Source organism: Roseateles cavernae, from assembly GCF_040187885.1.
GTDB lineage: Bacteria > Pseudomonadota > Gammaproteobacteria > Burkholderiales > Burkholderiaceae_C > Roseateles_E > Roseateles_E cavernae.
The window spans coordinates 1-55197 of sequence record NZ_JBDPLH010000008.1 but is presented as its reverse complement, the minus strand read 5'-3'; the positions used below and the strand labels follow the sequence as shown (position 1 = coordinate 55197).

Genomic DNA, 55197 nt, shown 5'->3' with positions numbered 1-55197 from the left:
CTGCGCTTCATCGAGACCGACTGGCGGCGCAGCCGCTGAACGCTCAGCGGCGCAGCAACTGCCCCAGCAGTCCGCCCAGATCCATGCCGCCGCTGGGCAGCTGGCCATTGGGCGTCAGCTGGTCGACGATTTGCGGCAGCCACTGGCTCAGCTGCGCACCCGCCTCGCTGGTCGAGACGCCGGCCTGACCGGCCAGCTGACCCAGCAGATCACCACCCAGGGCCGAGCCCAGCTGATCGCCCGAGACCGGCAGATTGGCGCCGGTCGAGACCCAGCTCTGCACCTGCTCGCCCAGGCCGGCGGCCTGCAGCTGCTGCAGGATGCCGGCCAGCCCGCCCTGGCCCGAGCCCTGATTGGACAGCAGGCCGCCAATCAGGCTGACCCAGTCGACGCCGCCCTGCCCCTGCTGACCGTTCAAAGCCTGCTGGGCCGCGCCCAGCAAAGAATCCATCAAGCCCATGATTGCTCCCGCAGCGCGGCGCGATCCGCCGCTTGCCGATTGTGGACGAAGCGCGTGACTATTCCTGCCCCATCGTGTCGCCGGCATCGGCCACACCCTCGTGACGTCGCAGCTGGGCAAAGATAAAGGCCGCCAGCGCCGCCATCACGCCGATCGACAGATAGGTAGCCTGAAAGGCCGGCAGCAGATCCGCACTGCGCTCGGCCCCGGAGTAGAGCAGCAGGAAGGCGCTGGAGGTGGCCACGCCCAGACTCATCGAGAGCTGCATCACCACCGACAGCAGGCTGTTGCCGCTGCTGGCGGTCTGCGCGTCGAGGTCGCCCAGGGTCAAGGTGTTCATCGCGGTGAACTGCATGCTGTTGACCATGCCGAACAGGCCCAGATGCAGGGCCAGCCAGAGGTGCGAGGTGTCGCGGTCGACCAGGGCAAAGCTCGCGATCATCAGACCCAGCAGCACCGTGTTGACGACCAGCACGCGGCGGTAGCCGGCCCGGCGTATCAGCTTGATCGCGACGGTCTTGGTCAGCATCGCGCCGAGTACCGTCGGAACCATCGACAGCCCGGCCACGCTGGGCGAGAAGCCCAGGCCCAGCTGCAGAAACATCGGAGTCAGAAAAGGCGTGGCGCCGCTGCCCAGGCGGGCGAAGACATTGCCGATCAGCCCGATCCGGTAGGTCGGGATCGCGAACAGCCGCATATTGAACAGCGGTGCCGGCGCGCGCGCCGCATGCAGCCAGTAAGCCATCATGCAGGCCATGCCGGCCACCACCAGCACGATGCTGACCGCGACGCTGATCACATGCTCGCCGAAACCCTGCAGCCCGACCGACAGCAGCATCAGCCCGAGGCTGAACAGCACAAAGCCGCTCCAGTCGAAGCGGCCCGGCGTGGCGCTCCTGAGCTGGGGCATATAGCGCAGGCTGGCCGCGACACCCAGGGCCCCGACCGGCAGATTGATCAGAAAGATCCAGTGCCAGCTGGCGTACTGCACCAGCAGGCCGCCCAGCGCCGGCCCGATCAGCGGCCCGATCAGGCCCGGCAAGGCGATGAAGGTCATCACCGGCAGGAACTCCTCCTTCGGAAACGCGCGCAGCACCGCCAGCCGCCCGACCGGCACCAGCAGCGCCCCGCCGACCCCCTGCAGCACCCGTGCCGCCACCAGCACACGCAGCGAGGGGCTCAGCGCGCAGGCCAGCGAGCCCAGGCTGAACAGCACGATGGCCCAGATGAAGAGCCGGCGCGTGCCGAAGCGGTCCGCCAGCCAGCCCGAGGCCGGGATCAGCAGCGCCACGGTCAGCATATAGGCCACCACGGCCGACTGCATGCGCAGCGGGTTCTCGCCCAGATCGGCCGCCATGCCCGGCAGCGCGGTGTTCAGGATGGTCGTGTCCAGCGTCTGCATGAAAAAGGCCAGCGCCACCAGCCAGGGCAGGAAGCGGCGCGTGGGCGCATCGAGAACGGGGCGGTCAAGCTCGGGCATCGGGCCAGTATCGGGCAGGCGCGTTCAGCGCGCCGGCAACTCGGCGACCGACAGGCCGGCCGTGACGGCGCTGCGGTGCAGAAAACTGTCCTGGAACGCCGCCGGCACCTGCGGGAACACCTGCAGATGCACCCAGTGCAGGGCCGCGAGCCGGCAGCGCCGGGCATCGGCCGCCAGGTCGAGCCGAGCAAAGCCTTGTGCGGCCTGCGCCAACTGCTGGGCCGGGCTGAACATCGGGTGCCGCCAGCGCAGCGCCATGGCCTCCAGCCGGTCGACACAGGCCGGCACCGCGTCCAGTGTCGGCAGCAGCAACAAGGCCTGCAGGCGAACCCGCTCGAGCTCGGCCGCCAGGCCCTGCAGCTGGCGCTGCGCCATCAGCGGCTGCAACTCCTCGCAGCAGCGCAGGGCCAGGTCGGGCTCGGCCTGCTGCGCCTGCAGCAGGCGGATCTGCAGCCAGTCATAGCGATGCATGGGCTTGAGCGAAGCCGCCAGCGCCTCGTCGAGCATGGGGCTGGCGTCGCCGGCCAGCGCCTGCGTCAGGCGCGCCCGCATGATCAGCCGCTTGGCACGCCAGTTGCCGGGCGGCACCGCCTCATCGCCGCCCAGCACATGCAGGGCCCGCGCCGGCTGACCCAGGTTCAGCCAGGACTGGGCCAGCCATTGCTCCAGATTGGCCCGCAGCGCGCCGATGCCGGCCGGCGTGCGCGCCAGCTCACCCTCCAGCCGGGCCAGGCCATCGGCATAGCGCCCCAGTCCGCACAACATATAGCCCAGCACCGCGTTGTTCCACGCGGCCAGTTCCTGCAGCTGCCCGGCATCGGCGGCCAACACGGCGGCGGCCTGCGCATGCGCGACGCCGGCCTCCAGATCGCCCTGGCGCAAGCGGTGGCCGACCAGATTCATGTGCGCGCTGACCTGCTCGCTCAAATGGCCGGCCTGCTCGGCCCAGCGCAGATGGCGCTGGGTCCAGTCCATCGCTTCGACCGGCCGGTCGGTATACATCTTCAGATTGACATAGGTGCCGCAGAAGTCCAGCCGCTGCTCCACATCGTCGACGCTGGCGACACGCTCCTCCCAGGGCGCCAGCAGCGCCAGCCCCTCCTCGGGCCGCCCCAGCAGCCCGCAGGCCTGGGCGACGCAGCGCGCCGCCTCCATGCGCACCAGCTCCTCCTGCGGTTCGGCCAACGCCAGCGCAAGGCGGCCGGCCTCCTCGCTATCGGCCAGGCGACCCGACCACAGACAAGTCAGCGCATGCAAAGCCCAGGCCTGGGCCGCCGGTGCCGCCCGGTCGGTCGGCGCCGGCAGCAGCCGCTCGCTCAGTGCCAGGGCCGCAGCGGCACCCTCGCCCAGCAGCAGCGGCCGAACGGCCGCCAGCCGGGCGAGCCGGGCGGGCGCCGCCTCGCCGGCCAATTCCAGCGCATCGGCCTGCGCCAGCAGCAGCTGGGCCTGTTCGCGCGCGCGCCCGGCAGCCTGAGCGCGCTGGGCGGCCGCCGCGAAGGCCTGGGCCGCCGGGCGCAGCTGACCGGCCGCCTGCCAGTGCGCAGCCACGCGCGCCGGCTCCACGCCTTGCTGCAGCAGCAGGGCCGCGACCTGCCCGTGGAGATGAGCCGTCAGCACGGTGGGCGTGATGCGCAGCACCGCGTCATGCACCAGATCATGCGCGAAGTCGGTGCCGCGCAAGACCTGGGCGGCCTCCAGCTCGTCCCAGGCATTGGCCAGCGCCAGCGCGGGCGCGCCCAGCACCTGCTCGGCCAGCGCCACGCTGAAGTCGGGTACCGCAATCGCGGCCACCCGCGCCAGGGCCAGCGCGGCGTCCGAAAGCCGGCGCAGGCGCTGCTCCAGCAGATGCATCAGCCCGACCGGCTGTGGCAGCAGCCGGGCCTGCGGCCGGCCCTGCAGCGAGGCCCGCAGGGTTTCGATGACGAACAGCGGATTGCCGCCGGTGTGGCGCGCCAGCGCGGCGGCCCAGGGCGCGGGATCCAGCCCGCTCAGGCCCAGGCTGTCCACCAGCTCCTGCAACTGCGGCTCGCTGAGCGGCAAGACTTCCAACCAGCGCGCCTGCGGCGACTCGGCCAGGTCCTGCAGCAAGGCAAGGTCGGCATCGGCGGCAGCGGCCGGCCGGTGAGCCAGCACCCAGCGCAGGCCCTCCAGAGCATCGGAGCGCACCAGTTCCAGCAGCATCTCGACACTGGCCCGGTCAGCAAAATGCAGATCGTCGACCAGCAAGCGCGCGAGCCCGGCGAGCCGGGCCCGGGCCAGCAGATCCTCCAGCGCCCGCTGCAGCTGCTGCACAGTGGTCCGGAGCCTGGGTGCACTCGTCTCGTCCAGCAGCGGAGCCAGGGCCGTGCCATCGGCCAGCTCGACCCGCTCCATCAGCGCGCGCACCAGGCGCAGCAGGCTGCCGTAGGGAACGCCGGCATCGCCTGGCCGCGCCTGCACATGCAAGACCGACGCAGCGCAGCCGCGCTCGAGCTCCTGCAGGACCCGGGTCTTGCCCATGCCGGCCTCACCCACCAAAACCGTCACCACGGACTCCGCCCGCGCCAGCTGGGCCAGCAGCTCGTCGCGCCCGACCAGGCGCGGCGGGCGCATCAGGCTCACCGCCGGCAGGGTCGGTGCGAGCGGGGTCAGGGCTTGCCCACGCTCGACCAGCTCCAGCAAAGCCAGGGTCTCGGCGCCGGGCCGCAGGCCCAGCCCCTCCTTCAGCGCCGCCTCGCAGGTCTCGAAGGCGGCCACGGCAGCGGCGGCATCGCCGCGCAGATAGTGCAGGCGCATCAGGCGGCGGTGCGCATACTCGCTGAGCACGTCCTCGCTCAGCAGGCGGCGGGCATGGCGCAGGGCCAGCACCAGCTGGCCTTGTTGCTCCGCCTCGGCCGCGAGCCGGGCCAGAAGCTCCCGCAGCGCCTGGGCACGGGCCTGGCGCTCGGCCGTCAGCCAGGCGGCGAACTCGCTCTCGGCGTCGTATTCGAAACCCGCCAGCAGCGGCTGGATGCGGGCCTCCGGGTCGTCGCCCAGCAGCGCCGGTGCCGCCTCGACGCCCAGGTCGGGTGCCAGCTCGATGCGCTCGCCCATCTCGACCAAGCGCGCCCCCGTGGCTCGGCGCAGCCGGTAGATGCGTTGGCGCAGATTGTTCAGCGCCGCCGGCGCCGTGACCTCGGGCCACAGCATCAGGGCCAGCGTGGCGCTGGTCGCCGGCTTGTTCAGCGCCGCATAGGCCAGCCAGGCGGCGTCCTTGCGGGCAAGCGGCTCGGGCGGCGAGTCGGCCGCGCCAAGCCTGCGCAGATGCGGTACCCCCAGCAACTGCAACTGCCACGCCGTCCCCATGCTGCTCTCCCTGGCCGCCAAGACAGCCGGCATTACAACCCAGGCCTCAGTTCAAGGACAAGCCCGAGGCCTGCACCGGCGTGAGGCGCTCCAGCGTGCTGCCGTCGCCCAGTTCGCCGTTGCCATTGCCGCCCCAGCCCCAGACCGTGCCGTCGCCCAGGCGCAGCAGGCACAGGCCGTCGTCGCAGGAGACATCGACCGCTGCCGCGAGACCGGCGAGCAGGGTCGGCGAGGCGACCGGCCCGCCACTGCCCAGGCCGCTGTAGGCACTGCCGCCCCAGGCCCAGAGGCGTCCGTCGCTGCCGACAGCCACCGAGGCATTGCGGCTGGCACCGATCGCGCGCACGCCGTCAAGACCTGGCACCAGGGCCGGCACTGTCACCGGCACGAAGTCGCCGCTGCTGCCCTTGCCCAGCTGCCCTTCGACATTGCGCCCCCAGGCCATCACCCGGCCGTTGCTCAGCAGCGCCAGGCAGTGCTGGGTGCATGACACATCGACCACATCGGCGAGGCCGGCCAGTTGCTCGGCACTGCCGCTGTGGACCTGCTCAGGGCCGCCCGTCCCCATCACCGTCGCGGTGCTCCAGGACAGCCGCCAGACCGTGCCGTCGGACTTGATCGCCAGCGGCGACTGCTTGCTGTCGACGCCACCGGTCATGCCGGCAACCAGCTTGCGCACGCCGCTGAAGCCGGCGATCTGGCGCGGCACGACCGATTCGGGTGCATAACGCAGCACGCCCGGCCAATGCCAGACCGTGCCGTCGTTGCGCAGGGCCAGCGAGTAGTTGCTGACGGGCAGGCCCGCCGCCACGCCGTCGACACCGGCCATCACGCGCGGCGCATCCACATTGGCATTGATCGCATCGCCGCCCAGCGTGCCGCCGCTGCTGACGCCCCAGCCATACAGCAGGCCGTCCCGGCCCAGCGCCAGCGAGCTCAGGCGGCCCGCGGCAATGGAGCTGGCTGCAATGCCGCTGATCACCCGGGCCGTGCTGCCCGCCAAGGCCGTGCCGGGCATGCGGTCCAGCAGCGTGCTGCGCCCCAGCAGCAGCACCGCCCCATCGGCACGCAGCACCAGACCATAGCCCAGGCCGGCACTGATCGCGGGGGCGGCGGTGGGCGTGGGCGTGGGCGTGGGCGTGGGCGTCGGCGTCGGCGTGGGCGTCGGCGTCGGTGTCGGTGTCGGCGCCGGAGCGGGCGCCGGTGTCGGCGCGGCGGCAATGGGTTCATCAACACCGTCGCCGCCGCCGCAGCCCCACAAACCCAGAGCGAGGCCCAGACCGAGGGCCCTGTTTACAAGCAGTCTCATCACCATCTCCCCAAGCGAGCTCTCCCACGAGAGCCATCGCTTGCTTTGTAGGGCGAGGTGAATTACCGGCCAGTTACCGGGCCGGCTTACTTGCGCAGATAGTCGAAGAAGGCCTTGGCGTTGGGCTCGCGCTTCAGGAACTCATGCACCAGCTCCGGCGCGGGCTTCTGGCCGCCATTGCCCAGCACGATGTCGCGGTAGCGACGGCCGGTCTCGGGGCTGAGCTTGTCGGCCTTGAACTCGGTGCGCAGATCCATCGCCAGCACCAGGCTCCAAAGATAGCCGTAGTAGCCCGCGCCGTAGCCGCCGGCCACATGGCCGAAGCCGGCCGGGAACATCGTGCCCGCCACATGGCCCAGCGGCGTCGCGCCTTCCATCTTGGCCCACAGCGCCATCGGCTCGGGCACGTCCGGGCCGTGCAGGGCCAGGTCGTAGCCGGCATACAGATGCTGGCGGCCGTACTGCGAGCCCTTGGCGAAGTCCTTGGCGGCCTGGGCCTTGTCGACCAGCGCGTCCGGCACCGGCTTGCAGCTCGCGCAGACCTCGGCCATCAGCTTCAGCACCTGCTTGTCATAGACCCAGTCTTCCAGCATCTGCGAGGGTGCCTCGACGAAGTCATGCATCACCGAGGTGCCGCCCTGGCTGGCATAGCGGGTCTGCGACAGGTTGTTGTGCACCGCATGGCCCAGCTCGTGCAGCAGGGTCTCGACCTCGTCCAGGGTCAGGCCCTTGCGATCGAAATTGACCACCAGGGCAGCGGTCGGCGTGCGGCCCAGGCGGGTCGCGCTGGAGCGCAGCGGCCAGACCGCCGCATGGTTGTACTTGCCCTCGCGCGGGTAGAGGTCCACATACATGGTCGCCAGGGCCTTGCCAGTGGTCGCATCGCTGACCGCAAAGGCCTGCACCTCGGGGTGCCAGAGCTGAGCCTTCACCGGCGTGTAGCGCACGCCCATCATCTTCTCGACGATGCGCATCGTGAACAGCAGGCTCTCCTGCGGCGGGAAGTACTGGCGGAAGGCTTCCTGGTCGACGCTGTAGCGCTGCTGGCGGATGCGCTCGCTGTAGTAGCTGGCGTCCCAGCGCTGCACCGTGGTCGCCTCGGGTGCGCTGCCCAGCTGCTCGGCCTTGGCGGCGCGCAGCTCCAGCAGGTCGGCGCGCTCGCCTTCGGTCACCGTGCTCTTGACCTCGTCGAGGAACTTCCAGGCGGTGGCCGCGTCCTTGGCCATCTTGCGGCGCAGATTGAAGTCCACATAGTTCGTGAAGCCGAACAGCTTGGCGTACTCGTGCCGCGCCTGGATGATCTCGGCCAGCAGCTTCAGATTGGCCGCCCCGCCCTCATTGGTCTTGGCCCGCCACATGCGCTCGCGCGCCGCGCCGCTGTCGGCGCTCTGCAGCACCGGGCCATAGCTCGGGTAGTCGACACCCAGCACGATGCGGCCCTCGGCATCGCGCGGCGCGCTCTTCCACACGCCCTCGGGCACGCCCTTCAGCTCGGCCTCGGTGAACGCCACCTTGACGCCGGCATCGCGGATGTTCTTCTCGAAGTTCTGGTTCAGCTCACTGAGCTTGTCGAGGATCTGCTTGGCGCGCTTGCGCTGTGCGGGCGGCAGGGCCACGCCGCCGTCCTCGAAGCCGCCCAGGCCCACCCGCACCAGCTCGCGGTCGATCGCATCGGCGGCGGGCGCGGACTTCAAGGCCCGGTAGATCTTCTCGTTCTGGCCGTAGCTGGAGGTGAAATCGGCCCAGCGCAGCGAGCAGGCCTGCGCGGCCTCGCGCACCGGCTTGTCGGGGTGGACGTTGAGCACGAATTCGATCGGGTACTGGGTGTCCTCGATGAAGGCATAGAAATCATCGTAGGCGGCCAGCCAGCCGGCATCGACCTTGCGGCGTTCCAGGCCGGACAGGCGCTGGCGGGCCGCGCTCAGGCCCTTGTCGCAGGCCGTCTTGATCTGGGCGGCGTTCTTGTACTGCGGGAAGGCCGGGCCGGGCAGGCCCGTGGCCTGAGGGGTCTGCGCCGAGGCGCTCAGGGCCAGCAGGCCGGCGGCCAGCAAGCAGGTCTTGTGAAGCTTCATGCGGTCATCTCCATTGACTGTGGCCGCGATGGCGGCGCGCGCGGATTGTGCCGCCTCGGCCGCCCGGCGAGGCGGCGATGCGATGAAGCACGATGTCGGAGGGACCAGTGACCGATTCAGAACAGCTCGCGGATCTGCTGCAGCGCGGCGGGATCCTCGATCGTCGTCAGATCGCCCGGATCGCGCCGCTCGCAGACCGCCTGGATCGCGCGGCGCAGCAGCTTGCCCGAGCGGGTCTTGGGCAGGGCCGTGACAAAGCGCACCCGCGCCGGCCGCGCCACCGCGCCGAGCTGCTCGTCCACCCGGCGCATGATCTCGCCCTCCTCCCGCAGCGCATCGACGGCCGCATCCTTCAACACCACAAAAGCCATCGCGACCTGGCCCTTGAGCGCATCGGCCACGCCCACCACCGCGACCTCGGCCACATTGGCATGGCTGGCAATGCTCTCCTCGATCTCGCGCGTGCCCAGGCGATGGCCGGCGACGTTGATCACGTCGTCGGTGCGGCCGAGGATGAAGTAGTAGCCGTCGGCATCGCGCAGCGCCCAGTCGAAGGTCGAGTAGACCTGCTGGCCGGGAATGCCGGACCAGTAGGTCTTCTGGTAGCGCGCATCGTCGCCCCAGATCGTCTGCAGGCAGCCGGGCGGCAGCGGATAGCCCAGGGCAAGCACGCCCTTCTGGTTCGGCGCGGTCAGCGGCGCGCCGCTGTGCTCATCCAGCAGCTGCACGTCGTAGCCATACATCGCCAGCCCCGGCGAGCCGAAGCGGGTCGGCGTGGCCTCGATGCCGTGCGCAACGCTCAGGATCGGCCAGCCGGTCTCGGTCTGCCAGTAGTTGTCGATCACCGGGCGGCCCAGTGACTCGGCAATCCAGCGCCCGGTCGGCTCGTCCAGCGGTTCGCCGGCCAGGAACAGCGCGCGCAGCGAGCTCAGGTCGTGACGGGACAGATGGGCCGGATCCTGCTTCTTCAGCACCCGCACCGCGGTCGGCGCGCTGAACATCACCGCGACCTTGTACTTTTCGACCAACTGCCACCAGATCCCGGCATCGGGTCGTATCGGCAGGCCCTCGTACATGAGGGTCGCCATGCCGGCCAGCAGCGGCCCGTAGATGATGTAGCTGTGGCCCACCACCCAGCCGATATCGCTGGTCGAAAAGTAGGTCTCGCCCGGCTGGCCGCAGAAGATGTGCTTCATGCTGGCCGCCAGCGCCACCGCGTAGCCGCCGGTATCGCGCTGCACGCCTTTGGGCTTGCCGGTCGTGCCGCTGGTGTAGAGCGTGTAGCTGGGATGCTCGGCATCGAGCCAGGCGCAGGGCACCCGGGCCTCGAGATGCTGCTGGCGCAGCGCCGCATAGTCCAGGTCGCGGCCCGGCACCCGCTCCATCGCTGCCAGACCCCGGTCGACCAGCAGCACATGCGCGGGCTTGTGTGCCGCCAGCCGGATCGCCTCGTCCAGCAGCGGCTTGTAGGGCAGCAGCTTGCCGGCGCGGCTGCCGGCATCGGCGCTGACGATCAGCTTCGGCGCCGCGTCATCGATGCGGCTGGCCAGCGAGACGCTGGCGAAGCCGCCGAACACCACCGAGTGGATCGCGCCGATGCGGGCGCAGGCCAGCATCGCGAACGCCGCCTCCGGAATCATCGGCATATAGATCAGCACCCGGTCGCCCTGGCTCACACCCTGGGCCAGCAGCATCGCCGCCATGCGCTCGACCTCGCGCTGCAGCGCCGCGAAGCTGTAGACCCGCTCCTCGTCCACCTCGGTCGAGACCCAGATCAGCGCGTTGGCCTCGGGACGCGAGCGCGCATGACGGTCCACCGCGTTGTGGCATAGATTGGTGCGGCCACCGACGAACCAGCGCGCGAACGGCGGATGGCGCAGATCGCACACCTGATCAAAGGGCTTGTGCCACTCGATCAGCGCGGCCTGCTCGGCCCAGAAGCCCTCACGATCATGCAGGGAACGGGCATGGAATTCGGCATAGCTGGGCGCGGGCATGGATGTCTCCTGTGTCTTGTGCCCGGGCATTTCAGAAAACCGGACTGACGGCAGACTGACCCTGGTGCGCGACTTTGCTCACAAATAATGCACAAGTTACCAATGCTTGCGCCAGCGCAAGCCCTTGCACAGGGGGATTGCCAGCAGAGCTGTGGTCCAATCCGGGTTAGTACCGACTTTGCCCTGAGGCGCCCCCGGGCTTACCCGTGAGCGCCGCCCTTCTCGCTTGACACCTTCGACAGCCCCCCCATAAGCTGCGCGCCGACACCCATGTTCGACGCCAGCCGCCGCCTCCCTCACAGCACCCGGTTGCAGCGCCTCTTGACGGCCTGCGGTCTGCTGCTGGCCGTCGCTGCGGCCCAGGGCCAGGTCTTGCCGCCGGCCCCGGCCGCCTCGCAGCCGGCAGCGATGGGTGCGGGCGATGCCGTCAGCCGCTTTCTGCAGGAGCGCGGCCTGCTGGGCCAGGTCTCGGTCGAGAGCGGCGGCCTGCTGGACCAGGTGCGCGACAAGGCCTCGGACCTGGTGCTGGCCTCGATGAATTTTCTCGGCGTGCCCTACAAGCGTGGCGGCAATTCGGCCGAAAGCGGGTTTGATTGCAGCGGTTTCACCCGCCACATCTTCGAGATGAGCGTGGGCCTGGTGCTGCCGCGCCGCGCCGACGAGCAGGCCAAGCTCTCCAGCCTGGCCCCGGTCAAGAAGACCGAACTCAAGCCCGGCGACCTGGTGTTCTTCAACACCATGCGCCGCACCTTCTCCCATGTCGGCATCTATGTCGGCGAAGGCAAGTTCATCCACGCGCCGCGCTCGGGCTCCAAGGTGCGGGTGGAAGACATGCGCGAGGCCTACTGGGCCAAGCGGTTCACCGGTGCGCGGCGGGCGGACCTGAACGCGGCGGAGACCAGCGGCGCGGCCGCAGCGATGAACTAGTCAGGACTGGGCCCTTTCCGCAGACAAGGCCCAGCCCTCAAGCAACAAGCCTCGTCTCCTCAGAACGCCGCAATTCCCGTCATCGCCCGCCCCAGTATCAGCGCATGGATGTCATGCGTGCCCTCGTAGGTGTTGACGACTTCCAGATTGACCAGATGGCGGGCGATGCCGAACTCGTCGGAGATGCCGTTGCCGCCCAGCATGTCGCGCGCGACGCGGGCGATGTCCAGGGCCTTGCCGCAGCTGTTGCGCTTCATGATCGAGGTGATCTCGACGGCGGCCGTGCCCTCGTCCTTCATGCGGCCCAGGCGCAGGCAGCCCTGCAGGCCCAGGGTGATCTCGGTCTGCATATCGGCCAGCTTCTTCTGCACCAACTGGTTCGCGGCCAGGGGCTTGCCGAACTGCTTGCGGTCCAGCACGTACTGGCGGGCCTTCATCCAGCAGTCCTCGGCGGCGCCGAGCGCGCCCCAGGCGATGCCGTAGCGGGCGCTGTTCAGGCAGGTGAACGGACCCTTCAGGCCGCGCACCTCGGGGAAGGCGTTCTCCTCGGGGCAGAACACCTCGTCCATCACGATCTCGCCGGTGATCGAGGCGCGCAGGCCCACCTTGCCGTGTATGGCCGGCGCGCTCAGGCCCTTCCAGCCCTTCTCCAGCACAAAGCCACGTATCTGGCCGCCGTCGTCCTTGGCCCAGACGACGAAGACATCGGCGATCGGGCTGTTGGTGATCCACATCTTGGCGCCGCTGAGCGAATAGCCGCCGTCGACCTTCTTGGCCCGCGTGATCATCGAGCCCGGGTCCGAGCCATGGTTCGGTTCGGTCAGGCCGAAGCAGCCGATCCACTCGCCGCTGGCCAGCTTGGGCAGGTATTTCTGCTTGGTGGCCTCGGAGCCGAACTCGTTGATCGGCACCATCACCAGCGAGCTCTGCACGCTCATCATCGAGCGGTAGCCGGAGTCGACGCGCTCGACCTCGCGGGCCACCAGGCCGTAGCAAACATAGTTCAGGCCGGCGCCGCCGTACTGCTCGGGAATGGTCGGGCCCAGGAGACCCAGCTCGCCCATCTCGCGGAAGATGCCGGCATCGGTCTTCTCGTGGCGGAAAGCCTCCAGCACGCGCGGCGCCAGGCTGTCCTGGCAATAGGCGCGGGCGGCGTCGCGCACCGCGCGCTCATCGTCGGTCAGTTGCTGCTCCAGCAAGAGCGGGTCGTCCCAGTGGAATTGGGCCTTGGCCATGGTCAGTCTCCTTTAGATACTACAAAAACTCGGGCTCATCCTAGCCCTGCGCAGGCAACACCGCTGTCACCTCGATTTCAAGCTTCGCACGGTCCTCCATCAGGCCCGCCACCTGCACCGCGCTCATCGCGATCCCGTACTCCTGACCCAACACCTCGCGGTAGGCCTGGCCGACCTCGCGGCCGCGCGCCAGGTACTCGCGCTTGTCCAGCAGATACCAGGTCATGCGGGTGATGTGCTCGGGACCGGCCCCGGCCTCGGCCAGCACGGCCTTGATGTTCAGCAAGGTCTGGCGCACCTGGGCGATGAAGTCGTCGCTCTCGAACTGGCACTGGCCGTTCCAGCCGATCTGGCCGGCAACGAAGATCTGCTTGCCCGTGGCGGCCACACCATTGGCATAGCCGCGCGGCGCGGCCCAGTCGGCAGGCTGAAGGATTTGTTTCGTCATGTCTTGTCTCCTGCGGCTCGCTCCAGGGCGGCGCGCAAATCATCGGGAAAGGGAGTGGGCTGGTGCGTGTCCAGCGAGGTGCAGACCAGCACCTGCTCGAAGGCCACACGCTGGCCGTCGGGCCCGTCGAAGGAGATGGCCAGGCTCAGCGAGCTGCGGCCCAGCTTCTGAATCGCGATGCGCTGCGTCAGCACATCGCCCATGCGGCTGATGCGCCTGAAGTCGGTGCCCAGGTGCACCGTCGGCATGCCGACGCGGCGCGGGCCCAGCAGCTGCGCATAGTCGACGCCCAAGCCCTGGGTGAACCAGTCCTCGACCAAGGCATTGAGCATCTCGAAGTAGCGCGGGTAGAACACGATGCCGGCCGGGTCGCAATGGCCGAAGCGCACCAGTTCCTGCCGCTCGAAAACACAGGCGTTTGTCATTCGCTCAGACCCCCAGATAGCGCTGCCACAGGCCGTGGTCGGCATCCAGCGCCGCCGAATCGCCGGCCCAGACCACCCGGCCGCGCTCCAGGATGCTGTGCCTGTCGGCCAGCCGTATCAGGCGCCGCACATACTTGTCCACCACCAGAATCGTCTGGCCGGCCTCGCGCAGCCGGTCCAGACAGCGCCAGATCTCCTCGCGTATCAGCGGGGCCAGGCCCTCGGTGGCCTCGTCCAGAATCATCAGCTTCGGGTTGGTCACCAGCGCCCGGCCGATGGCCAGCATCTGCTGCTCGCCGCCGGAGAGCTGGTTGCCCATATTCGAGGCCCGCTCGCGCAGCCGCGGGAACAGCTCGAACACCCGCTCGACATCCCAGGGCTGGCTCGCGCCGCTGCGGTTGCCGGCAAAGGCCTGCAGATGCTCGCGTACCGACAGGTTCGGGAAAATCTGCCGGCCCTCCGGCACGATGGCCAGGCCCAGGCGCGCGATGCGGTCGGCGCTCCAGCCGGTGACATCCTGGCCGGCGAAGCGGATGCGGCCCTGGCTCGGTACCATCCAGCCGGTCAGGCAGCGCAGCGTGGTGCTCTTGCCCATGCCATTGCGGCCCAGCAGGGTCACGACCTCGCCGGCCCTGATCTGCAGGTCCAGGCCGAACAGCACCTGGCTGCTGCCGTAGCAGGCTTCCAGCCCGCTGATCTCGAGAATGGCTTCGCTCACAGTGCGGCCTCCATCTCGTCGCCCAGATAGGCCTTCTTGACCTCGGGATGCTCGCGGATCTCGGCCGGCGTGCCGCTGGCGATGACCTTGCCAAAAACCAAAGTGGAGATGCGGTCGGCCAGCCGGAACACCGCGTCCATGTCATGTTCCACCAGAAGCAGGGTCAGGTCTTGCGCGCGCAAGGATTGCAGCAGCTCGACCATGCGCTCCGATTCGTCCGGCCCCATGCCCGCCATCGGCTCGTCCAGCAGCAGCAGGCGCGGCCGCGCCGCCAGCGCCAGGCCCACCTCCAGCTGGCGTTGCTCGCCATGGCCCAGGCTGCCGGCCGGGCGGTCTGCATGCCGGCCCAGGGCGATGCGCTCCAGCAGCGCAGAAGCCTCGGCATAGGCGGCCTCGTCCTTGACGGCCGCGCGCCACCAGCTCGGCTGGCCGGGCCGGCGCGCGTGCACTGCCAGCGCCAGGTTGTCCAGCACCGAGAAGCGCTTGAAGATGCTGGTGATCTGGTAGGAGCGCACCAGGCCGGCACGCACCCGGGCGGCCATGCCGACAGGCGTCAGGTCTTGCCCGGCGAAGTGGATCCGGCCGGCATCCGAGGCCATTGCCCCGGAGATCTGGTGGATCAGGGTAGTCTTGCCGGCGCCGTTCGGGCCGATCAGCGCATGGACCTCGCCGGCGCGCACCTCGAAGGAGGCATGGTCGGTGGCGGCCAGCGCGCCGAAGCGCTTGACCAGGGATTCGACTTTCAGCAGCGGCTCAGCCATGGACGGCCTTCCTTCTACGCTTGAACATCCCGACCAGGCCCTGGGGTGCGAACAGCACCACGCCCAGCAACACCACGCCCAGCGCCATCTGCCAATGCAGGGTGTAGCCGGCCAGCACCTCCTCCAGCAGCAGGAAGGCCGCCGCGCCCAGCGCCCCGCCCCACAACGAGCCGGCACCGCCGAGGATGACCATGATCATCAGCTGGCCCGATTGGGACCAGTGCATGGTGTGCGGCGTCACCAGGCCGTTCAGATTGGCCAGCAGCGCGCCGGCCAACCCGGCGATCGCGCCGGCCAGCACGAAAGCCTGCCACTGCACCGCAAACACACGGGCGCCGACCGCGCCCATGCGGGTCTCGTTTTCCTTGATGCCCTGCAGCAGCCAGCCGAAGGGCGAGTTGACCAGGCGCTGCAGCAGGCCCATCACCGCGACAAACAGCGTCAGCACGACCCAGAAGAAGATCGCGTCGTCCTTCAGATCGACACCCAGGGCCGAGCGTGCCGGCAGCGGCAGACCGTCCTCGCCGCCATAGGCCTTCAGCGAGATCACCAGGTAATAGAACATCTGGGCGAAGGCCAGCGTGATCATGATGAAGTAGACGCCGCGGGTGCGCAGGCTGATCGCGCCGATCAAAGCCGCGGCCAGAGCCGACACCAGCATCGCGGCCGGCCAGGCGATCCAGGCCGAGGCCACGCCGGCGTCCATCAGGATACCGACCGTGTAGGCGCCCAGGCCGACAAAAGCCGCATGGCCGAAACTGACCATGCCGCCAAAACCCAGGATCAGGTTCAGGCTGGACGCGGCGATCGCGAAGATCAGCAGCCGGCTGGCCACGCCGATATAGAACTCCAGGCCGAATGCCGTCAGCAGCGGCGGCAGCGCCGCCAGCAGGGCCAGCAAGGGCCAGGTCCACAGACCCAGGCCGCGATGATGAAGTTGACTCTGTCTCGCCATCATTAGCCTCTCGCCGGGAACAGGCCCTGCGGCTTCCAGAACAGCACCGCCGCCATCAAGACATAGATCAGGATCGACGCCAGCGCCGGGCCCAGGTTGGCGGCCACCTCGGCCGAGGCCAGCTGGCGCAGCAGGGCCGGCAGCAAGGTGCGGCTGCAGGTATCGACCAGGCCCACCAGCAGCGCGCCGACCAGGGCGCCGCGGATCGAACCGATGCCGCCGATCACGATGACGACAAAGGCCAGGATCAGGATGCTCTCGCCCATGCCCACCTGCACCGCCAGGATAGGCCCCAAGAGCGAGCCGGCCAGCGCGCACAGTGCCGCGCCGAAGCCGAACACCGCAGTGAACAGCCAGCGGATATTGACCCCCATCGCGGTGGCCATCGCCCGGTTCGACGCCCCGGCCCGCACCCACATGCCGATGCGGGTGCGCGTGACCAGCAGGTAGAGCAGCCCCGCCACCGCCAGCCCCACCCCGATGATCAGCAGTCGGTAGGCCGGATACATCAGGCCGGGCAGCAGCTCGACCGGACCCGACAGCGCGGCCGGCGTGTTCAAGAGCACCGGCTGCGCACCCCAGATCATGCGCACGCCCTCGTTGCAGATCAGTATCAGCGCGAAGGTCGCCAGCACCTGGCTCAGGTGATCGCGGGCATAGAGCCGGCGCAGCAGGCTCACTTCCAGCAGCATGCCGAAGGCCGCCGTGCCGGCCAGCGCCGCGCCTATGCCGAGGCCGAACGATCCGCTGGCCTCGGTGACGGCGGCCATCAGATAGGCGCCCACCATGTACAGCGAACCATGGGCCAGATTGATCATGTCCATGATGCCGAACACCAGGGTCAGCCCGGCGGCCAGCAGGAACAGCATCAAGCCGAACTGCAGGCCGTTCAAGGCCTGCTCGACAACGAGGATCCAGTCCATCCGATGCTTACTTCATCTTGCACGAGGCCGCATAGGCGTCCGCGTGATTCGAGAAGATCTTGCCGAGTGTCTTGTTGGTCACACGGCCCTGCGTGTCCTTGGTGATCACGCGCAGGTAATAGTCCTGCACCGGGTACTGGTTGTTGTTGTACTTGAAAGGCCCGCGCACCGAGTCGAACTTCGCGGCCTTCAGCGCCTTCAGCACGGCCGGCTTGTCCTCGACCTTGCCCTTGACATCGCGCACCGCGGCGGCGATCGACAACGCCGCGTCATAGCCCTGGCTGGCATAGAGCGAAGGCAGGCGGCCGTAGTCCTTCAGGAAGTCGGCGACGAACTTCTTGTTGGCCGGGTTGTCCATGTCATGGGCCCAGTGCGAGCTGTTGAACATGCCCAGCATCGGCTCGCCGACGGCCTTGATCACATCCTCGTCGGCCGAGAAGCCGGGGCCGAACAGGGTCACATCCTTGGACAGGCCGGCGCCGACGAACTGCTTGATGAAGTTGATGCCCATGCCGCCCGGCAGGAAGATGTACATCGCATCGGGCTTGGCGGCGCGGGCCTGGGCCAGTTCGGCCGAGTAGTCGAGCTGGCCGAGCTTGGTGTAGATCTCGTCGGCCACCGCCCCCTTGTAGAAGCGCTTGAAGCCGGTGATCGCATCCTTGCCCGCGGGGTAGTTGGGGGCCAGCACGACGACCTTCTTGAAGCCCTTGTCCATCACGGTCTTGCCGACCGCCTCGTGCAGATTGTCGTTCTGCCAGGCGACGTTGAAGAAGTAGGGGTTGCACTGCTCGCCGGCGTACTGCGAGGGGCCGGCATTGGCTGACACATAGGGCGTCTTGCTGTCGAAGACGCTGGGGCCGACCGCCAGCATGATGTTGGAGAACACGATGCCGGTCATGAAGTCGACCTTGTCGCGCTTGAGCAGACGCTCCGAGGTCTGCTTGGCGACATCGGGGTTCTGCTGGTCGTCGGCCGTGATCACCTCGACCGGCAGACCGCCGAACTTGCCACCCGCATGCTTGACGGCCAGATTGAAGCCGTCGCGGATGTCCACACCCAGGCCGGCGCCGGGGCCGGACAGCGTGGACAAGAGACCGATCTTGACCTTGTCCGCCGCCCAGGCGCTGCCGCCGGCGGCACTGAGTCCCAACATCATCGCGGCATACAGAACAGCAAGGTTTTTCTTCTTCATACCAATCTCCGTAGGGGTGGGGTGGATGGTTCAGCCTTCTTGGCGCAGACGGAATCGTTGCAGCTTGCCGGTCTCGGTGCGTGGCAGGCTGGCGCGGAACTCTATCGCACGGGGGTATTTGTAGGGGGCGATGTTCGCCTTCACATAGTCCTGCAGCTCGCGCACCAGGGTCGGGTCTTGCCCGAGCTGCTCCTGCACACCGGGACGCAGCACGACAAAGGCCTTGACGATCTGGCCGCGCTCCGCGTCGGCCACGCCGACCACGCCGCACTCAGCCACCTTGGGGTGGGCCAGCAAGGCGCTCTCGACCTCGGGGCCGGCGATGTTGTAGCCACCCGAGACGATCATGTCGTCGGTGCGGGACTGGTAGACGAAGAAGCCCTCATCGTCGATCAGGTAGGCGTCGCCGGTCAGGTTCCAGCCGTTCTTCACATACTTGCCCTGGCGGGCGTCGGCCAGGTAGCGGCAGCCGGTCGGCCCCTGGACGGCCAGCTTGCCGATCTGCCCCGCAGGCAAGACCTGGCCCTCATCGTCCATCACGCAGGCGCGGTAGCCGGGCACCGGTGTACCGGTGGCGCCGGGCTTGGCCTGCGCCTCGGTGTGCGAGATGAAGATGTGCAGCAGCTCGGTGGCACCGATGCCGTCGATCATCTCGATGCCGCTGGCCTCCTTCCACAGCTGCCGGGTGGCGGCCGGCAGCGCCTCGCCGGCGCTGACGCATTTGCGCAGGCTGGCGATGTCGTACGCGCCGACTTGGGACGCCATCACCCGGTACGAGGTCGGCGCGGTGAAGCAAACGGTGGCGCGGTACTGGGCGATGGCCGGCAGCAAGGCGTCGGGCCCGGCCTTCTCCAGCAGCACGGTCGAGGCGCCGACACTCATCGGGAACAGCACCAGGCCGCCCAGGCCGAAGGTGAAGGCCAGCGGCGGGCTGCCAATGAAGATGTCCGACGCCTCGGGCCGCAACACATGGGGCGGCCAGCAGCGGCAGATCGCCATCACGTCGCGGTGGAAGTGCATCGTGCCCTTGGGCTCGCCGGTCGTGCCCGAGGTGAAGGCGATGATGCAGCAGTCGTCAGAAGCGGTCTCGACGTTGGCGAACGCGGCGGGCTTGCCGGCGGCGCGGGCCTCGATGCCGTCCGGGGCCTCGCTGAAGTAGTAGGCGACCGATTTCAAGGTCGGGCATTGCGCCTGCGCCAGCGTCAGCTCCTCGGCCAGGCGTGCATCGCACAGCGCATGGCTGACCTGGGCCTTCTGCACCACCTGGCACAGCTCCTTGGCGCGCAGCAGCGGCATCGTCGCGACCGCGATCGCGCCGACCTTCATGATCGCGAACCAGCAGGCCGCCATCTGCGGCGTGTTCGCGCCGCGCAGCAGCACTCGGTTGCCGGGCACCACGCCCAGATCCTCGACCAGCACGCGGGCGATGCGGTTGGCCTGGGCCTGCAACTGCGCATAGGTCCAGTGCACGCCGACACCCTGCATGCACAAGCGCTCGCCCTGCCCCTGCTCGACCCAGCGGTCCAGCAGCTCATGCGCGCAGTTCAGCCGCTCGGGGAACTGCAGCTCGGGCAGATCGAACACCAGCTCCGGCCACTGGTCCTTGGGCGGGAGGTTGTCGCGTGCAAAGGTATCCAGGTGGGCGGTGTAGCTCATGTCGTCTTCTCTTCAACCGTTCTTCAGTAGGTCTCGACCGATGATCAACTGCTGGACTTCGCTGGCCCCCTCGTAGATCCGCAACGCGCGGATCTCGCGGTACAGCGACTCGACGATCTCGCCGCGCCGCACGCCGCGCCCACCGTGCAGCTGCACGGCGGCGTCGATCACCTGCTGCGCGCCCTCGGTGGCCATCAGCTTGGCCATGGCCGCTTCGCGGGTGATGTTGTGGCCTTGATCGCGCTGCCAGGCGGCGCGGTAGACCAAGAGGGCCGCGCTGTCCACCGTGCAGGCCATGTCGGCCAGCTTGGCCTGCGTCAAGGGCAGATCAGCAAGAGTCGCGCCAAACATCGGCCGCTCGTGCGCCTGGCGCAAACCTTCTTGCAGCGCGCGCCGCGCAAAGCCCAGCGCGGCGGCGGCGACCGAGGTGCGGAACACATCCAGGGTGCGCATCGCCACCTTGAAGCCCTCGCCCGGCACGCCGATCATCTGGCTCTTGGACACGCGGCAGTTCGTGAACTTCAGCCGCGCCAACGGGTGCGGTGCGATCACCTCGATGCGCTCGGCGATCTCGAAGCCCGGCAGTCCCGCATCGACGATGAAGGCGCTGATGCCACGCGATCCCGGAGCTTCCCCAGTGCGCGCGAACAGCACATAGAAATCCGCGATGCCCCCGTTGGAAATCCAGGTCTTCTCGCCGTTCAACAGATAGCCGTCGCCGTCTTCGGTGGCGCTGCACTGCATCGCCGCGACATCGGAACCGGCCTCGGGCTCGGACAGCGCAAACGCCGCCAGCGCCTCCCCGCGCGCCACGCGCGGCAAGTAACGCTCGCGCTGCGCCGGCGTGCCCATCAGCGAAATCGCGCCCGAGCCCAGGCCCTGCATCGCGAAGGCGAAATCGGCCAGGCCGTTGTAGCGCGCCAAGGTCTCGCGCAGCAGACAGATCGCCCGGGTGTCTATGGCCTCGCCCTCGCCGGCCACCGCGTGGTTCAGCCAGCCGGCCGCGCCCAGGGCCTTGACCAGTTGCTTGCACTGGGCGTCCACATCGTCTTCACCGTGTGCATGATCCAGGTGCGTGGCGCACCAGGCATCCAGCTCGCGTGCCAGCGCACGGTGCTTGTCGTCGAAGAAGGGCCAGGCCAGGTGTTTCAGGTGCATCTCAGTTGCCCTCGAAGACGGGTCGCTGCTTGGCGACAAAGGCGTGATACGCACGATGGAAATCCTGGGTCATCATGCAGATCGCCTGCGCCTGTGCTTCCGACTCGATCGCCTCGTCGACGCCCATGGCCCATTCCTGGTGCAGCATCTTCTTGGTCATCGCATGGCCGAAGCCCGGCCCTTCGGCGATCTGTGCGGCCCAGGTCAGGGCCTCGGCTTGCAGCGCCTCGGGCTCGGCCAGCCGGTTCATAAAGCCCCAGCTCAACCCTTCCTCGCCGCCGAGGCTGCGGCCCGAATACAGCAGGTCCGAGGCGCGGCCCTGGCCGACGATGCGCGGCAGGATGGCGCAGGCGCCCATATCGCAGCCGGCCAGGCCGACGCGGGTGAAGAGAAAGGCAGTCTTGCTGCGCGCGGTACCGACGCGCAGGTCCGAGGCCATCGCGATGATGGCGCCGGCGCCGGCGCAGACGCCGTCGATGGCCGAGATCACCGGCTGCGGGCAGGCCCGCATCGCCTTGACCAGATCGCCGGTCATGCGGGTGAAGGCCAAGAGATCCGGCATGCTCATCTTGGTCAGCGGGCCGATGATCTCGTGCACATCGCCGCCGGAGCAGAAATTGCCGCCGGCGCCCTGCACGACGATGACGCCGACCTCGTCCACATAGCTCAGCGTGCGGAACAGATCGCGCAGCTCGGCATAGGACTCGAAGGTCAGCGGGTTCTTGCGCTCGGGCCGGTTCAGCGTGATCACGCCGACCGCGCCCTCCTGGCGCCAGCCGAAGTGCTGCGGCGCAAAGCCCGCCAGGCTGCGGCGATTGCCGGCGATCAGATGTTGGTCCATATGACTTCTTTCTTTCTACTTCCTGGTTGTCTCGGCCAGATGTGTCTTCAGACCCGCCAGCAGTGCATAGACCTGGGCCTTCTCCTCGGCGCTCCAGCCGCTGAGCAGCTCGACGATCCAGCCCTCATGCGTCGCGGCCATGCGCTTGAATTGGCGCTTGCCGGCCGGCGTCAGCTTGACGGTGAAGCTGCGGCGGTCGGTCGCGTGCGGCTCGCGCTGCACCAGCCCTTCGGCCTCCAGCTGATCGGTGATGCCGGTGACATTGCCGCCGGTCACCATCAGGCGCTGCGAGAGCTCACGCATCGCCAGGCCCTCCGGATTCCGCTCCAGCTGGGCCAGCAGATCGAAGCGCGGCAAGGTGGTGGCGAAATCGTGGCGCAGGCGTTGGCGGATCTGGTCCTCGATACGGGTCGTGCAGGCCAGCAAGCGCAGCCACAGCTTCAGCGCCTGGTGGTCCTGGTCATTGACGCGGGATTCGATATCGGGGCTCTCGTCCAGCATCACATCAGCTCCCCGCCGCAGACCGCGATCGCCTGGCCGGTGATCGCGCCGCTGTCGCGCCGCGCCAGCCACAGCACGCTGGCGGCCACCTCTTCGGGCTGTACAAGCCGGCCCTGCGGGTTGCTGGCGGCCAGCTCGGCGCGCGCCGCCTCGGCGCTGCGGCCCGTCTTCTCGCTGATGGTCGCCACCGCCTGCGCGACGATGTCGGTCTCGGTATAGCCGGGGCAGACCGCGTTGACCGTCACGCCCTTGCGCGCCAGCTCCAGCGCCATCGCCCGGGTCAGCCCGAGCACGCCATGCTTGGCCGCGCAATAGGCCGCCACATAGGCATAGCCCTTCAGCGCGGCGGTGCTGGCCACATTGATGATGCGGCCGAAGCCGCGCTCGCTCATGCCCGCCATCACCTCGCGCGAGCACAGAAAAGTTCCGGTCAGATTGACGTTGAGCAGTTGCTGCCACAGCGCCAGGCTGGTGCGATGCAGCGGCGCGGTCTCGACCTGGCCGGCGTTGTTCACCAAGATGTCCACCGCGCCGACGGCCGCGAAGGCTGCTTTCACGCTGGCCTCGTCGCCGATGTCGACGGTCTGCACCGCAACATCGCCGCCGAGCAGCGCCTGCTGCGCCTGCAGCTTCTCGATGCTGCGGCCCATCAGCGTCACGCGCGCGCCGCCCGCCAGCAGGCGAGCCGCCACCGCCGCGCCGATGCCGCTGCCACCGCCGGTCACCACCGCATGCAGACCTTGAAGCTCAGTCACATCAAACTCCCAAGGCCTTGTTGGCCTGCTCCAGCGCGGACATGCCCGCGCCGGCCGCAGCCTGGGCCCGCTGCCGCTCGAACTCGCGCTCCAGCTGCACCTTGCCGGCCTGGTATTGCGGCGGCCAATCGACGCCCTGCCCGCCCAGGTAGCCGATGCGCGCGGCCTCCGTCAGCGTCCAGGCCGGATTGGCCAGATGCGGGCGGGCGATCGCGCACAGATCGGCACGGCCGGCCGCGATGATGCTGTTGACATGGTCGGCCTCGGAGATCGCGCCGACCGCGATCGTCGCGATGCCGACGCGGTTGCGTATGCTCTCGGAGAACGGCGTCTGCCACATGCGGCCATAGGTCGGCTTTTCCTTCTTGCTGACCTGGCCCGAGGAGACGTCGATCAGGTCGGCGCCGGCCGTCTTGAAGGCTGCGGCGATCTGCACCGCGTCTTCCGGCGTGATGCCTCCGTCCACCCAGTCATGGGCCGAGATCCGCACCGACATCGGTTTCTCTTGCGGCCAGATCGCGCGCATCGCGGCGAACACCTCCAGCGGATAGCGCAGGCGATTTTCCAAAGCGCCGCCGTACTCGTCGCTGCGCTGGTTGGTCAGCGGCGAGATGAAACTGGACAGCAGATAGCCGTGGGCGCAATGCAGCTCCAGCCAGTCGAAGCCAGCCGTCAGTGCGCGCCTGGTGGCGGCAACAAAATCGTCGCGAACACGGTCCATATCGTCCCGCGTCATCGCCCGCGAGACCTGGCTGACCCCATCCAGATACTGCTGGGGCGAGGCCGAGATCAGCGGCCAGTTGCCGCCCCCTTCCCCATCCCGCAGCGGCTGGTCGATGCCCTCCCAGGCCACCCGGGTCGAGCCCTTGGCGCCGGCATGGCCGATCTGGATCGCGATCTTGGCCGTGCTGTGGGCATGGACGAAATCGACGATGCGCTGCCACGCGGCGCCCTGCTCGTCGGTATAGAGGCCCGGGCAGCCCGGCGTGATGCGCCCATCGGCCGAGGGGCAGGTCATTTCGGCAAACACCAGGCCGGCACCGCCCATCGCGCGGGCGCCCAGATGCGTCAGGTGATAGTCGCCGGGCAGGCCGTCGACACAAGAGTACTGCGCCATCGGCGAGACGACGACGCGGTTCTTCAGCGTCAAGCCCTTCAGCGTGAAGGGCGTGAACATCGGCGGCACGGCCTTGGCGATGCCGCAGCGCTGGCCCAGCCATTGCTCGAAGCGCTCCACATAGCCGGCATCGCGCAGCCGCAGGTTCTCGTGCGAGATGCGCTGCGAGCGTGTCAGCAGCGAATAGGCGAACTGTTCGGGTGCCAGATTGGCGTGGCGGGCCACGTTCTCGAACCACTCGGTCGAGTTGCGTGCGGCGTTCTGGATGCGCAAGACCTCGATGCTGCGGGTGGCCTCGTAGTGCTGCAGCGCCGCTGTCAGATCGCCACCGTGGGCGCCGATGTCCCGTGCCAGGCCGATCGCATCTTCGAGCGCCAGCTTGGTGCCGGAGCCGATCGAAAAGTGAGCGGTGTGGGCCGCATCGCCCATCAGCACCACCGGCGCGCGGCCGTTGTGATGCACCCAGTGCTTGCAGACCACGCGCGGAAAGCGTATCCACTGGGCCGAGCCGCGCAGATGCGAGGCGTTGGAGATCAGCTTGTGGCCGTCCAGCACCTTGGCGAACAGTTTTTCACAGAAGGCGATGCCCTCCTCCTTGCTCATCGCCTCCAGGCCGGCGGCCTGCCAGACGCTCTCCGGCGCCTCGACGATGAAGGTCGAGTGCGTCTCGTCGAAGCGGTAGGCATGGGCCTGGAACCAGCCCCACTCGGTGGACTGGAAGTCGAAGGTGAAGGCATCGAACAGCTTGGTCGTGCCCAGCCAGACGAAGCGGCATTGGCGCAGATCGATATCGGGCTGGTAGGTGGCGGCGTACTTCGTGCGCAGCCGGCTGTTCAGGCCGTCGGCCGCGATGATCAGGTCGGCGTCGATGTCGGCATCGTCCTGCACATCGCTCTGGTAACGGATCTCCACGCCCAACTCGGCGCAACGCTCCTGCAGGATGTTCAGCAATTTCATGCGGCCGATCCCGCAGAAGCCGTGGCCGCCGGAGACCTGGGTCTGGCCCTGGATATGGACCGCGATATCGTCCCAGTGATTGAAGGCGTCGAGGATCTGCCCGGCCGTCTTGGGGTCGGCTTCGCGCAGCGCTGCCAGGGTCTGGTCGGAGAACACGACACCCCAGCCGAAGGTGTCGCCGGCGCGGTTGCGCTCCAGCACGGTGACCTCGTTGGTCGGGTCCTGCTGCTTCATCAGCAGCGCGAAATACAGACCGGCGGGACCGCCGCCTATGCAGGTGATGCGCATTCCTGGATCTCCAGAGTTGGGCTAACTTTAGGCATCGATAGTTTAAGTGTCAATTACTTTCAGCCTGTGCCAAACTCGGGACTTACCCGCGATCAGCACATCGAACGCCGCTTTCAAGTCCTGTTGGAATTAACCGACACCACGGCCTGCGCTGCCTTGTTAAGGTGCCGCCGCTGTTGAAAAGGAGTCCTCCATGAAACGACGCCTCTGGGATATCTCCCCCGTCGTGGCGAGCGATTCGCCCATCTTCCCGGGCGACGAGCCCTATGCGCTGCGCTGGACCGCGCGGCTGTCGACGCTTGAGCCGGTTTGTCCGGTCAATCTGAGCGCGATCACGATGTCGCCCCATGTCGGCGCGCATGCCGATGCGCCGCTGCACTACGCCGATGGCGTGGCCAGTGCGGCCGAGGTCGATCTGGACGCCTATCTGGGCCCCTGCCGTGTGATCCATGCGATCGCTTGCGGGCCGCTGATCCGCATCGAGCACCTGCAGCATGCGGCGCAGGACCTGCCGCCGCGCGTGCTGGTGCGCTGCTGCGAGAGGGCCGACACGGCCTGGAACCCGGACTTCACGGCCTATGCACCCGAGACCGTCGAATGGCTGGCTGCCCAGGGCGTGCGCCTGATCGGCCTGGACACGCCCTCGGTCGATCCGGCCAGCAGCAAGAGCCTGGACAGCCACCAGCAGCTCTTGCGCCTGGACTTGCGCGTGCTGGAGAACCTGGTGCTCGACGAGGTCGCCGAGGGCGACTATGAATTGATCGCGCTGCCACTGAAGTTGGCTGGCGCCTGTGCATCCCCCGTGCGCGCCGTGCTGCGTGCGCTTTGATGGAGTTTGAGTGATGACGATGAAGACAAGAGACGAAGCGCTGGCACGCGACGCCGCCGATCCGCTGCGCGGCCTGAAGGCCCAGTTCGAGCTGCCCGCCGGCGTGATCTATCTGGACGGCAATTCGCTGGGCGTGCTGCCTAAGGCCACCGCGGCGCGCGTGCAGGACGTGATCGCCCGCGAATGGGGCCAGGACCTGATCAAGAGCTGGAACACGGCCGACTGGATGCATCTGCCCGAGCGGGTCGGCGACAAGATCGCCCGCCTGGTCGGCGCGGCGCCGGGCGAGCTGATTGTTGCGGACTCGACCTCGCTGAACCTCTACAAGGTGCTGGCCGCGGCGATCCGCATCGCGCAAGCGGATGCCCCGCAGCGCAAGGTGATCGTCTCCGAGCGCAGCAACTTCCCGACCGATCTCTATATCGCCGAGAGCCTGTGCGCCCAGCATGGCATGAGCCTGGAGCTGGTGGACAGCGTGGACGAGATCCCGGCGACGCTGAACACCGAGCTCGCGGTGCTGATGCTCACCGAGGTCAATTACCGCACCGGCTACCGCCACGATATGGCGGCGCTGACCGCTGCCGCCCAGGCCGCCGGCGCGCTGACCGTCTGGGACCTGGCCCATTCGGCCGGCGCGGTGCCGGTGGACCTGAACGGCGCCAAGGCCGACTTCGCGATCGGCTGCGGCTACAAATACCTGAACGGGGGCCCCGGCGCGCCGGCTTTTGTCTGGGTGCATCCGCGCCACACCGACCGCTTCTGGCAGCCCTTGTCCGGCTGGATGGGTCATGCCGCGCCCTTCCAGTTCACGCCCGGCTATCAGCCCGCGCCCGGGGTGCGCCGCTATGTCTGCGGCACCCCCTCGGTGATCGCGACATCGGCGCTGGAATGCGGCGTCGACACGGTGCTGGCGGCCGAGCCGCTGGGCGGCATGGCGGCGCTGCGCGAGAAGTCGCTGGCGCTGACCGAGGCCTTCGCGGCATTGGCCGAGGAGCGTTGCGGCGAACTGGGCGTTTATGTGGTGTCGCCGCGCGAAGCAGTGCGGCGCGGCAGCCAAGTCTGCCTGGCCTTGAAAGCGCCTCTGGACCAGGCCGGCTATGCCGTGGTTCAGGCCCTGATCGCGCGCGGCGTGATCGGCGATTTCCGCGCCGGCGATCCGGCCCGGCTGGACCAGGTGCCGCACATCCTGCGCTTCGGCTTCACGCCGCTGTACATCGGCTTCGCCGAGGTCTGGGACGCCATCGAACACCTGCGCCAGGTGCTGGCCAGCGGCGAATGGCAAGAAGCACGTTTCAATGAAAAATCGGCGGTCACATGAGTTGCCCTCTCCATCACACCGAGAACGTCGTCAAGGAAGAAGGCGCCCAGCTCGACTTCTCCAAAGACATGAGCTACGGCGACTACCTGCACCTGGACCAGGTGCTGAGCGCCCAGCATCCGCTCTCGCCCGACCATAACGAGATGCTCTTCATCGTCCAGCACCAGACCTCGGAGCTGTGGATGAAGCTGATGCTGCACGAGCTGCATGGCGCGGTGCGCCATGTCGCGGCAGACCAACTGCCCGAGGCCTTCAAGATGCTGGCCCGGGTCTCGCGCATCATGGAGCAACTGGTCCATGCCTGGGATGTCTTGGGCACGATGACGCCGCCCGAGTACAGCGCGATCCGGCCCTATCTGTCGAGTAGCAGCGGCTTCCAGAGTGCGCAATACCGCCAGATCGAGTTCATGCTGGGCAACAAGAACGCGGCCATGCTCAAGCCCCATGCGCACCGGCCCGATCTGCTGGCCGCCGTGCAGCAGGCCTACGAGACCCCGTCGCTGTACGACGAGGTCCTGCGCCTGATGGCCCGGCGCGGCATCGCCCTGCCGGCCAGCCACACCGCGCGCGACTGGACCCTGCCCTATGCGGCCGACGAAGGCGTGCAGGCCGCCTGGCTGCAGGTCTACCGCGACCCCAAGGCCTTCTGGGATCTGTACCAGATGGGCGAAGAATTGGTCGATCTGGAGGACGCCTTCCGGCTCTGGCGCTTCCGCCATGTGACGACGGTGGAGCGCGTGATCGGCTTCAAGCGCGGCACCGGCGGCACCGGCGGCGTCAGCTATCTGCGCAAGATGCTGGACGTGGTGTTGTTCCCCGAACTCTGGACCCTGCGCACCGAGCTCTAGAATCGCGGCTCAGCCCACAACGGCGCTCACGAGGCGCCATGCCGGAGACATCATGGACACCCGCAGCTCCCCCATCACCCTGCGCATCGAGCGCGTGCGCGACGCCCTGCGTGCCAGCGGCACCCATGCCGCCCTCGTGCCCTCGGCCGACCCCCATCTGTCCGAGTACCTGCCCGAGCGCTGGCAGGGCCGGCAATGGCTGTCGGGCTTCAGCGGCTCGATGGGCACCCTGGTCGTGACGCTGGAGCGCGCCGCCGTGTTCGCCGACAGCCGCTACTGGTCGCAGGCCGAGCGTGAGCTGGCCGGCACCGGCGTCGAGCTGGTCAAGATCCCGACCGGCGCGGCCACCCATTACATCGAGTGGATTGCCGAGCAGTTGCAGCCGGGCCAGGCCCTGGCGGTGGACGGCCAGGTGCTGGGCCTGGCGCTGGCCCAGCAGCTGCGCGCCGCGATGCTGCGCGCCGGCATCAAGCTGCGCACCGATGTCGATGTGGTCGAGTCCGCCTGGGAGGGTCGTGCCGGCCTGCCCGCTGCGGCCATCTATGAACACCTGCCGCCGCACGCGGCCGTCAGCCGTGCCGACAAGCTGGCCCAGGTGCGCGCCGGCATGGCCGCCGTCAATGGCGGTCAGGGCGCCAGCCACCACTTCATCTCCACCGTCGACGACATCGCCTGGCTGCTGAACCTGCGCGGCGCCGATGTCGACTACAACCCGGTCTTCCTGGCCCATCTGCTGCTGGATGCCCACAGCGCCACGCTGTTCGTCGGCGCCGGCAAGCTGCCGGCCGAGCTGCAGGCCCGGCTGGCGGCCGATGGCGTGCGCGTGGCCGACTATGCCCAGGCGCCGCAGGCCCTGGCCGCCCTGCCTGCCGAGGCCGTGCTGCTGCTGGACCCCAAGCGCGTGACGCTGGGCCTGCGCGAGGCGGCCCCGGACGAGGTGCGCGTGGTCGAGTCCATCAACCCCAGCACCCTGGCCAAGAGCCGCAAGACCGCCGCCGAGGCCGGCTTCGTGCGCGAGGCGATGGCACAGGACGGCGCCGCGATGTGTGAGTTCTACGCCTGGTTCGAGGCGGCGCAGGCGCGCGGCGAGCGCATCACCGAGATCACCATCGACGAGAAGCTGACGGCCGAGCGGGTCAAGCGTCCCGGCTTCGTGGGCCTGAGCTTCCCGACCATCGCCGGCTTCAACAGCAATGGCGCGATGCCGCACTACCGTGCCACGCCCGAATCCCATGCCGAAATCCGGGGGGACGGCCTGCTGCTGATCGACTCGGGCGCCCAGTACCTGGGCGGCACGACCGACATCACCCGGGTCTGGCCGATCGGCCAGGTCAACGCCGCCCAGAAGCGCGACTACACCCTGGTGCTCAAGGGCATGATCAACCTCAGCCGCGCGGTGTTCCCGCGCGGCACGCTGAGCCCGATGCTGGATGCGCTGGCGCGCGTGCCGATGTGGGAGCAGGGCCTGGACTTCGGCCACGGCACGGGCCATGGCGTCGGCTACTTCATGAACGTCCATGAAGGCCCGCAAAGCATCTCCAAGGCCGTGCCCGACGCGAACATGGCGATGGAACCCGGCATGATCACCTCCAACGAGCCCGGCGTGTACCGTCCCGGCCAATGGGGTGTGCGCATCGAGAACCTGATCCTGAACGTCCCTCACGACACGCCCGAGCAGGGCCAGTTCGGCGATATGTTGCGCTTCGAGACGCTGACACTGTGCCCGATCGACACACGCTGCATCGACCTGAGCCTGATGCGCAGCGATGAGATCGACTGGCTCAACCGCTATCACGCCGAAGTCCGCCAGCGCCTGAGCCCGCTGCTCGGCGCTGAGGCGCTGGCCTGGCTGCAGCAGCGCACCCAGGCGATCTGAGCACCGCCAACAGCACAAGCAAGGGGCCTCACGGCCCCTTTTTCATTGCAGCCGCCAACCGCAGTAGCAATTGCTGACAGCCACCGTCCTACAGGCGCATGCGCCACCTTCCGATTCTTCTGCCCCCGCCAGAAGCCTAGATTTGAGTCAGGCCCCACGGCCTTCCGTTGACGAAGCCCTCAGAACCTCAATCAAGGAGTTATGACATGAAAATCTCGCAAACCCTGACGACGATTTCTGCTGCAGCGGCCCTGGTCGGCGCCATCGGCCTGGCCTATGCGCAGACCTCGGAACAGACCCCGGCCAGCAGCGACAGCCAGACCATGGCGCCCGCGCCGGCCGAGCAGCAAGCCCAATCGACCGAGATGAGCCCGGCGGCACCGAGCACCCAGACGGCCCTGCCGGAGACGGGCAGCACCGCGCAGCCCTCGACTCAGACCCCGCCGGTCGACAGCAGCACGCCGGCGCCGATGAGCACAGCCCCTGCTGACAGCAACGCGCCGCTGACCGAGCGCGCCCCGCGCGCCGATCGCAACTGAGCCGTCTTCATGAGCTTCAGCCGCCCGCTCTGACGAGCGCCGGTTGAACAAGGTCCCCAAGCCTCCCGGATCCGATTCCGCTGCGCTTCGGGACCTTGTTTCATGAAGCCCCACATCCGCCACGTTCAGCCCCCCGCTCATCGTGTACAGATCCTATTGCCCACCGCCCCGCTTCGAGCTGCCACCCCGCGCCGAATTGCTCGGCGGGCTCCGACAGGGCCTGCTGCTGGGCGCTGCGTTCCTGGCCTTGATCTTGCCGCCGAACGGCTCCGGGCTGGGCAGGGACAATGCCGGCGCCCCGCTGGCCGTTGCCCGGCAGACCAGCACCGACGCCCCCCGCCTGGCCGACTTCCGGGCCCAGCCGGCTTCTGAGCCCGCCCGCCGGGTCGCCAACTGGGCCGTCGCCTCGGGTGACCACCGCGCGATGCCTTTCGTCATCCTGGACAAGCTGGAGGCCCGCGTCTTCGTGTTCGACGCCCAGGGCCGTCTGCTCGGCGCCAGTCCGGTGCTGCTCGGCGCGGCGGTCGGTGACGACAGCGTGGCCGGCATCGGCAAGCGCCCGATTGCCGAGGTGCGGCCCGAGGAGCGCACCACCCCGGCCGGGCGCTTCATCGCCGAACCCGGGCGCAACTCGATGGGCGAGGATGTGATCTGGGTGGACTATGACGCGGCCGTGTCCATGCACCGGGTGCGTGCGCTCGAGCCCAGCGAGCGCCGGCTGGAGCGCTTGGCCTCGCCCAGCCCGGCCGACAACCGCATCTCCTACGGCTGCATCAATGTGCCGCAGCGCTTTTACGAGGCCGTGCTGCGCAAGACCTTCCGCAGCCAGCGCGGCGTCGTCTATGTGCTGCCCGAGGTCAAGGCGCTGGACGCCGTGTTCGACAAGCTTCCCAGCCAGCGCGCTCCTGTCGCGACGGCCCAGCTGAGCCGGAGATAAGAGGCCTTGGCCTGCTTGATTCCGCCTTGATCGGCCCGCCGCGTGCATACCATTGCCGCTATCGATACCGGGCCGAGCCCGGTTTGCGGCAACGCAGCAGACGACGGGGGCGGAAATGGGGTTCAGAGCCTGGATGGGCGTTTTTTGCATCGGCAGCGTCCTCGCCGGCGCCTGCCATGCCGGCGCCGACTTTGCCGGGGAGCCCGCCTCGCCGGCGGCCCGCAGCCAGGCCGACTGGGTGCTGAGCCAGCACGACCACCAGGGCCGCCCTTTCGCCATCGTCGACAAGCGAGACGCCCGGCTGTATGTATTCGCCGGCAGCGGTCAATTGCTGGGTGCGGCGGCGGCGCTGCTGGGTTCGGCGCCGGGTGATCATGCGGTGCCCGGCGTGGGCCAGCGCGCCCCGTCCGAGATCCTCCCCTTCGAGCGCACCACGCCGGCCGGACGTTTCGCGTCCGAACCGGGCCGCAATCTGCAGGGCGAAGCGGTGGTCTGGTTTGATTACGAGGCCGGTCTGGCCATCCATCGCCTGCGCCCGGCGGCGGCCAGCGAGCGTCGCCCGCAGCGGCTGCAGTCGGACACGCCCGATGACAACCGGATCTCGCTGGGCTGCGTGGTGGTCGCGGTGGACTTCTACGAGGCCGTGGTCGGGCCGGTGCTGGGTCGGCAGCGCGGCATCGTCTATGTGCTGCCCGAGAACCGGGCGTCGCTGCTGGCCGGCGGCGCACTGGAAGCGGCGGCCCCGGCCCACTAGACTTGGAACGAGGGCTGATCGATCACGCCCCAGCAGGAGACCATCATGGACAGCAAGCACTGGCTCGGCAGCCTTCAGTCCCTCCGCCAGCATGGTTCGATGCGCTTCTTGCACCGCTTCTCCGACAGCGCCTTGCACACGGTGCTGATGCTGGCCGTGCTGCTGCTGACCGTGCTGGCCCTGTTCCAGGCCGCCAGCCTCGGCGTCGCGGTCTGGCAGCTCGAACCGGTCGTCGTGCAGGGCCAGTCGCAGGCTCTGCAGCCCCCCATCAAGCGCTGAGCCGGCCGGCCTACATCTGCCGGAACAGGTGCAGATAGCTGCGGCTGACCGGCAGCACCTCGGCGCGGCCGCGCAGATGCAGATCGGCCGTTTCATTCGGGCCACGGGTCACATGGCTGATCGCACGCAGGCTCACCACCACCGAGCGGTGCACCTGCACAAAGACCTGCGGGTCCAGCTGCTCGATCAGTTCGCGGATCGGCGTGCGTATCAGCGCCTCGCCCTCGTTCCAGACCACCAAGGTGTACTTCTCATCGGAGCGCATGAAGATGATGTGCTCGACCGGGATCAGTTTCAGGCTGGCGCCCACCGAGGCCCGCAGCCACTGCAGATAGGCCGGCGCCGGTGCCGCCGCCGTCACCGGCGTGCGCAGCCGCTCGGTCAGCTGCGCAATGGCGGCCTCCAGCGCCGCGTCGACGCCGGCGGCCGGCGCCGCGCCGCGCAGCCGCTCCTGCAGCCGGCCGACCGTATCGGCCAGGCGGGCCGATTCGACCGGCTTGACCAGATAGTCCAGCGCGCCCTGCTCGAAGGCCTGGACCGCGTACTGCTCGTAGGCGGTGACGAAGACCAGATGAGCCCGCCGCGCCATCGCCCGGGCTGCCTCGACCCCGTTCAAGCCCGGCATATGCACATCGAGAAACACGATGTCGGGCTGCAGGCGCTCGAACAGCGCCACCGCCTCGCGCCCGTTGCGCGCCTGTCCCAGTACCTGCAACTCGGGCCAGGCCTGGGCCAGGCCGCGCGCCAGGCTGTCACGCAGCAGCGGTTCATCGTCGGCAATCAGGGCGGTCGGTGCACTCAGGGTCATGGCTTGAACTGGATCTCGGCCCGCAGGCCCCGGGGCAGATTCTCGGTCAGATCCAGGCGGGCCGAGGCCCCGTACACCACCTGCAGGCGCTCGCGCAGATTGCGCAGTCCGGTGCCCGCCCCCATGGGCTGAAGCAGGCCGACACCGGAGTCGCTGACCCACAGGCACACCGACCCCTCGGGATCCAGCCGGTGGCCCGAGACCTCGATGCTGCCGCCTTCCTCGCTCGGATCGATGCCGTGCCGCACCGCGTTCTCCACCAGGGTCAGCAAGGCCATCGGCGGAAAGCGCAGGCACAGCAGCTCGGCCGGCACCTGGATACGGTAGTTGAGCCGATCCGGCATGCGCAGATGCATCAGCTCCAGATAGGCCCGCACCAGAGCCAGCTCATCGCCCAGGCTGGCCGCCTCGTCATGCAGGCGCGGCATCGCGGCGCGCAGATAGGCGATCAGACTGCCCAGCACCGGCGCAGCCTGGGCCGAGCCGGTCTCGACCAGGGCGCGCACATTGGCCAGGGTGTTGAACAGAAAGTGCGGCTCCACCTGGGCCTGCAGCAGGCGCAGCCGGGCGTCCAGCGCACGCCGCTCCAGCTCGCTGCGCTCCAGCTCGAAGCGCAGGGCCTGGCTGCGCGCCTCGGCATCGCGTTGCCGGTACAGCGCCCCCATGGCCAGCAGCGGCCCGATCAGCAGGCCCGAGCCGGCGATCCACAGAAAGCCCAGCAACCGCCCCTCACTGCGCAGCAGGCTGCCGATGTCGCCACCCACCGCCACCAGATAGACCAGCAAGGTGGCCACCGGCACGCTGAAACCGACCACCAGCACCTGGAACAGCCAGCGCGCCAGCCAGGTGGGCAGACGTCGCGGCCATTGCCCCGCCGCCGAGAAGGCCAACAAGGCCAGCAGGGCCACGAACAGCGTGCGGCCCAGCAGCACCGGCAAGGGCGTGATGAAGACCGGCGTCAGCAACAAGGCGGCGATGACGGCCACACCCGAGGCCAGGCCCAGGCGCCATGGCGTCAGGTAGGCCACAAAACCCTGCCAGGCCTGGCGCTGGCTGGGCAGGGTCGGCCGCGGTGCTAGCTCGGGAAGATGTGCCTCATACATGCCCACACGATAGCGGGCGCCGGGTGTCGGACCAAGCCCGCGCGAGGCCTGACGCGACGAAGCACGGAATGACGGTACTTAGCGACGGATTTGCCGACCGCCTGGATCAGGCCCGCGCGGCGGACAGCGAGCCGCCGCCACACATCACGACATCGCGTCCGGCGTTGACGGCAAAGCGCAGCGCGTCGGACGGCGAGGCCCAGCCATAGCCGCCGGCCAGGTTCTCATCGCGAAAGGCTTCCTGACGGGGTGCCTTGCCACGCACCCGCATCACCACCACGGCCGCAACATAGCCAAAGGTGCGGGGCCGCTCGATCGCGCCGGCATAGATGCGGAAATCTCCCGCGTCAACTTCCTCAAAGTGCATGTGATGCTCCTTTGCGGCGCCCACCGCCGCTGTGTGGACCTGACTATCGGCCCGACCGCCCTGCATGCCTATACGACTGAAGGGGGCCCTCGAAAGGGGGGTGTCGACAACGATGGCCACAAAGCAAAAAGCCAACCCTGGTGGGTTGGCTTTTGCATGATTCACCAGGTGAATCTTGGAGGAGAGGGGGGGATTCGAACCCCCGAGACGTTTCCGTCCGCCTGATTTCGAGTTCTATCCGCGCAGCTTGCATGGACCGCACTCCTGGGGAAACGGGCGTGCGCCATGTGCGGGAGTGGCATCTTTTGCGGCGTTTATGCCAAATTCCCCCGCACACTACGGGAACCGGATACTGTATAAACAGCCAGTATGAAACCGACCGAATTTTGGTACTGGCAGATGACTGACCAGTGGGGGCGCCGGCGCCGGTCGCCTTGCCGCTACCGGGAGGCTGATGCCCTGGCGCGCGACCCGACAGCTGAGCGCATCCCAGGCACCTGCGTGATCATCGATGTGGCCGAGACTGATGCGGAGCTGGCCGCCAGGGCGCCGACGAATCGGCATCTGCTCTAGCCCGCCGTCAGAACAACCCCGCCGGCTCACTCGCCTGATCCCAGGACCAGATGATCAGCTCGCGGCGCGGCGATGGCTTGTCGCCGCCGGCCACGCTGTAGGTAATGTCCACTGTCTCCATGTGAAACCCAGCGAAGCAAGCGCGGATGGCCGGGTGGTCATTCAGGCTGACGATAGCTTTGCCCTGCAGCCGCCGCATTTCGGTGGCCATGGCCTCGTACTCACCGAACGGGAACGGCACACCATAGCCCTCGGTTTCCCAGTACGGCGGGTCCATGTAGAAGAAGGTGTGCGGGCGGTCATAGCGCTTGAGGCAGGCGCGCCAGTCCAACTGCTCGATGTAGGCGCTGGAGAGACGCAGGTGGGCGGCGCTGAGCTGCTCCTCGATGCGCAGCAGGTTCATCGGCGGCGCCGTCGTGGCGGTGCCCCAGTTCTGGCCCTGGACCTTGCCGCCGAAGCACTGGTGCTGCAGATAGTAGAAGCGCGCCGCCCGCTGCAGATCGGTCATGGTCTCGGCCGGCGTGTCCTGCAGCCAGGTGAAAACAGCCCGGCTGGACAGCATCCACTTGAACTGCCGGACGAACTCTTCTAGGTGGTGCTTGACCACCCTGTAGAGGTTGATCAGCTCGCCGTTGACGTCGTTGATGACCTCAACTTCAGCGGGCGGGCGCAGGAAATACAGCGCGGCGCCGCCAGCAAAGACCTCGACGTAGCACTTGTGTGCCGGAAAGCGAGGAATCAGGTGATCGGCCAGGCGTCGTTTGCCGCCGATCCAAGGGACGATAGGGTTTGCCAATGTGAGGCTCCAGGTGGTTGATACACTCGCCCCGCCTCCCGGGAGGTGGTGGGGCCTTGGCTGGGCTCACAGGCATGCTCTGTGGGTTTGGTGGCCGGCCTGGGTGTTAGCGCATCCAGGCCGGCCGCCCTGCTTTTGTTTGCTGCTACGGTTCCTTTCGATTCAACGAGCACGCCCGGTCGGCCAGCTGACGCGGCGCCCGTGGCGCACAGCCTCGATGATCTCGACCTGGTGCTGCTGAGCCAGCAGGCGGGCGACATCGCGCCAGTCGGCCGGGCTCAAGGGCTGACCGTCGTTGCGCAGGGCGCCCTCGATGTAGGCCACGCCGGCGCCGAGCAGCTTGACATGGGCCACGGCGCCATAGGCCAAGCGCAGCGCATAGCCGCCTGGCTGGTCATAGCCACGCAGCAGCAGCGTCGACGGCTCGGCGTGCCAGTGCATGCTGCTCATTGCGGCCACGCCCGCACCAGCGCCCCATGCCGGGCGCGGCACTCAGCCGCCGCCGCCTCGCGCTGCAGCATGGTCTCGATCACGGCGCCGATGGTGACGCCATCGCCTTGCGGCCAGGCCGGGCCGGTCCAGCAGGGCGCGGCCAGCTCGGCGGGCGGTGGGCTACTCGACACGCGGATCGGCGCCGGCGTGCCGCAGCCGATCAAGCACAGTAGCAGGCACAGGCAGATCTGCCATCGGCACGGTGCCGCCGGCGGGGCAGGAAATCGGGCGCTGTAGCTCATGGCGGACCTCGGGTAGGGCCAGGGCGGCAGCGGCCCTGATTTGCTGCGCCTGTGCGGCGTATTCGGCGGCGGCCTGGCTTTGGCGGCGGGTCTCTTGGGCGGCGTGGGTAGCGATCGCGCGCTCGCGCTGCAGCTCGGCGGCGTCCCACTGGCCCTGCACGCGGCCGGCGCCAAGGTGCCAGGCCAGCGCGAGTGCAGACGCCTGGACGGCAGCGAAGGTCAGCAGGCGCGGGCTGATGACCACTTACCGGATCTCCAGCTCAAACGGCCGGCCGGCGCCCCACTCCATCAGCCTGGCCAGCGCCTCTTTGCTGCGCAGGCCCGCTTGCTGCGAGATGCCCTGGCGGTTGTTGAGCGCACCGAGCGCCATGGCCGGGGCGATGCAGCCGAGCAGGTCGCTGTCAAAGCCCAGCTCGGTGTTGCCGCCAAAGTTCGCGGCGTGGATCAGGATGTCGGAGCGGCCGGGCACATCGCGCACGCCGTAAACGCGGCCGAAGCGGGGGCTGTTGACGATCTCGCAGCGATAGATGCCGGGCGGGATGCTGCTCTTGCCGGTGAGGTTGTTGCGCCATGGCAGCTCAACGCTGTGCAGACACAAAGAGTCGCCCAGTTGGATGCGACCGAAGGTGCCGGCCGAGGTACTGGGGCCGCGGGTGAGCGTGGCACGCGGGAGGTCTTTCATGGCCTGCCTCCGATCGCGCTGCGGACATCGTCAGCCAGTTCGCCCAGATCCTTATCTCGACGTCGCTCCATCCAGCTGAAAGCAGCTCGCACCAGCAGCCACCCCGGCAGCCCGCAGGTGAACACGATGCCGAGCCCAGCCATCAGGGCTACATAGGTGTGGAGATCCGAGGCACCGATTACATGCCGCAGAAGGTCGAAATAGATGATGACCGCCGCCCCTCCAGCGAGGCTGGACAGCACGGTGCTGATCAACGCCACGGCCAGCTCGCTGGCGGTCTTGGGCCAGGTCATCAGCATGACAACGACGGCCGCGAGCGTGACGCCGCCGGCGGCGATGCCGGCAGCACCACCTAGGAGCTTCCATCCGGCCAGGCCGGCCACTCCGCTGGATGAGGGTTCGGGCATATGACTTTCCTTCTTTTCTAACGGACGTAAGAAAGCCCGCTCGCGGCGGGCTGGTGGGGTGCGGGGTGGCCGGCCTACTTGCAGAGCTCGGGGCGGGCCTTGCAGTCGACGCGGGGCGTGTCGACATGCTCATCCTCGGGATCGCCGCCGCCACAGGCGACAAGCAGCGCGGTGAGGACGGCGGCGACGAGATGGCGGGCGGTGCGGTGCATGGTGATGGGCTCCGGTCAGGGGTTGATGGTGCTGACGATGCTGGCCAGCTCGGCCGCGGATGTCGAAGCAGCGATGGCCGCGAGCTGCTGACGCAGCTGGGCCTTGCTGGCGTTGATCTGCTGCAGGCGCTCGACGGCCTCGGCCGGCGCGGGCTGGCCGGTGGCCGAGGCCTCGGCCAGCTCGCCGAGCGGGCGGGCCAGGCGCGCATCGAGCTCGGCCAGCTCGGCCAGCAGCGGCGCGCTGGCCTTGCGCTGCAGCGCGAGCAGCGTGGGCGTGGGCACATGGCCGCGCTGCTCGGCGTCCCAGTGCCAGGTGCGCAGCTCATCGTCGGCCGGCGCCGGCGGGACGAAGTCCTCCAGCACCGCGATCTGGTTGCCGAAGTCGTCGGCCACCAGGGCGGCAATGCGCTGGGTCTCGGGCCAGGTGACGCCAGGCACCAGGATCTGCCCGGGGCGGCGCTGCAGGGCCAGCGGGAGATCACCCTCGGGCACGTCGACATAGTCGCTGCTGATGATGCCGGTGGTGGGGTCAGCGAAGTGGTGGCGGCGCATCAGGTGGCCCTCTTGTGCAGCCAGGCCGAGACATCCATGTCTCGCCATGAGCCCGACGCCGGCCCGCCGGTGGCTTGGCCCCACAGGCCGCAGAGTACGGGCGCGCCGGCGGCGACGGCGAACCGGTGCTGGAGCGCGTAGCTGAAGCGCTCGAACTCCATCCCACCGCTGGACATTGGTTCGTGAGGCCCATAGGTCCGCACGCCGCTTTGCTCAACGAACAAACGCGCGCTGATCACGCCGCCGTCATCGCTCAGGCCCTGAAACTTGAAAGTTATCTGCAGCTGCACTACGCCTTCAATGCTGGGCGTGAAACTCACAGTGGCCAGGTCGCCGCTACCGGATGGCATATCGGTTTCTCCCGATCAGGTGATGTTGGACCAGCCAATGGGGCCGGCCGTGCGGGCGTTGTAGGAAGAGACCAGCGCACCGATGGCGATGTTGTCGGACTGGAGGTAGCCATAGTCATAAAGGCTTCGCGCGCCGCTGTTGGCCCCGCTGACTTGCAGCACACCGTTGTGCAGGCTGAAGCCCACATCGCACCATGCATTTGGGTCGGAGTCGACCGCGCCGGCATAGCACTCAGCGCCGTTGCCCTCGCCACAGGCACCGATGGCGACGAGGATGTAGGCAGATCGGTTGCGGAATTGAGATGAACCATAGACCTGTCGGCTCGCGCCGTGGCGCAGCATGGCAGCCAGCAGTGGCGGGTGCAGGTGGTTGCCTTGGGGCTCATCGAAAGTAGGGATCACAACGATGTGATCGTTGCCGATCGCATTGAGCGCCGCAGCCATAGCGTCGGCGTTGGCCACGCCGGCGTAAGTGTTGAAGCCGCCCACATCGGTGACAGCCTTGGTGATCCGATTGATCTTTATCGCGCGGTACATATTGGCCGGCCCAACCAGCACCGCGCCGGTGTCAGCGTCGTACAGCCCCGCCTCAATGGGGTGGCCGGTTGCGTTGTAGCCGCGCGCCGCGACGCGGTACATGGTGGGTCGGCCCCCTACACCAGACCAGTTCGCACTGTCAGCCACCGCCGCGATCGCATCCGGGCTCCAGGCCGTGGCCCAGATCGATCCGCTGGTCAGCCCGGGCGCCACATTGGCATCAGCCACAGCAGGAGAGACGCTGCCGATCACAAACATAGTGGCCGAGGGCGTAAATGTTTGCCATGCGGTGGTGTTGTTGTCGTACTGCCAGACCCCGCCCGAGCGCCGCACCATGGCGTAATGACGCAGGCCAAACCCACCAAAGTCAAACAGCCCCGCCGTATCAAACATCAGGTAGAACTGACCCGGACCCATGTTCGTCAGCACCCACTGGTTGGGGGCTGGGGTCTGCACCCCATTGATCAGCACGGTGCCGGGCACATCAGCCGGCGCCCCGTTGGAGTAGCCATGGATATAGGCCTCGTTGTAGTTCAGCGTGCCTGCGAAGTCGTTGACGTTGAGCTTGATGCTCAGCGTGTTGGACGGCGGGAACAGCGCCGCCGCAGTGACTGTGATGCTCGCGCTCGCCGCCGGCCCCTCGTTGCCGCTCGTGTCCTCATGCGCATACCAGATCGTCACCGGTCCCACCGGCGGCGAGGGCCAGGTGAAGCCGCCCTTGTCGCTGGTGCCGGGCACCGGCAGGCCGGCGGCGAAGCTCAGGCCGTAGCGGTAGATCGTGCGGGCATAGTCCAGCTCGGTGCTGGGCGTAGACAGCGTGCCGCGCAGCGCGCCGGGCACCACGCTGAGCACCAGGCCGCTGGCCAACGCGGGGGGCTCGGTCTTGCCCAGCACCTGATGCCAGGCCCACACATCGGGCGAGCGGAACCGCAGCCCATTGACAACCACCACCGAGACGATGATGACGGTGCCATCCTGGGGGCCGGTGATGTAGGCCGAGGTGTCGTCGCCGGCGGCGTCGACGCGGGTCCACACATCGCGGCCCACCGCGCGCCAGCTGATCTCGATGCGACCCTCGGCCATGTAGGCGGCAGGCGTGCGGTCCCAGCTGACCTTGACGCGGGAGGTGATGGTGCCATCGGCCTGCTGCAGCAACTCGGCGGTGCCGCTGGTGACGGCCAGGCCGGTGATGGGCGGCACGATGGAGGGCGAGGGCAGCACCGTGTTGGGCGTGGGGTCGAGCAGCGTGGCGTCAGCCAGGTCATAGCCATCAGGGGTGTCGGCCTGAAGGGTGAGGCCCACCGGGGCGGTGAGGCCGAAGGACCAGTCGGTGACGCGGAACCATTTGTAATCGAAGCCGTACTCGGCGCTCTTGACGCGCACGCGGTCGCCGGGCTGCAGCGGCCAGGCGCGCATCTTGGCGGGGTAGAAGATGGTCTCGCCGTTGCGGGCCTGCTCGGTCTTGACGCGGGCGATCTGGGTGGCGCGGTGGTCGCTGTTGGTGAAGGGCAGATCGACGGTGTCCCACAGCCGGCCGCCGTCGCCGGCGACGAAGACGGGGTTGCTGTAGGGCGTCATCTCGGTGGCGACGGCCGTGTTGTTCGGCACGTAGCGGCCGCGCACGCTGTTGAACAGCTCGCCCATGGGCTCGCCGCTTTGCACGATGGAGATGGAGCCGTAGAGGTCATCGTCCGTGAGGTCCATGACCGGCGGGGTCCAGGCGCCGGCCTGCACCACCCATTGGCCGCTCGGGTAGACCCAGCCGGCCATGCTCTCGGCGATGTCCTGCAGCACGCTCTCGCGGTCTTGGTCGCTGGTGATGACGCCGTGGCAGGTGTAGCGCGGGCTGGGGGTCAGCACGAACTCGGTGCCGTTCCACACGCGGTAGTTGACGATCTCGTCGCAGGCGTTGGCAGCGGCGATGACACTGGCCTCGTCGATGTCGGCGGCGGCGCGGCTGAAGCCGATGCTCTGCTGCAGATACCAGTAGGCGAGCAGCGCGGGATTGCTCGTCCAGGCGTCTGCACCGGTGCGCGGGTCGCGGACGATGAGGCCGGAGATGTCGGCTGTCCAGCCGCCGGGGCCGCTCTGGAACTCCTGGCGCTCCAGGTCCATGGTGATGACGCTGTAGCAAAGCCCGGTGCCCTTGTGCGCGGCGGTCCAACTGGCGGGCACGAGGCTCATCAGCAGCGAGTCAGCGGCCTGGCCGGGCTCGCCGAGGTGGTGACGCACGCGGACGGTGGAGCGGTCAGGGGCCTCGCGGGCGTAGTTCACCTCCCAACGGTCGGCGGCGGTGGGGGTATAGGGGGCGTCGTTGAGCAGGACCTGGGCGGGGAGGTTGAGCGTCAGGCCACTCATGCTCCAGCCGTAGGGGCCACCGTTGGGCACGGGAGCATGCGCGGCTGTCTTGGGGTCGGCGGCATCAATGATCAGCGTCACCGAGGTGACGGTGCTGGACGCTGTGAGGATGACTTCGCCGAGCACGCCGCCCAGGCCGCCCCGGCTCTGGTTGATCTTGCGGCTGGTGGCCCAGTGCGAACCGATGGCCCAGCCGTCCACGTCGAGCGGGCCGATGGGCACGCCCTCGAAAGCCAGGTCATGGATGGCGGCGCACTGGTGGTAGGCCCAGACGATGACGACGTGTTTGTAGCCGTCGGCCTTGGTGTAGGAGGTGCCGTTTTCCTTGAGGCCTTGCTTATCGGTGGTGAAGACCGCAACTACCTCGCCGCCACCCCAGCAGCGGCCGAGGCGATAGCGGCGCGGCGGGTCGGCCGCGAGCACGCTGACGTTGCGGTCTTGCAGGCTGGCGTTGTAGGCCGCCTTGGCCTGGGCGGCGGCCTTGCGCTGCTTGGAGCGGGCACGCACGCTGCCGAACACGCCCAGCGCGGTCAGCGCGATGGTGCCGGCATAGTTGACGATGAAGGCGGCCGCCGTGCCGCCGATGAAAGGGGCGATGGCCGCGACGATGCTGATGGGGTCGGCCAGCGCCGGGGCGCACACGGCGGCCAGCAGCAAGGCCAGCAGGAGCGCGCGCATCATGCCTGCACCTCCAGGCGCCAGGCGCAAACGCCGGCCGAGAGCGGCAGGTAGGCGACATGGCCCTGCGCGGTGGCCACCGCGATGAGCGCGCCGGCGCAGATGCCGACCAGCTCGCCGACGCCCTCTTCCAGCTGCTGCTCGGGCGGCAGCTGCACGAGGACGATATCGCCCAGCTGGGCCAGCAGCGGCGCGATGGGCTCGCGGCCGAGCTGCTTGGACCAGGCGGCGCGCAGGCTCCCGCCCAGGCGCTTGACGAGGCGGCGCGCGGCGGCGGCAGTGGCGGTCTCGGGCAGGCCAGCCATGGGGTCGGTGCCGGTGGCCTGGGCCACCCAGGCAGCGGCCCAGTGGCAGCAGTTGGCGGCGGCCCAGGCAAACGGGGCCGGCGGCTGGGCCAGGTAGTCGGTGAGGCGCCGGGGTCGGCTGATGGTGGTGGTCATTGCTGCTGGAATCGCTTGCTGAGCCACGGGGTGGGCTGCTTGATGAGGCCGAGGACGAACTCCAGGAAGCGGTCGCCGGGGTTCTCGAACCAGTGCTGCTCATAGCTCAGGCGCATGCCCTCGGCGTTGCGAGCGCGGCCCATGCCGGGCGCGCCGACCGGGAGTTCGATGTAGCCGCCCACGGTGCCGCCTTCGGGGCCGGGGCTCTCTCGGTCGATCTTGACGGGCTGCATCTCCAGCACGCTGCGCAGGCGCGGCGGGCCGACCACCTGGTAGTGCTCATTGAGCAGCGCCAGGTAGAGCCGCGCCGGGCGGCCGCGATAGGCCTCGACATTGCCCAGCCCCAGGGCGAGCAGAGACTGGTCGGCCACGCTCAGGCGCACGGGGATGGTCTGGGTGCTGGGGTCGGTGCTCTCGCGCAGATCGCCCACGCTGAGCAGCTTGCCCAGGCCGATCCAGCCGAAGCCGCCGGCGACCAGGTCGCGGTTGAAGCTGCTGAAGCGGTAGGTGAAGTCGACAAACTGCAGCTCCAGCAGCCAGACGACGCCGAGGGCGCGGGCGGCGAGCAGGCTGGTCTGCGCGGGGTCGGTGATGATGATCATCAGAGGCTCTCGATGAGGGGCAGGCGCATGGCATCGGTGTGCAGGCGCCCGTACGCCTGCCAGCCGAAGCGCGGCTCGGTGCGGCGCAGGTAGACGCGCGGGTAGTCCCAGGTGACGGGGGCGCCGATGGGGTGCTCGGCGCGCAGCGGCGGCTCGATTTCGACGACGATGCGGCCGGCCCCGTTGACAAGGGCCGGCGCAGTGACCATCACCAGCTGGCTGGTGCCCAGGCCGGTGCCGACCTGCAGCAAGTCGCCAGGCACCAGGCTGCGCCCCGACTGCTCCACGCCGGCGGTGACATCAAGCAAGGCTGTGCCAGCTGGCGCCACCAAGGCCAGCGCGAGCGTGCCGCGCAGTGACCCCAGCGGCACAGGCCGGGTCGGGTCAAACGCTTCGAGGTGATTGACCAGGCCGCGCATTTTGAGGCCAAGGGCCTTCCAGGCACCGGCTTCGATGTCGACCATCAGCTCGTAGGACACGAGCAGCAGGCCCCAGACCGGAACGCCGTAGCTCCGCGCCTGGATGCTGCCGCTAGGGTCGCTGCGGGTGGCGGTGTCGCTGTTGATCAGCTCCAGCGCGCAGCCCCTGGCGCAGGCGAGATCGCGGGGCATGGTGATGATGGCCATTACGCGCGCATCCGATCTTTGATGAGTGCGAGCAGCTCGCGGTTGTTGGCCCGGTGCGAGGCCTCCATGTCGGCCATCACAGCCGCGCGGTCGCTGCGGCTGTCGATGTTGGTGACTGGTGCGTAGACGATCGGCGGTAGCTCCCTGCTGCTGCCGCCATGCGCGATCACGCCGAGCTTTCCACCAGCACCGCGAGCCAGCGGCAGCACCCCCTCGGGCCCAGCCTCGCCAAGCTCGCCGAGGTTGCGTCCCCCGCCATAGGTGAACTGAGTGGGCTTGTCGAACACATCACCCATCGCGAAGCGCTTGACTTCGCCAGAGGGATCAAACGCGCCGCCTTTGGCGAAGCCGAGCCCGAGGAAGCTGCCTACGGTCTTCACGGCGCTGACCAGCTGCTGCTTGATCAGGATGCGAGCCAGGTCGGCAATGATCGAATCGGCCAGGCTCTTGAAGTCGAGCTTGCCCGTCCGGACGAAGTTGACCAGCGCGTCCTCGGCGCCAGAGAAGGCGTTGACGAACAGGCTCTCGGTCTGGCCCGCGATTTTGCGCGCGTCGTCGACATAGTTCCTGAACGCACTGCTGGCGCCCTGGGCCCAGTCAGCCTCCAGCAGCTTGCGACGCTCGATGTAGTCACGGTAGCTGCCGAGGGCTTTCTCTTCATAGCTGCGGTTCAGTGCCAGCAGGTCGTCGAAACGCTGGGACTGCTCGCCGGTGAGGATGCCGCCTTGCTGGATTGCCGTCAGCGCACGCTCGCCCTGGATGCGCTGGCGGTCCTGCATGTACTTGTCGGAGATCTGGTCGCGGCCCCTCGCCTCCTCGCGCTGGCTGTTGCTGGCGCCGAAGAGATCGAGCTCGCGAGTCTGGCCGCGCTGCAGGGTGGCCAGGTAGTCCTCGGCGGCGAGCCTGGCGTCCTCATAGGCCTTGGCCACACCGCTGACCGCCGCGCTCTGCTGCACGCCGAGCACCACCGTAGCCGCAGCGGCCTTGCCTTCGGCCTCGGTGATCTTGGCGAGGTTGTCCTTGATCTTGTCGCCGTTGGCGATGCGCTCGGCGGTGGAGAGCTTGTTGCTCGCGTTGGCTTGCTGCAGCGCGGAGATCTCGCCGCGCAGCTCGCGCACGCGGGCGTCCTTGTCGAGCTGGATGAACGCGCGTTTGGCGGCGTAGTAGTCGGCCTCGCTGATGAGGCCAGCCTGGCGGGTGGCGCTGAGGATGGCCTCGGCATCACCATAGGCGGCGGTGAGCTGGCCCAGCTGGCGCTTCACATCGGCCAAGCCGCTGCCCGAACGGGCGGCGCCGATGCCGGGGTCGAGCTTCTCTCGGATGGCAGCGACGCGCTTCTCGATCTCGGCCTGGCTCTTGCCTGCGGCGGCACCTTCGTTGCGGGCCTTGGTGACCTCGCGCTCGATCTGCTCGCGGCGCGTCAGGTACTGCAGCCCCTCTTTGTCAAAATCGGCGGCGGCCTTGATCTCCTTGGCGCGCTTGGCATCTTCAGCCGCAACAGTCGCCGCAGCGGCCTGGGAACGCTCATACAGACGGATCTGCTCACGGATGGCTTCCAGTGCCGCTTGCTGATCCTTGCGACCCTGCACGCCCAGACCGCGACCTGTCGCCGCACCGCCCTCGGTGCTGCTGAAGCCCCCAGAGGCCAGCTGCTGCTCGATGGACGCAGCGCGCTCGCGCAGCTTGGCCAGCTTCTGCTCGGGGGTGTCCTCACGCCCGATATCCAGCATGGCGTCCCATGCGCCCTTGGCTGCGCTGGTGATGCCGTTCCATGCCTTCGCGAGCAGGCCCAGGTTCTGCTCCAGACCGGGCACGCGCTTCTCGATGGAGTCGGCGTAGGCCTCTTGCGCGACGCGAGCTGCCTCGTCTCGCAAGCCCAGTTCCTCCAGCACCCGGATGCGCTCATAGGTTGAGCGGTTCAGGAAGTTAGTGGCATCGTTGAGCTTGAGGGCAGCCTGCAGCGGCGCCCGGGCCAGCTCGCGGAAGGCGTCGTTGGTTTTCTCGGCCGCTTCGCCACCGACCCGCTCGAAGCGCAGCGCTGCGGCGGTGAAGCGAGACATGTTCTCCGCGCCGACGGCGCCGCTTTGCGCCAGGTCGTTCAGCACCTCGGCCGCACGGCCGCGTGTGCCAGCGCCCAAGCGATTGACGGCCAGCGCCATCTCGTTGAGCCGCTCGCCCGTGACGCCGGCGACGTTGCCGGTGATGATCGCGGTGCGGTTGAAGGCCTGCTGCTCCTCGGCGCTCTGATACAGCGCCAGGCCCAGCGTGGCGGCTGCCGCAGCGCCAAGGCTGAAGGGGTTGACCAGGCCGAGCACATAGCGGCCCAAGGCCTGCGCGGCAGGCCCCACACCACCGAAGGTGTCCTTCAGCTGGCCGCCTTGCTGGAGCAGCACCGTCAGCGGCGCTTGGCCGCCTTGGAGACTGGTGATGATGTCGGTGAACTGCGCCGGCACTTGCCGCAGGGCTGCGGCGGTCTGCTTTGCCGAAATGCCCATCTTGTCAAGCGAGCCGCTGGCCAGCTGCTGCGCGCGTTCGGCCTGCCGCAGTTGCTCAATGAAAGGCTTGAGCGACTCCAGGTTGCCCTTCTGCTCGCCAAGCGCCTGAAAGAAGTCGGCTGTACCAGTGCCGTTAGCCTTGGCTGCCGCTGTAGCGCGCTGGATGGCGGAGATGATGCTGCGAGTGGACCTTTCGACCTTGGCGGCCGCCGCATCGCCGCCGGCGCCGACCGCCTCAACGCCCTTGGCCGCCTGCTGGCCCGACTGGGCCACGCTCTGGGCCATGTCCTTGGCGGCATCCTTGATCTCACCAAGGCCCTTGCGGGCGCCGGTGTTGTCGACACCGGTCTCGATCTGTACTTTGCGCTTGTTTGCCATGAGGGGCCCTATTGCTGCTGCTGGCGCTGGATTTCTTCGAGCGCCGCTTGCTCCATTGCGCGGATGTCGTCAAACATGCGATCCCAGCCAGCGGTGTCGAGGCCTTCGCGATCGATCAGCGGATAGAGAGCGCCGTAGTCAAGACCGATGACGCCGCCAGGCGCAATGCGCCATTGGGTTTCGAGGCGGGAGAACACCTTGAAGGTGGGCCAGTTCTCAGGCCAGACCTCTACATCGCCTGCCGGCACGCTCAGATGCGCAACGCTGAAGGGAACGTGCCGCTGCTCGCCGATGGCCTTCATGTAGAAGGCGGCGGCAGCGGCCGTTAGTTTTTTAGGCGGCCTTCGGTGATGGCGGCGGTGTAGCGATTCATGATGGCCAGCGCCGCACCAGGCAGCTCGTCGCAGAGCTGCACGACAGCGGCGCGGCCGAAGTCCTGGTCGAGGTTCCAGCCGTCGATGATGCGCATGATGTAGTCGGCGTTGCGGTCGCGGGTCTTGGTCCAGGCCTGCTCGACCGAGAAGCGGATCTCCTCCTCCGATTCGCCGGCAAGCTTCATGTCGGCCTCGGCCATGAGCTCGTCGATGAAGGCACCGTACTCGGTGCGCGTGCGATAGATGTAGGACACCTTGATCACACCTTCCTCGCCCTCGTGCAGCGGCACGGTGATGGTCAGCGGAAAGTTCTTGGGTCGGTTGCCGAGCTTGATGGTCGCCATGGAGGTTCAGCCTCAGGAGTAGTAGGGCACCGGCGCAGCGACGGTGCCGCGCCGGCATGCTGGGTTGAGGGCGATCAGTAGCTGATCGTACGGCCTTGCGCGCTGAAAACAGCCGTCACCGAGTTGGGGTTGCCGGCGCTGACACTGGGCACCTCCGAGACCGCCATGTAGCCGAAGCCATAGGACGCGGAGCCATCGGCCAGCAGCAGCTTGAACGCCACCAGGCTGAGCACCCGGCTGATGCCCAGCATGGTCTGGTAGCTGGCGTTGCTGGCGTCATGGGCCAGGGTCAGCATGATGGTGGTGGGGTTGAAGCCGAGCGGGCGGCTGATGCCGTTGCGGCGGAAGACGGGGTTCACCTGCGCGAATCGGGCATCGCCGCCGCTGGTGCCGATGGTGAGGACCTGGGGCACCTCGATCCAGTTGCTGATCTTCTTGGCCTGCGAGTTTGCGCCACCGCCGGCAGTGAAGAGGTTGGTGTCGCTGGTGTCGAGGCCGAGGATGTTGAAGGCGTCGACACTGGTCTGGTCGACGCGGAACACCGAGTCGGTCGCGTCTTCCCAGCCGGAGGTCAGCACGACCTCGTCGTTATCCAAATAGCCGTGCGCCACCGAGCCGGCGGCGGCTGGGTTCGCGTTGCTCAGCGTGGCGAGGATCTTGGCCCCGGCGAAGGTGTTGGAGAAGAGGAACTTGCCGCCCTCGGGGAAGTTGTAGCTCATGATGCGGGCCTTTCTGTTGACGTTGATTCGCCCTCATCGGGCAGTAAAAAGCCGCCACGGTTACCCGGGCGGCTGGCTCGTTGTGGCCTTGCGGCCCTTATCGCGTGGCGATCACCACGAAGTCCTGGATGGTGCTGTAGAGCCCATCGGGCGCGTCCGGCAGCTGCACGGGGTCGCGGTCCCAGATCGGCAGGCCTTCTTCCTGCGCGTTGAAGACCGTGGCAGCGCACATGGCGTCCTCGATCTGCCGAGCCAGCGCGTTGGCACCGAGCCGCGAGACAGCCCAGACATTGATCTGGATGAAGTGCTTGCACTTGTCCGCCGGGGTCTTGTCAAGGTTGCGCAAGCTCGGCCCACCGAAGCCCTGGTAGGTCACATAGGGCTTGGGCGTGGCGACGGGCGCTTCATCGGGGTAGACGTTCGGGCAGAGGGTCTTCAGCAGCGCTGTCAGCTGGATCTCGACGGTCATTGCACGACTCCTGCAGTTTCAAGCTGGCGGAACAGCTCAGCGGTGGCCGCATCCAGCGCCGCCTCGGCCTTGGACAAGGCGGGGCGCACAAAGGGCTTGGCGGCCACCTGACGGGGCGGCGACAGCGGGCGGTCCTTGTGCGTGATGAAGCGGCCGGTGGCGCGATCAAAGCTGATCTCGAAGCGCTGCAGATGGCCGTACTCCACCAGGTGGCCGTGAGGCGCCTTCTTGGCGTTCCAGCTGACGTGGTATGTGGCAAAGCCCTCCCCGCTCTGGTCTTTGCTGTAGGCCTGGTAGATCGAGCGATCGAGGTTGCCGGTGTGCCGTTTCAGGCGCGCGACATTGCGCTTGACCTCGTCATAGAAGAGCTGAGCAGCTGCCTGGGCAACTGGGCGGGCAGTGGCCTCGATGGCGGTGGCATCGGCGTCTAGCTGCCCTGTAAGGTCGGCGAGGTTGACGCGCATGCTGAAGGCGCCCGTGGTCATGTGGAGGCCTCGCAGACGAGGAACATGTAGCGGCGGTCCACCAGGTCAGGCAGCACCGCCTTGATGTCATAGACAGTGGTGCCATGCACGGCCTGCATGGCTGCGGTGATGCCGCTGCGCAAGCGCACCTTGATGCTGGCGCGGACGGTGGAGACGGGCGCATCTCCCCGAGCGGCCTCGATCCCGCTGGGGTGGCGAATGTCGGCCCACAGGTCGACCAGATTCACCATTTCGCCGTTGGGCTGACCGGCCCCATCGGTCCCGGGCGCGCGGTGGCGGATGGTGATGAGATGCTTCAGCACCAGAGCCTCTCTGCGTCGAGGATTCGCACGAGCACTGGATTCAGCACCATGTTCTGAGGCACGAGGCTGTCACTGTTCGCCCAAGGGGGGCGCTGGGGGGTGGGCATTGGTGTGTACCGGCAGGGGTGAGGAATCAGGCGCCGCTCTGACGGCGCTTCTTCTCGGCCTTGCGGCGGTCGACGGCGGCATTCCACGCAGAGACTTCGCGGGCACGGGCATCCTTGATCTGCTCATCCCGGACAATGCCCCGGGGGCGCGGCGGGCGGGCGGCAGTGTGGGTGACCCCACCCTGAGTTGCGGACGTCGAAACGGCTCCGGCGAGGGCGATGACCGCCAGCGCGGCGAGGTTTGGGCGATGTTTGAACATGTTGGTTTGTCGCGAAGTATGGGAAATCAGGCCGCGTCGGCGGCCAGCTTGAAGGGGTAGAACAGCTCGCACTTGCAGGCCGCGCAGTAGCACCAGCACTCCCAGCCCTCGTGCGCCTTGTCGTCGCCGGTCTTCACGGCCTCGGAGGCTGACCAGAGGGCTCCGCAGTCTGGGCAGTCCTCTGGCGCATCGGATGTGGTTTCGGCAGTCAGCATGGACGGCGTCGGCAGGGGCTTGGAAAGTCAGGTTTTGCCAGCCAGGCGGCGGCGATACAGGTCGAGGTAAAAGGGCAACATTTCCTGGAAGCACTCCAGATCCTCTGCGGTGGCGTCGAGAGGAAACTGCAGCGTGACTCGGCAGCCGCCAGGAACATCAAAACCAGCGGACATCACAGATGCCTCGACCGGGCTCGGCGGCGGCGCAATCGGATGGTCAGGCGAGGCAACCGACGCAGCTTCGCGGTGCGCCCGCCGTCGCCCGGCCGCGTACCCAAGGCTATAGCCCAGACTGTGGCCTCGGCTGTAGGCGCTCTCGTCTTTGGTTTTCTTGGTCATAGTGGGCTTCGCGGAGTGGATGGGAAACGTCAGCCCCACAGCCGCTCGGCATCGAGGATTCGCACGAGCACTGGATTCAGCACCATGTTCTGAGGCACCAGACTGTCACTGTTCATCCAGGCCGACACATGCGCCTTGATGAAGAGCTTGACGGCAGCCGGCACGGCCTGGCGGGTGACGGGCCCGGCTGTGAGCGAGACGCGCACTCGCGGGCCGATGGAAACGTCGCCCAGCGCCGGCCAGCTGCGACCGATCTGAGGGGCGAGGCATGTGGCGTTGCCACCGATGCCGCCCGGTGCGAACACGTACTCGCTCGGCGGCAGGGTCTGCCAGGCCGCGCCGTCCCAGTAGTCGACGGCGCAGGCGCGGGCGGCGTGGACGCTGAGCGGCTCGGTGGGCAGCGGCCAGGCGGCCAGCTCGTAGACGACGACGGTGGGCCGGTAGCGGCGGCCGGTGATCAGCTCGGCCTGCTGGCGCGCGGCGCTGATGGCGACGGCGACCTCTTCGTCGAGCACGGTGATGTCGGCGTCCATGCGGGCGGCGAGCTTGGCTTCGGCGACGGTGACGGGCTCGTCGAACTCGGCAGCGACGACGATGAGCGTGGGCGTGCCCAATGCCTCAGCGCTCGGGATGCCGGGCGGGCTGACGACAGGCCAGAGGGAGGCGCTGAGCGTGGGGGTGCCGACGGCCTCGGCGCTGGCGATGCCCCCGGCGCCGGTGATGACGCCAGCGCTGCCGCCGCCGGTGGCCGTGAGGGCTGGCGTGCCGACTGCTTCGGCGCTGGGGATGCCGCCGGCGCCTGTGATGGTGGCGGTGGTGCCGCCGGCGCCCTCCTGCGCGCTATAGACGGCGCCGCCGCCGACCTCTTGGGCGCGGTAAATCGCGGCCATATCAGGCTGCCACCCCGTGGCCGAAGTAGGCCTTGTGGGACGGGTCTTGGCCGACAGTGCCGTCGCTGTCGGTCACGAGCACGCCGAGCACCTCGCCTGGCGGGATGCCGAGGCCGGCCAGGCTGAGGGCCAGCACGCCGGAGCCGTCGGTGGTTTCAGCGTCCCACGACGCGGCGAGGCTGGAGAAGAGCACGCCGCCGGACTTGCGCAGCAGAGCCACATGCAGGCCGGTGAGGCCGGCGGCCGGGGCCGAGCCGTTGGTGGTCAGCGTGATGGACACGCCTGAGGCGGTGACGTCAGCCAGCACGCCGGCGTTGTACTCCAGGGGCAGCGCAAGCGTGGCGTCATCGATCAGCGGAGTGGCGACATCGGGCGTGGCGCCATAGAGGTACTGGACCGTCGGCGCGCCGGACAGCGGTGCGGCCAGCACCAGCCGCACCTTGGTGGCGCTCTGCCGAGTGGCGCTGGTGATGGTGACGGGAGCGCCGGCATCGAGCACGCGGAAGCCGGTGATGCCAGAGGCGGGCGCGACGGTGGTGGCCGGCGCGGTCAGCACGAGATCGACATCGACGGTGGTGCTGTTGACCTGGGTGGCGCTGGCGATGCGAGGGCCCCGGTCATAACTCTCCAGACCCAGCGCCACAAGGATGGCCTGGGCGCAGCGCTGGCCGAGCTTGGTGAAGGCGCTGGCGGTGTGGTGGATGCCGTCGGTGTGCAGCGCGAGGTCGAGCCGGTCGACGCGGCGGATGTTGGCGTCGGCGCACTTCTGGAGCTGGGCCAGCTTGATGGGCTCGGCCTCGGCGTCGTTGATCGCGCCGTTGGTGCAGCGGCCCAGGCCGACGAGGATGTAGGGGTGCGCGGCGTTGGCGACGACGGCGCGGCGCAGCGTGATCAGCTGGCCGAGCGCGGTGTAGTAGGCGCTTTGGGTAACGCCGGCCTCGGCATCGGCCTCGCCCTGGATCCAGATGGTGGCGGCGACCTTGCCGCCCGCTGCAGTCAACGCGTTGTTGCTGGAGGTGTAAGCCGCGCCGCCGCTGCCGCCGCCGTTGACCCACTGCGCTCCCGAGCCGGGAACGGTGAGGCCGGAGCCGTTGGTGGCGCCGTCGATCAGCGCCACGGGGCAGGCCAGCGCGGTGACCAGAGCGTTGCCGCAGGCGATGGCGGCGTTCATGGTGGCCGCGTTCGGCGACACCCAGGCGTTGCTGGCCTGGATGCCGGTGACGCGCAGCAGCGGGCTGGGGGTCAGCGTGGAGTTGCCGGCATAGGCCTGGCTGCTGAACCAGAGCCAGGCATTGCTTTGCCCGTCGACCATGAAGAGCACGCCGGCGCCGACCTTGCCAGACACGCCAACGGTGCCCGAGACGGTATCGCGCACCTGGACGTTGTACCAGCCGGCGCCCTTGGGCACCGCCGCGAAGCTGTGGGAGAAATTGCCGCCGCTGGCGCTGGCGATAGCGGTCCAGTCAAAGCCGGCGACGGGCGTGTTGGTGCCGTCTTGCACCAGGCGCACCTGGTTCGGGGCGGTGCCGGTGTAGGTGCCGGCCACGGCGATGGTGGCGGTGCCTGTGGTGCCGCCGCTGAGGGGGCAGACTTTGCCGCCGGGAGGGGCGGTGACGGTGTAGACCGAGGCGGCCAGTTCGTCGGCAGAGATGCTGCTGACATAGCCGGCGGCGCCGAAGGTGGTGAAGCCCGCGGCGCCGGCGCCGGAGATGGCGCTGTCGGTGACGGGCGAGATGGTGGCGCCGCCGTCGCAGCTGGCCGAGATGCTGGTGCCGTTGACGGTGATGGTCACCGCATAGTCGGTGTCCAGCGACATCGTGAAGGTGGCCGACCCGAGCTGGGTGTAGGTGCCGGCGACGTACCGGGCCAGGAACAGCGTGCCGTTGCGCACGAACGCGAAATAGAAGGTGTTGGCGCCGGACTGGGCCCGGGCGGTCACGCCGAAGAAATCAGTCGTCACGCCGCCGGTGATGCGGCCCACGACGGTGACGGAGTAGTTGGCGGCCGGCGGCGTCGCAGCGTTGCGCGCCACACCCTGGGTGGCTGCGCCCGTGTTCGACAAGCCGGAGCTGCCGCAGTAGAGCGCCGAGGCGTAGCCGGTTTGCAGCGCCCACGCACCACCGACGGCCGGGGTGTGCGCCGTCAGCAGCGTGGGCCCGGCTTCGAGGAAGTCGTCAACGACGAATGCAGCCATGTTGTTGTCTCCGGCTTGTGCGGCTTAGAGCTTGAAGATCTTGTCGCTGCCGTTCGACCAGGCGATATCCACCTGGGTGGCACCAGCAGCCACGGGCAGGCCGGTGGCGGTGTCGACGTAGGCCAGCAGCGGCGAGGTGGCGGCGTCGCCGGTGTCCTCGAAGAGGATCACGGCCTCGATGCTGGGCGCGCCGGAGATGCCAGTGATGGAGACATCGGCGGCGTCGAACACGCGGGCGGTGATGCTCTTGGTGCCGAGGGTGGCGGCGGTTCCGATGCGGGCACCGGAGGGCACGGCGGCGAGGAACTCGTCGGTGCTGAAGTTGGGGGTGTAGGCGCCGAGATCCACCAGCTGCGCCTTGATGGTGCCAGCCAGCAGGTTCATCGGGCGCGCCTTCTGCGCCGCCTCGACGGCTTTGTCATAGAGTCGGTTCATGGTGGGTCTCGGGTGGGGTTGAGCCGGGCGCGTGGGCCGCCCGGTGGGGTCAGCTCAGTGCGAGCCGGCTCAGTTGGCGGTCGGATTCAGGCCGGAGTAGCGCGCACCCCAGAGGATGTAGGTCACCGTGCCGGTGGCGTTCGCCATGGAGGCCACATCGACGCGGAAGCAGTCGAAGTTGCCGTCGGCGTCCAGCGTGTCCGCGTTGACTTCGAGGATGTACTGGAGCCGCTTGCCGTTGGTCGCGTCCGAGGTGAAGGTGTTGTTGACGACGGCGGTTTCGACCTTGGCCTGGCTGGCCGCAACGTCGATGTTTGCCAGCATTCGGTTGAAGGCCAGGGCCTTCTCGCCCGTGCCAGCCACGGCGGTCGCTTGCTTGAGCGTGACGGCGCCGCCGGTGACCGTGGTGCCGTTCGTGATGTCGATGATGACGGTGGCCTTTTGGTAGCCCTTCATCGAGACGTAGGCGGCATCGCCGGCCGCGCCG

At 68.2% G+C, this 55197-nt stretch carries 59 protein-coding genes (1 of these 59 only partly in view); 10 read left to right on the top strand and 49 right to left on the bottom strand.

What is annotated here, in order from left to right; translation table 11 throughout:
• On the top strand, window positions 1–39 hold the end of the coding sequence (locus tag ABGI63_RS19115) for an HAD family hydrolase (protein WP_349743982.1). Its footprint begins 804 nt before the window's first position; only the last 39 of its 843 coding nucleotides appear in the window; the start codon falls outside the window, past its left edge; it ends in the stop codon at window positions 37–39.
• A gap of 4 nt (window positions 40–43) precedes the next feature.
• On the opposite strand, the gene ABGI63_RS19110 is transcribed toward ABGI63_RS19115, so the two are convergent.
• From ABGI63_RS19110 to ABGI63_RS19085, 6 genes are all read right to left on the bottom strand, one after another.
• Window positions 44–547 carry a YidB family protein gene (locus tag ABGI63_RS19110; RefSeq protein WP_349743981.1) on the bottom strand — a complete coding sequence of 168 codons (504 nt, stop codon included), beginning with the start codon at window positions 545–547 and terminating at the stop codon, window positions 44–46.
• A complete protein-coding gene (gene mdtD, locus ABGI63_RS19105; RefSeq protein ID WP_349743979.1) occupies window positions 519–1940 on the bottom strand; it encodes a multidrug transporter subunit MdtD in 1422 nt (473 codons plus the stop codon). Before mdtD ends, ABGI63_RS19110 begins: the two co-directional genes overlap by 29 nt.
• A gap of 24 nt (window positions 1941–1964) precedes the next feature.
• The gene (locus ABGI63_RS19100) at window positions 1965–5264 is read right to left on the bottom strand and encodes an AAA family ATPase (protein WP_349743977.1); all 3300 of its coding nucleotides are present in this window, start codon (window positions 5262–5264) and stop codon (window positions 1965–1967) included.
• Window positions 5265–5310: 46 nt separating this feature from the next.
• Window positions 5311–6573 (bottom strand): RCC1 domain-containing protein, encoded by a 1263-nt coding sequence (locus tag ABGI63_RS19095; protein ID WP_349743975.1) that lies wholly within the window; start codon window positions 6571–6573, stop codon window positions 5311–5313.
• A gap of 86 nt (window positions 6574–6659) precedes the next feature.
• Window positions 6660–8645 carry a M3 family metallopeptidase gene (locus tag ABGI63_RS19090; RefSeq protein WP_349743974.1) on the bottom strand — a complete coding sequence of 662 codons (1986 nt, stop codon included), beginning with the start codon at window positions 8643–8645 and terminating at the stop codon, window positions 6660–6662.
• 116 nt (window positions 8646–8761) lie between these two features.
• A complete protein-coding gene (locus ABGI63_RS19085) occupies window positions 8762–10672 on the bottom strand; it encodes a propionate--CoA ligase (protein ID WP_349743973.1) in 1911 nt (636 codons plus the stop codon).
• A 240-nt stretch (window positions 10673–10912) separates the two neighbouring features.
• Between ABGI63_RS19085 and ABGI63_RS19080 the strand changes: the two genes are divergently transcribed.
• The gene (locus tag ABGI63_RS19080) at window positions 10913–11569 is read left to right on the top strand and encodes a C40 family peptidase (RefSeq protein ID WP_432767443.1); all 657 of its coding nucleotides are present in this window, start codon (window positions 10913–10915) and stop codon (window positions 11567–11569) included.
• Window positions 11570–11628: 59 nt separating this feature from the next.
• Here ABGI63_RS19080 and ABGI63_RS19075 read toward each other — a convergent pair whose 3' ends face one another.
• The 14 genes from ABGI63_RS19075 to ABGI63_RS19010 form a co-directional block, all read right to left on the bottom strand.
• Window positions 11629–12804 carry an acyl-CoA dehydrogenase gene (locus tag ABGI63_RS19075; RefSeq protein ID WP_137942287.1) on the bottom strand — a complete coding sequence of 392 codons (1176 nt, stop codon included), beginning with the start codon at window positions 12802–12804 and terminating at the stop codon, window positions 11629–11631.
• 40 nt (window positions 12805–12844) lie between these two features.
• Window positions 12845–13252, bottom strand: a complete 408-nt coding sequence (locus ABGI63_RS19070) for a RidA family protein (protein ID WP_349743972.1) — start codon at window positions 13250–13252, stop codon at window positions 12845–12847.
• Window positions 13249–13677 (bottom strand): acyl-CoA thioesterase, encoded by a 429-nt coding sequence (locus ABGI63_RS19065; protein WP_349743971.1) that lies wholly within the window; start codon window positions 13675–13677, stop codon window positions 13249–13251. Before ABGI63_RS19065 ends, ABGI63_RS19070 begins: the two co-directional genes overlap by 4 nt.
• Before the next feature lie 4 nt (window positions 13678–13681).
• Complete coding sequence (locus ABGI63_RS19060; protein WP_432767442.1) at window positions 13682–14395, bottom strand: ABC transporter ATP-binding protein; 714 nt, start codon at window positions 14393–14395, stop codon at window positions 13682–13684.
• Window positions 14392–15156 carry an ABC transporter ATP-binding protein gene (locus ABGI63_RS19055; protein ID WP_349743970.1) on the bottom strand — a complete coding sequence of 255 codons (765 nt, stop codon included), beginning with the start codon at window positions 15154–15156 and terminating at the stop codon, window positions 14392–14394. Before ABGI63_RS19055 ends, ABGI63_RS19060 begins: the two co-directional genes overlap by 4 nt.
• Complete coding sequence (locus tag ABGI63_RS19050) at window positions 15149–16111, bottom strand: branched-chain amino acid ABC transporter permease (protein WP_349743969.1); 963 nt, start codon at window positions 16109–16111, stop codon at window positions 15149–15151. Before ABGI63_RS19050 ends, ABGI63_RS19055 begins: the two co-directional genes overlap by 8 nt.
• A gap of 2 nt (window positions 16112–16113) precedes the next feature.
• The gene (locus tag ABGI63_RS19045) at window positions 16114–17034 is read right to left on the bottom strand and encodes a branched-chain amino acid ABC transporter permease (RefSeq protein ID WP_349743968.1); all 921 of its coding nucleotides are present in this window, start codon (window positions 17032–17034) and stop codon (window positions 16114–16116) included.
• 7 nt (window positions 17035–17041) lie between these two features.
• The gene (locus tag ABGI63_RS19040; protein WP_349744179.1) at window positions 17042–18190 is read right to left on the bottom strand and encodes an ABC transporter substrate-binding protein; all 1149 of its coding nucleotides are present in this window, start codon (window positions 18188–18190) and stop codon (window positions 17042–17044) included.
• Window positions 18191–18256: 66 nt separating this feature from the next.
• Entirely contained in the window at window positions 18257–19882 is a 1626-nt protein-coding gene (locus ABGI63_RS19035; RefSeq protein ID WP_349743967.1) for an AMP-binding protein, read from the bottom strand.
• 12 nt (window positions 19883–19894) lie between these two features.
• A complete protein-coding gene (locus ABGI63_RS19030) occupies window positions 19895–21040 on the bottom strand; it encodes an acyl-CoA dehydrogenase family protein (protein ID WP_349743965.1) in 1146 nt (381 codons plus the stop codon).
• 1 nt (window position 21041) lies between these two features.
• Window positions 21042–21881, bottom strand: a complete 840-nt coding sequence (locus ABGI63_RS19025) for an enoyl-CoA hydratase family protein (RefSeq protein ID WP_349743964.1) — start codon at window positions 21879–21881, stop codon at window positions 21042–21044.
• Between the two features lie 15 nt (window positions 21882–21896).
• Complete coding sequence (locus tag ABGI63_RS19020; protein WP_349743962.1) at window positions 21897–22382, bottom strand: MarR family winged helix-turn-helix transcriptional regulator; 486 nt, start codon at window positions 22380–22382, stop codon at window positions 21897–21899.
• The gene (locus ABGI63_RS19015; protein WP_349743960.1) at window positions 22382–23137 is read right to left on the bottom strand and encodes an SDR family NAD(P)-dependent oxidoreductase; all 756 of its coding nucleotides are present in this window, start codon (window positions 23135–23137) and stop codon (window positions 22382–22384) included. The genes ABGI63_RS19020 and ABGI63_RS19015 overlap by 1 nt, the downstream gene beginning before the upstream one ends.
• Before the next feature lies 1 nt (window position 23138).
• Window positions 23139–25499, bottom strand: a complete 2361-nt coding sequence (locus tag ABGI63_RS19010; RefSeq protein ID WP_349743959.1) for a bifunctional salicylyl-CoA 5-hydroxylase/oxidoreductase — start codon at window positions 25497–25499, stop codon at window positions 23139–23141.
• Between the two features lie 193 nt (window positions 25500–25692).
• On the opposite strand from ABGI63_RS19010, the gene kynB reads away from it, so the two are divergent.
• The 8 genes from kynB (at window position 25693) to ABGI63_RS18970 (ending at window position 32879) form a co-directional block, all read left to right on the top strand.
• Window positions 25693–26328, top strand: coding sequence for an arylformamidase (kynB, locus tag ABGI63_RS19005; protein ID WP_349743957.1), 636 nt, complete (start codon window positions 25693–25695; stop codon window positions 26326–26328).
• 19 nt (window positions 26329–26347) lie between these two features.
• Window positions 26348–27646, top strand: coding sequence for a kynureninase (kynU, locus tag ABGI63_RS19000; RefSeq protein WP_349744177.1), 1299 nt, complete (start codon window positions 26348–26350; stop codon window positions 27644–27646).
• Window positions 27643–28494, top strand: a complete 852-nt coding sequence (gene kynA, locus ABGI63_RS18995; protein WP_349743956.1) for a tryptophan 2,3-dioxygenase — start codon at window positions 27643–27645, stop codon at window positions 28492–28494. Before kynU ends, kynA begins: the two co-directional genes overlap by 4 nt.
• Before the next feature lie 52 nt (window positions 28495–28546).
• Entirely contained in the window at window positions 28547–30370 is a 1824-nt protein-coding gene (locus ABGI63_RS18990; protein ID WP_349743954.1) for an aminopeptidase P family protein, read from the top strand.
• A gap of 206 nt (window positions 30371–30576) precedes the next feature.
• Window positions 30577–30909, top strand: coding sequence for a hypothetical protein (locus tag ABGI63_RS18985; RefSeq protein ID WP_349743953.1), 333 nt, complete (start codon window positions 30577–30579; stop codon window positions 30907–30909).
• Between the two features lie 142 nt (window positions 30910–31051).
• Window positions 31052–31846, top strand: a complete 795-nt coding sequence (locus ABGI63_RS18980; RefSeq protein WP_349743952.1) for a hypothetical protein — start codon at window positions 31052–31054, stop codon at window positions 31844–31846.
• 133 nt (window positions 31847–31979) lie between these two features.
• On the top strand, window positions 31980–32600 hold the full coding sequence (locus tag ABGI63_RS18975; RefSeq protein ID WP_349743951.1) for a L,D-transpeptidase: 621 nt from the start codon (window positions 31980–31982) through the stop codon (window positions 32598–32600).
• A gap of 45 nt (window positions 32601–32645) precedes the next feature.
• Window positions 32646–32879: a hypothetical protein gene (locus tag ABGI63_RS18970; protein ID WP_349743950.1), complete on the top strand. Its 234-nt coding sequence runs from the start codon at window positions 32646–32648 to the stop codon at window positions 32877–32879.
• A 10-nt stretch (window positions 32880–32889) separates the two neighbouring features.
• On the opposite strand, the gene ABGI63_RS18965 is transcribed toward ABGI63_RS18970, so the two are convergent.
• The 29 genes from ABGI63_RS18965 to ABGI63_RS18825 all read right to left on the bottom strand — a co-directional run.
• A complete protein-coding gene (locus ABGI63_RS18965; protein WP_349743949.1) occupies window positions 32890–33687 on the bottom strand; it encodes a LytR/AlgR family response regulator transcription factor in 798 nt (265 codons plus the stop codon).
• A complete protein-coding gene (locus ABGI63_RS18960; protein WP_349743948.1) occupies window positions 33684–34790 on the bottom strand; it encodes a sensor histidine kinase in 1107 nt (368 codons plus the stop codon). Before ABGI63_RS18960 ends, ABGI63_RS18965 begins: the two co-directional genes overlap by 4 nt.
• Before the next feature lie 106 nt (window positions 34791–34896).
• The gene (locus tag ABGI63_RS18955; RefSeq protein WP_349743947.1) at window positions 34897–35157 is read right to left on the bottom strand and encodes a hypothetical protein; all 261 of its coding nucleotides are present in this window, start codon (window positions 35155–35157) and stop codon (window positions 34897–34899) included.
• Between the two features lie 580 nt (window positions 35158–35737).
• The gene (locus ABGI63_RS18950) at window positions 35738–36526 is read right to left on the bottom strand and encodes a DNA adenine methylase (RefSeq protein WP_349743946.1); all 789 of its coding nucleotides are present in this window, start codon (window positions 36524–36526) and stop codon (window positions 35738–35740) included.
• A 162-nt stretch (window positions 36527–36688) separates the two neighbouring features.
• Window positions 36689–36976 (bottom strand): hypothetical protein, encoded by a 288-nt coding sequence (locus ABGI63_RS18945; protein ID WP_349743945.1) that lies wholly within the window; start codon window positions 36974–36976, stop codon window positions 36689–36691.
• Window positions 36973–37149: a hypothetical protein gene (locus ABGI63_RS18940; RefSeq protein ID WP_349743944.1), complete on the bottom strand. Its 177-nt coding sequence runs from the start codon at window positions 37147–37149 to the stop codon at window positions 36973–36975. The genes ABGI63_RS18945 and ABGI63_RS18940 overlap by 4 nt, the downstream gene beginning before the upstream one ends.
• Window positions 37139–37504, bottom strand: coding sequence for a hypothetical protein (locus ABGI63_RS18935; protein WP_349743943.1), 366 nt, complete (start codon window positions 37502–37504; stop codon window positions 37139–37141). The genes ABGI63_RS18940 and ABGI63_RS18935 overlap by 11 nt, the downstream gene beginning before the upstream one ends.
• Window positions 37505–37942, bottom strand: a complete 438-nt coding sequence (locus ABGI63_RS18930; protein WP_349743941.1) for a DUF5675 family protein — start codon at window positions 37940–37942, stop codon at window positions 37505–37507.
• The gene (locus ABGI63_RS18925) at window positions 37939–38349 is read right to left on the bottom strand and encodes a hypothetical protein (protein ID WP_349743940.1); all 411 of its coding nucleotides are present in this window, start codon (window positions 38347–38349) and stop codon (window positions 37939–37941) included. The genes ABGI63_RS18930 and ABGI63_RS18925 overlap by 4 nt, the downstream gene beginning before the upstream one ends.
• Window positions 38350–38423: 74 nt before the next feature.
• Window positions 38424–38561: a hypothetical protein gene (locus ABGI63_RS18920; protein WP_349743939.1), complete on the bottom strand. Its 138-nt coding sequence runs from the start codon at window positions 38559–38561 to the stop codon at window positions 38424–38426.
• Between the two features lie 15 nt (window positions 38562–38576).
• Window positions 38577–39113 carry a hypothetical protein gene (locus tag ABGI63_RS18915; RefSeq protein ID WP_349743938.1) on the bottom strand — a complete coding sequence of 179 codons (537 nt, stop codon included), beginning with the start codon at window positions 39111–39113 and terminating at the stop codon, window positions 38577–38579.
• Window positions 39113–39463 carry a hypothetical protein gene (locus tag ABGI63_RS18910; RefSeq protein WP_349743937.1) on the bottom strand — a complete coding sequence of 117 codons (351 nt, stop codon included), beginning with the start codon at window positions 39461–39463 and terminating at the stop codon, window positions 39113–39115. Before ABGI63_RS18910 ends, ABGI63_RS18915 begins: the two co-directional genes overlap by 1 nt.
• Before the next feature lie 15 nt (window positions 39464–39478).
• Window positions 39479–43039 carry a phage tail protein gene (locus ABGI63_RS18905; protein WP_349743935.1) on the bottom strand — a complete coding sequence of 1187 codons (3561 nt, stop codon included), beginning with the start codon at window positions 43037–43039 and terminating at the stop codon, window positions 39479–39481.
• On the bottom strand, window positions 43036–43476 hold the full coding sequence (locus ABGI63_RS18900) for a DUF6950 family protein (RefSeq protein ID WP_349743934.1): 441 nt from the start codon (window positions 43474–43476) through the stop codon (window positions 43036–43038). Before ABGI63_RS18900 ends, ABGI63_RS18905 begins: the two co-directional genes overlap by 4 nt.
• Window positions 43473–44078, bottom strand: coding sequence for a hypothetical protein (locus ABGI63_RS18895; RefSeq protein WP_349743933.1), 606 nt, complete (start codon window positions 44076–44078; stop codon window positions 43473–43475). Before ABGI63_RS18895 ends, ABGI63_RS18900 begins: the two co-directional genes overlap by 4 nt.
• Entirely contained in the window at window positions 44078–44704 is a 627-nt protein-coding gene (locus ABGI63_RS18890) for a hypothetical protein (protein ID WP_349743932.1), read from the bottom strand. Before ABGI63_RS18890 ends, ABGI63_RS18895 begins: the two co-directional genes overlap by 1 nt.
• Window positions 44704–47577 carry a phage tail tape measure protein gene (locus ABGI63_RS18885; protein ID WP_349743931.1) on the bottom strand — a complete coding sequence of 958 codons (2874 nt, stop codon included), beginning with the start codon at window positions 47575–47577 and terminating at the stop codon, window positions 44704–44706. The genes ABGI63_RS18890 and ABGI63_RS18885 overlap by 1 nt, the downstream gene beginning before the upstream one ends.
• Before the next feature lie 8 nt (window positions 47578–47585).
• The gene (locus tag ABGI63_RS18880) at window positions 47586–47879 is read right to left on the bottom strand and encodes a DUF1799 domain-containing protein (protein ID WP_349743930.1); all 294 of its coding nucleotides are present in this window, start codon (window positions 47877–47879) and stop codon (window positions 47586–47588) included.
• A gap of 23 nt (window positions 47880–47902) precedes the next feature.
• Window positions 47903–48295 carry a phage tail assembly chaperone gene (locus tag ABGI63_RS18875; protein WP_349743929.1) on the bottom strand — a complete coding sequence of 131 codons (393 nt, stop codon included), beginning with the start codon at window positions 48293–48295 and terminating at the stop codon, window positions 47903–47905.
• Between the two features lie 74 nt (window positions 48296–48369).
• The gene (locus ABGI63_RS18870; protein WP_349743927.1) at window positions 48370–49014 is read right to left on the bottom strand and encodes a phage tail tube protein; all 645 of its coding nucleotides are present in this window, start codon (window positions 49012–49014) and stop codon (window positions 48370–48372) included.
• A gap of 97 nt (window positions 49015–49111) precedes the next feature.
• Complete coding sequence (locus tag ABGI63_RS18865) at window positions 49112–49483, bottom strand: DUF3168 domain-containing protein (protein WP_349743926.1); 372 nt, start codon at window positions 49481–49483, stop codon at window positions 49112–49114.
• A complete protein-coding gene (locus ABGI63_RS18860; RefSeq protein WP_349743924.1) occupies window positions 49480–49968 on the bottom strand; it encodes an HK97 gp10 family phage protein in 489 nt (162 codons plus the stop codon). Before ABGI63_RS18860 ends, ABGI63_RS18865 begins: the two co-directional genes overlap by 4 nt.
• On the bottom strand, window positions 49965–50270 hold the full coding sequence (locus ABGI63_RS18855) for a phage head closure protein (RefSeq protein ID WP_349743923.1): 306 nt from the start codon (window positions 50268–50270) through the stop codon (window positions 49965–49967). The genes ABGI63_RS18860 and ABGI63_RS18855 overlap by 4 nt, the downstream gene beginning before the upstream one ends.
• Window positions 50271–50403: 133 nt before the next feature.
• On the bottom strand, window positions 50404–50637 hold the full coding sequence (locus ABGI63_RS18850; protein WP_349743922.1) for a hypothetical protein: 234 nt from the start codon (window positions 50635–50637) through the stop codon (window positions 50404–50406).
• A 242-nt stretch (window positions 50638–50879) separates the two neighbouring features.
• Entirely contained in the window at window positions 50880–51191 is a 312-nt protein-coding gene (locus ABGI63_RS18845) for a hypothetical protein (protein WP_349743921.1), read from the bottom strand.
• Between the two features lie 29 nt (window positions 51192–51220).
• A complete protein-coding gene (locus tag ABGI63_RS18840; protein ID WP_349743920.1) occupies window positions 51221–52081 on the bottom strand; it encodes a hypothetical protein in 861 nt (286 codons plus the stop codon).
• Between the two features lies 1 nt (window position 52082).
• A complete protein-coding gene (locus tag ABGI63_RS18835) occupies window positions 52083–54275 on the bottom strand; it encodes a sialate O-acetylesterase (RefSeq protein WP_349743919.1) in 2193 nt (730 codons plus the stop codon).
• A 24-nt stretch (window positions 54276–54299) separates the two neighbouring features.
• Window positions 54300–54710: a hypothetical protein gene (locus ABGI63_RS18830; RefSeq protein ID WP_349743918.1), complete on the bottom strand. Its 411-nt coding sequence runs from the start codon at window positions 54708–54710 to the stop codon at window positions 54300–54302.
• Between the two features lie 69 nt (window positions 54711–54779).
• A partial coding sequence (locus tag ABGI63_RS18825; protein WP_349743917.1) for a hypothetical protein occupies window positions 54780–55197 on the bottom strand: 418 nt, incomplete at its 5' end.

Coding starts and splice junctions, on each gene's coding strand:
- ABGI63_RS19110 (WP_349743981.1), bottom strand. CDS start 547: ATGCCGGCGACACGATGGGGCAGGAATAGTCACGCGCTTCGTCCACAA.
- mdtD (WP_349743979.1), bottom strand. CDS start 1,940: ATGCCCGAGCTTGACCGCCCCGTTCTCGATGCGCCCACGCGCCGCTTC.
- ABGI63_RS19100 (WP_349743977.1), bottom strand. CDS start 5,264: ATGGGGACGGCGTGGCAGTTGCAGTTGCTGGGGGTACCGCATCTGCGC.
- ABGI63_RS19095 (WP_349743975.1), bottom strand. CDS start 6,573: ATGAGACTGCTTGTAAACAGGGCCCTCGGTCTGGGCCTCGCTCTGGGT.
- ABGI63_RS19090 (WP_349743974.1), bottom strand. CDS start 8,645: ATGAAGCTTCACAAGACCTGCTTGCTGGCCGCCGGCCTGCTGGCCCTG.
- ABGI63_RS19085 (WP_349743973.1), bottom strand. CDS start 10,672: ATGCCCGGGCACAAGACACAGGAGACATCCATGCCCGCGCCCAGCTAT.
- ABGI63_RS19080 (WP_432767443.1), top strand. CDS start 10,913: ATGTTCGACGCCAGCCGCCGCCTCCCTCACAGCACCCGGTTGCAGCGC.
- ABGI63_RS19075 (WP_137942287.1), bottom strand. CDS start 12,804: ATGGCCAAGGCCCAATTCCACTGGGACGACCCGCTCTTGCTGGAGCAG.
- ABGI63_RS19070 (WP_349743972.1), bottom strand. CDS start 13,252: ATGACGAAACAAATCCTTCAGCCTGCCGACTGGGCCGCGCCGCGCGGC.
- ABGI63_RS19065 (WP_349743971.1), bottom strand. CDS start 13,677: ATGACAAACGCCTGTGTTTTCGAGCGGCAGGAACTGGTGCGCTTCGGC.
- ABGI63_RS19055 (WP_349743970.1), bottom strand. CDS start 15,156: ATGGCTGAGCCGCTGCTGAAAGTCGAATCCCTGGTCAAGCGCTTCGGC.
- ABGI63_RS19050 (WP_349743969.1), bottom strand. CDS start 16,111: ATGGCGAGACAGAGTCAACTTCATCATCGCGGCCTGGGTCTGTGGACC.
- ABGI63_RS19045 (WP_349743968.1), bottom strand. CDS start 17,034: ATGGACTGGATCCTCGTTGTCGAGCAGGCCTTGAACGGCCTGCAGTTC.
- ABGI63_RS19040 (WP_349744179.1), bottom strand. CDS start 18,190: ATGATGTTGGGACTCAGTGCCGCCGGCGGCAGCGCCTGGGCGGCGGAC.
- ABGI63_RS19035 (WP_349743967.1), bottom strand. CDS start 19,882: ATGAGCTACACCGCCCACCTGGATACCTTTGCACGCGACAACCTCCCG.
- ABGI63_RS19030 (WP_349743965.1), bottom strand. CDS start 21,040: ATGCACCTGAAACACCTGGCCTGGCCCTTCTTCGACGACAAGCACCGT.
- ABGI63_RS19025 (WP_349743964.1), bottom strand. CDS start 21,881: ATGGACCAACATCTGATCGCCGGCAATCGCCGCAGCCTGGCGGGCTTT.
- ABGI63_RS19020 (WP_349743962.1), bottom strand. CDS start 22,382: ATGCTGGACGAGAGCCCCGATATCGAATCCCGCGTCAATGACCAGGAC.
- ABGI63_RS19010 (WP_349743959.1), bottom strand. CDS start 25,499: ATGCGCATCACCTGCATAGGCGGCGGTCCCGCCGGTCTGTATTTCGCG.
- kynB (WP_349743957.1), top strand. CDS start 25,693: ATGAAACGACGCCTCTGGGATATCTCCCCCGTCGTGGCGAGCGATTCG.
- kynU (WP_349744177.1), top strand. CDS start 26,348: ATGAAGACAAGAGACGAAGCGCTGGCACGCGACGCCGCCGATCCGCTG.
- kynA (WP_349743956.1), top strand. CDS start 27,643: ATGAGTTGCCCTCTCCATCACACCGAGAACGTCGTCAAGGAAGAAGGC.
- ABGI63_RS18990 (WP_349743954.1), top strand. CDS start 28,547: ATGGACACCCGCAGCTCCCCCATCACCCTGCGCATCGAGCGCGTGCGC.
- ABGI63_RS18985 (WP_349743953.1), top strand. CDS start 30,577: ATGAAAATCTCGCAAACCCTGACGACGATTTCTGCTGCAGCGGCCCTG.
- ABGI63_RS18975 (WP_349743951.1), top strand. CDS start 31,980: ATGGGCGTTTTTTGCATCGGCAGCGTCCTCGCCGGCGCCTGCCATGCC.
- ABGI63_RS18970 (WP_349743950.1), top strand. CDS start 32,646: ATGGACAGCAAGCACTGGCTCGGCAGCCTTCAGTCCCTCCGCCAGCAT.
- ABGI63_RS18965 (WP_349743949.1), bottom strand. CDS start 33,687: ATGACCCTGAGTGCACCGACCGCCCTGATTGCCGACGATGAACCGCTG.
- ABGI63_RS18960 (WP_349743948.1), bottom strand. CDS start 34,790: ATGTATGAGGCACATCTTCCCGAGCTAGCACCGCGGCCGACCCTGCCC.
- ABGI63_RS18955 (WP_349743947.1), bottom strand. CDS start 35,157: ATGCACTTTGAGGAAGTTGACGCGGGAGATTTCCGCATCTATGCCGGC.
- ABGI63_RS18945 (WP_349743945.1), bottom strand. CDS start 36,976: ATGAGCAGCATGCACTGGCACGCCGAGCCGTCGACGCTGCTGCTGCGT.
- ABGI63_RS18930 (WP_349743941.1), bottom strand. CDS start 37,942: ATGAAAGACCTCCCGCGTGCCACGCTCACCCGCGGCCCCAGTACCTCG.
- ABGI63_RS18925 (WP_349743940.1), bottom strand. CDS start 38,349: ATGCCCGAACCCTCATCCAGCGGAGTGGCCGGCCTGGCCGGATGGAAG.
- ABGI63_RS18920 (WP_349743939.1), bottom strand. CDS start 38,561: ATGCACCGCACCGCCCGCCATCTCGTCGCCGCCGTCCTCACCGCGCTG.
- ABGI63_RS18915 (WP_349743938.1), bottom strand. CDS start 39,113: ATGCGCCGCCACCACTTCGCTGACCCCACCACCGGCATCATCAGCAGC.
- ABGI63_RS18910 (WP_349743937.1), bottom strand. CDS start 39,463: ATGCCATCCGGTAGCGGCGACCTGGCCACTGTGAGTTTCACGCCCAGC.
- ABGI63_RS18905 (WP_349743935.1), bottom strand. CDS start 43,039: ATGATGCGCGCGCTCCTGCTGGCCTTGCTGCTGGCCGCCGTGTGCGCC.
- ABGI63_RS18900 (WP_349743934.1), bottom strand. CDS start 43,476: ATGACCACCACCATCAGCCGACCCCGGCGCCTCACCGACTACCTGGCC.
- ABGI63_RS18895 (WP_349743933.1), bottom strand. CDS start 44,078: ATGATCATCATCACCGACCCCGCGCAGACCAGCCTGCTCGCCGCCCGC.
- ABGI63_RS18890 (WP_349743932.1), bottom strand. CDS start 44,704: ATGGCCATCATCACCATGCCCCGCGATCTCGCCTGCGCCAGGGGCTGC.
- ABGI63_RS18885 (WP_349743931.1), bottom strand. CDS start 47,577: ATGGCAAACAAGCGCAAAGTACAGATCGAGACCGGTGTCGACAACACC.
- ABGI63_RS18880 (WP_349743930.1), bottom strand. CDS start 47,879: ATGAAGGCCATCGGCGAGCAGCGGCACGTTCCCTTCAGCGTTGCGCAT.
- ABGI63_RS18875 (WP_349743929.1), bottom strand. CDS start 48,295: ATGGCGACCATCAAGCTCGGCAACCGACCCAAGAACTTTCCGCTGACC.
- ABGI63_RS18870 (WP_349743927.1), bottom strand. CDS start 49,014: ATGAGCTACAACTTCCCCGAGGGCGGCAAGTTCCTCTTCTCCAACACC.
- ABGI63_RS18865 (WP_349743926.1), bottom strand. CDS start 49,483: ATGACCGTCGAGATCCAGCTGACAGCGCTGCTGAAGACCCTCTGCCCG.
- ABGI63_RS18860 (WP_349743924.1), bottom strand. CDS start 49,968: ATGACCACGGGCGCCTTCAGCATGCGCGTCAACCTCGCCGACCTTACA.
- ABGI63_RS18850 (WP_349743922.1), bottom strand. CDS start 50,637: ATGTTCAAACATCGCCCAAACCTCGCCGCGCTGGCGGTCATCGCCCTC.
- ABGI63_RS18845 (WP_349743921.1), bottom strand. CDS start 51,191: ATGACCAAGAAAACCAAAGACGAGAGCGCCTACAGCCGAGGCCACAGT.
- ABGI63_RS18840 (WP_349743920.1), bottom strand. CDS start 52,081: ATGGCCGCGATTTACCGCGCCCAAGAGGTCGGCGGCGGCGCCGTCTAT.
- ABGI63_RS18835 (WP_349743919.1), bottom strand. CDS start 54,275: ATGGCTGCATTCGTCGTTGACGACTTCCTCGAAGCCGGGCCCACGCTG.
- ABGI63_RS18830 (WP_349743918.1), bottom strand. CDS start 54,710: ATGAACCGACTCTATGACAAAGCCGTCGAGGCGGCGCAGAAGGCGCGC.